This window comes from Rhodoferax sp. BLA1, assembly GCF_013416775.1.
GTDB lineage: Bacteria > Pseudomonadota > Gammaproteobacteria > Burkholderiales > Burkholderiaceae_C > Rhodoferax.
Genome location: NZ_SZVI01000004.1, coordinates 1 through 57,671, shown reverse-complemented (window position 1 = coordinate 57,671; position 57,671 = coordinate 1). Strand labels below are relative to the sequence as shown.

General features: G+C 60.0%; 49 protein-coding genes (1 of these 49 running past the window's edge). 12 read left to right on the top strand and 37 right to left on the bottom strand.

Annotation, left to right across the window (positions count from 1 at the left end):
* The 6 genes in view from pilQ to FDG13_RS21005 are tightly spaced (at most 11 nt apart) and all read right to left on the bottom strand, a layout consistent with a single transcriptional unit that may run on beyond the window.
* Positions 1-1,175: the 5' portion of a type IV pilus secretin PilQ gene (gene pilQ / locus FDG13_RS05205; protein WP_180125755.1), read on the bottom strand. Its footprint begins 880 nt before the window's first position; only the first 1,175 of its 2,055 coding nucleotides appear in the window; it begins with the start codon at positions 1,173-1,175; its stop codon lies beyond the left edge, outside the window.
* Positions 1,172-1,717: a pilus assembly protein PilP gene (locus FDG13_RS05200; RefSeq protein WP_180125754.1), complete on the bottom strand. Its 546-nt coding sequence runs from the start codon at positions 1,715-1,717 to the stop codon at positions 1,172-1,174. Before FDG13_RS05200 ends, pilQ begins: the two co-directional genes overlap by 4 nt.
* Complete coding sequence (locus FDG13_RS05195; RefSeq protein ID WP_180125753.1) at positions 1,714-2,382, bottom strand: type 4a pilus biogenesis protein PilO; 669 nt, start codon at positions 2,380-2,382, stop codon at positions 1,714-1,716. Before FDG13_RS05195 ends, FDG13_RS05200 begins: the two co-directional genes overlap by 4 nt.
* A gap of 11 nt (positions 2,383-2,393) precedes the next feature.
* The gene (locus FDG13_RS05190; protein WP_180125752.1) at positions 2,394-3,038 is read right to left on the bottom strand and encodes a PilN domain-containing protein; all 645 of its coding nucleotides are present in this window, start codon (positions 3,036-3,038) and stop codon (positions 2,394-2,396) included.
* Positions 3,035-4,114 carry a pilus assembly protein PilM gene (locus tag FDG13_RS05185; protein ID WP_180125751.1) on the bottom strand — a complete coding sequence of 360 codons (1,080 nt, stop codon included), beginning with the start codon at positions 4,112-4,114 and terminating at the stop codon, positions 3,035-3,037. Before FDG13_RS05185 ends, FDG13_RS05190 begins: the two co-directional genes overlap by 4 nt.
* 9 nt (positions 4,115-4,123) lie before the next feature.
* Positions 4,124-4,537 carry a hypothetical protein gene (locus FDG13_RS21005; protein ID WP_255435108.1) on the bottom strand — a complete coding sequence of 138 codons (414 nt, stop codon included), beginning with the start codon at positions 4,535-4,537 and terminating at the stop codon, positions 4,124-4,126.
* Here FDG13_RS21005 and FDG13_RS05175 point away from each other — a divergent pair.
* Positions 4,536-6,776, top strand: coding sequence for a penicillin-binding protein 1A (locus FDG13_RS05175; RefSeq protein ID WP_370528167.1), 2,241 nt, complete (start codon positions 4,536-4,538; stop codon positions 6,774-6,776). The genes FDG13_RS21005 and FDG13_RS05175 overlap by 2 nt on opposite strands.
* Positions 6,777-6,802: 26 nt before the next feature.
* Here FDG13_RS05175 and cyaY read toward each other — a convergent pair whose 3' ends face one another.
* A complete protein-coding gene (gene cyaY, locus FDG13_RS05170; RefSeq protein ID WP_180125748.1) occupies positions 6,803-7,135 on the bottom strand; it encodes an iron donor protein CyaY in 333 nt (110 codons plus the stop codon).
* 14 nt (positions 7,136-7,149) lie between these two features.
* Here cyaY and FDG13_RS05165 point away from each other — a divergent pair, with 14 nt between their 5' ends.
* Positions 7,150-7,386: a lipoprotein gene (locus tag FDG13_RS05165; RefSeq protein ID WP_218942630.1), complete on the top strand. Its 237-nt coding sequence runs from the start codon at positions 7,150-7,152 to the stop codon at positions 7,384-7,386.
* Between the two features lie 65 nt (positions 7,387-7,451).
* Here the strand turns inward: FDG13_RS05165 and FDG13_RS05160 are convergent, their stop codons facing one another.
* From FDG13_RS05160 to FDG13_RS05150, 3 genes are all read right to left on the bottom strand, one after another.
* Positions 7,452-8,111: a sulfite oxidase heme-binding subunit YedZ gene (locus FDG13_RS05160; RefSeq protein WP_180125747.1), complete on the bottom strand. Its 660-nt coding sequence runs from the start codon at positions 8,109-8,111 to the stop codon at positions 7,452-7,454.
* Entirely contained in the window at positions 8,111-9,109 is a 999-nt protein-coding gene (gene msrP, locus FDG13_RS05155; RefSeq protein WP_180125746.1) for a protein-methionine-sulfoxide reductase catalytic subunit MsrP, read from the bottom strand. The genes FDG13_RS05160 and msrP overlap by 1 nt, the downstream gene beginning before the upstream one ends.
* 211 nt (positions 9,110-9,320) lie before the next feature.
* Complete coding sequence (locus FDG13_RS05150; RefSeq protein WP_180125745.1) at positions 9,321-9,947, bottom strand: cytochrome c; 627 nt, start codon at positions 9,945-9,947, stop codon at positions 9,321-9,323.
* Between the two features lie 72 nt (positions 9,948-10,019).
* Here FDG13_RS05150 and yihA point away from each other — a divergent pair, with 72 nt between their 5' ends.
* Positions 10,020-10,754 carry a ribosome biogenesis GTP-binding protein YihA/YsxC gene (gene yihA / locus FDG13_RS05145; RefSeq protein WP_370528166.1) on the top strand — a complete coding sequence of 245 codons (735 nt, stop codon included), beginning with the start codon at positions 10,020-10,022 and terminating at the stop codon, positions 10,752-10,754.
* 50 nt (positions 10,755-10,804) lie between these two features.
* On the opposite strand, the gene FDG13_RS05140 is transcribed toward yihA, so the two are convergent.
* Both FDG13_RS05140 and FDG13_RS05135 read right to left on the bottom strand, forming a co-directional pair.
* A complete protein-coding gene (locus FDG13_RS05140; protein ID WP_180125744.1) occupies positions 10,805-11,674 on the bottom strand; it encodes a lipid A biosynthesis acyltransferase in 870 nt (289 codons plus the stop codon).
* 100 nt (positions 11,675-11,774) lie between these two features.
* Entirely contained in the window at positions 11,775-12,614 is an 840-nt protein-coding gene (locus FDG13_RS05135) for a lysophospholipid acyltransferase family protein (protein ID WP_180125743.1), read from the bottom strand.
* Between the two features lie 194 nt (positions 12,615-12,808).
* Here FDG13_RS05135 and metK point away from each other — a divergent pair, with 194 nt between their 5' ends.
* Both metK and FDG13_RS05125 read left to right on the top strand, forming a co-directional pair.
* Complete coding sequence (metK, locus tag FDG13_RS05130; protein WP_180125742.1) at positions 12,809-13,990, top strand: methionine adenosyltransferase; 1,182 nt, start codon at positions 12,809-12,811, stop codon at positions 13,988-13,990.
* A gap of 29 nt (positions 13,991-14,019) precedes the next feature.
* On the top strand, positions 14,020-14,610 hold the full coding sequence (locus FDG13_RS05125) for a lysophospholipid acyltransferase family protein (protein WP_180125741.1): 591 nt from the start codon (positions 14,020-14,022) through the stop codon (positions 14,608-14,610).
* On the opposite strand, the gene FDG13_RS05120 is transcribed toward FDG13_RS05125, so the two are convergent.
* The 7 genes from FDG13_RS05120 to FDG13_RS05090 all read right to left on the bottom strand — a co-directional run bounded on the left by FDG13_RS05120 (position 14,607) and on the right by FDG13_RS05090 (position 26,741).
* The gene (locus FDG13_RS05120) at positions 14,607-17,438 is read right to left on the bottom strand and encodes a bifunctional diguanylate cyclase/phosphodiesterase (RefSeq protein ID WP_180125740.1); all 2,832 of its coding nucleotides are present in this window, start codon (positions 17,436-17,438) and stop codon (positions 14,607-14,609) included. The two genes, FDG13_RS05125 and FDG13_RS05120, sit on opposite strands and share 4 nt — an antisense overlap.
* A 91-nt stretch (positions 17,439-17,529) precedes the next feature.
* Positions 17,530-20,739, bottom strand: coding sequence for an error-prone DNA polymerase (locus tag FDG13_RS05115; protein ID WP_180125739.1), 3,210 nt, complete (start codon positions 20,737-20,739; stop codon positions 17,530-17,532).
* Between the two features lie 50 nt (positions 20,740-20,789).
* Positions 20,790-21,938, bottom strand: coding sequence for a multiple monosaccharide ABC transporter permease (gene mmsB, locus FDG13_RS05110; RefSeq protein ID WP_218942629.1), 1,149 nt, complete (start codon positions 21,936-21,938; stop codon positions 20,790-20,792).
* Between the two features lie 55 nt (positions 21,939-21,993).
* Entirely contained in the window at positions 21,994-23,511 is a 1,518-nt protein-coding gene (locus FDG13_RS05105; protein WP_180125738.1) for a sugar ABC transporter ATP-binding protein, read from the bottom strand.
* A gap of 175 nt (positions 23,512-23,686) precedes the next feature.
* Positions 23,687-24,826, bottom strand: a complete 1,140-nt coding sequence (locus FDG13_RS05100) for a sugar-binding protein (protein WP_180125737.1) — start codon at positions 24,824-24,826, stop codon at positions 23,687-23,689.
* Positions 24,827-25,013: 187 nt separating this feature from the next.
* A complete protein-coding gene (gene xylA / locus FDG13_RS05095) occupies positions 25,014-26,327 on the bottom strand; it encodes a xylose isomerase (protein WP_255435106.1) in 1,314 nt (437 codons plus the stop codon).
* Between the two features lie 213 nt (positions 26,328-26,540).
* Positions 26,541-26,741: a hypothetical protein gene (locus FDG13_RS05090; RefSeq protein WP_180125735.1), complete on the bottom strand. Its 201-nt coding sequence runs from the start codon at positions 26,739-26,741 to the stop codon at positions 26,541-26,543.
* A 261-nt stretch (positions 26,742-27,002) separates the two neighbouring features.
* Here FDG13_RS05090 and FDG13_RS05085 point away from each other — a divergent pair, with 261 nt between their 5' ends.
* Together FDG13_RS05085 and xylB are read left to right on the top strand one after the other, a co-directional pair.
* Positions 27,003-28,154, top strand: coding sequence for an ROK family transcriptional regulator (locus FDG13_RS05085; protein ID WP_180125734.1), 1,152 nt, complete (start codon positions 27,003-27,005; stop codon positions 28,152-28,154).
* A gap of 25 nt (positions 28,155-28,179) precedes the next feature.
* Complete coding sequence (xylB, locus tag FDG13_RS05080; protein WP_180125733.1) at positions 28,180-29,625, top strand: xylulokinase; 1,446 nt, start codon at positions 28,180-28,182, stop codon at positions 29,623-29,625.
* 86 nt (positions 29,626-29,711) lie between these two features.
* Here xylB and FDG13_RS05075 read toward each other — a convergent pair whose 3' ends face one another.
* The 13 genes from FDG13_RS05075 to FDG13_RS05015 all read right to left on the bottom strand — a co-directional run bounded on the left by FDG13_RS05075 (position 29,712) and on the right by FDG13_RS05015 (position 45,579).
* Entirely contained in the window at positions 29,712-30,869 is a 1,158-nt protein-coding gene (locus FDG13_RS05075) for a Gfo/Idh/MocA family protein (protein WP_180125732.1), read from the bottom strand.
* Positions 30,866-31,873, bottom strand: a complete 1,008-nt coding sequence (locus FDG13_RS05070) for a sugar phosphate isomerase/epimerase (protein WP_180125731.1) — start codon at positions 31,871-31,873, stop codon at positions 30,866-30,868. Before FDG13_RS05070 ends, FDG13_RS05075 begins: the two co-directional genes overlap by 4 nt.
* Positions 31,874-31,953: 80 nt before the next feature.
* The gene (locus FDG13_RS05065; RefSeq protein ID WP_180125730.1) at positions 31,954-32,916 is read right to left on the bottom strand and encodes a substrate-binding domain-containing protein; all 963 of its coding nucleotides are present in this window, start codon (positions 32,914-32,916) and stop codon (positions 31,954-31,956) included.
* Positions 32,917-32,984: 68 nt separating this feature from the next.
* Positions 32,985-33,989, bottom strand: coding sequence for an ABC transporter permease (locus FDG13_RS05060; protein WP_180125729.1), 1,005 nt, complete (start codon positions 33,987-33,989; stop codon positions 32,985-32,987).
* On the bottom strand, positions 33,970-35,457 hold the full coding sequence (locus FDG13_RS05055) for a sugar ABC transporter ATP-binding protein (RefSeq protein ID WP_180125728.1): 1,488 nt from the start codon (positions 35,455-35,457) through the stop codon (positions 33,970-33,972). The genes FDG13_RS05060 and FDG13_RS05055 overlap by 20 nt, the downstream gene beginning before the upstream one ends.
* Positions 35,454-36,656, bottom strand: coding sequence for an ROK family protein (locus tag FDG13_RS05050; RefSeq protein ID WP_218942628.1), 1,203 nt, complete (start codon positions 36,654-36,656; stop codon positions 35,454-35,456). The genes FDG13_RS05055 and FDG13_RS05050 overlap by 4 nt, the downstream gene beginning before the upstream one ends.
* A gap of 155 nt (positions 36,657-36,811) precedes the next feature.
* Positions 36,812-38,326: a DNA polymerase Y family protein gene (locus tag FDG13_RS05045; protein ID WP_255435105.1), complete on the bottom strand. Its 1,515-nt coding sequence runs from the start codon at positions 38,324-38,326 to the stop codon at positions 36,812-36,814.
* A complete protein-coding gene (imuA, locus tag FDG13_RS05040; protein WP_180125727.1) occupies positions 38,295-39,119 on the bottom strand; it encodes a translesion DNA synthesis-associated protein ImuA in 825 nt (274 codons plus the stop codon). The genes FDG13_RS05045 and imuA overlap by 32 nt, the downstream gene beginning before the upstream one ends.
* 255 nt (positions 39,120-39,374) lie before the next feature.
* On the bottom strand, positions 39,375-41,234 hold the full coding sequence (locus tag FDG13_RS05035; RefSeq protein ID WP_180125726.1) for a hypothetical protein: 1,860 nt from the start codon (positions 41,232-41,234) through the stop codon (positions 39,375-39,377).
* A 69-nt stretch (positions 41,235-41,303) separates the two neighbouring features.
* Positions 41,304-41,672, bottom strand: a complete 369-nt coding sequence (locus FDG13_RS05030; RefSeq protein WP_180125725.1) for a hypothetical protein — start codon at positions 41,670-41,672, stop codon at positions 41,304-41,306.
* A gap of 31 nt (positions 41,673-41,703) precedes the next feature.
* The gene (locus FDG13_RS05025; RefSeq protein ID WP_180125724.1) at positions 41,704-42,921 is read right to left on the bottom strand and encodes a multidrug effflux MFS transporter; all 1,218 of its coding nucleotides are present in this window, start codon (positions 42,919-42,921) and stop codon (positions 41,704-41,706) included.
* 369 nt (positions 42,922-43,290) lie between these two features.
* On the bottom strand, positions 43,291-44,784 hold the full coding sequence (gene glpK, locus FDG13_RS05020; protein WP_180125723.1) for a glycerol kinase GlpK: 1,494 nt from the start codon (positions 44,782-44,784) through the stop codon (positions 43,291-43,293).
* A 24-nt stretch (positions 44,785-44,808) separates the two neighbouring features.
* Positions 44,809-45,579 carry a DeoR/GlpR family DNA-binding transcription regulator gene (locus FDG13_RS05015; protein ID WP_180125722.1) on the bottom strand — a complete coding sequence of 257 codons (771 nt, stop codon included), beginning with the start codon at positions 45,577-45,579 and terminating at the stop codon, positions 44,809-44,811.
* A gap of 133 nt (positions 45,580-45,712) precedes the next feature.
* Between FDG13_RS05015 and glpD the strand changes: the two genes are divergently transcribed.
* Genes glpD through FDG13_RS04990 form a run of 5 tightly spaced genes read left to right on the top strand, consistent with a single transcriptional unit; the run spans position 45,713 to position 52,585 of the window.
* A complete protein-coding gene (glpD, locus tag FDG13_RS05010; protein ID WP_180125721.1) occupies positions 45,713-47,263 on the top strand; it encodes a glycerol-3-phosphate dehydrogenase in 1,551 nt (516 codons plus the stop codon).
* A gap of 57 nt (positions 47,264-47,320) precedes the next feature.
* A complete protein-coding gene (locus FDG13_RS05005) occupies positions 47,321-48,292 on the top strand; it encodes a TRAP transporter substrate-binding protein (protein WP_180125720.1) in 972 nt (323 codons plus the stop codon).
* A gap of 18 nt (positions 48,293-48,310) precedes the next feature.
* Positions 48,311-48,841 (top strand): TRAP transporter small permease, encoded by a 531-nt coding sequence (locus FDG13_RS05000; protein WP_180125719.1) that lies wholly within the window; start codon positions 48,311-48,313, stop codon positions 48,839-48,841.
* Positions 48,838-50,142: a TRAP transporter large permease gene (locus FDG13_RS04995; protein WP_180125718.1), complete on the top strand. Its 1,305-nt coding sequence runs from the start codon at positions 48,838-48,840 to the stop codon at positions 50,140-50,142. Before FDG13_RS05000 ends, FDG13_RS04995 begins: the two co-directional genes overlap by 4 nt.
* Positions 50,143-50,155: 13 nt before the next feature.
* Positions 50,156-52,585, top strand: a complete 2,430-nt coding sequence (locus tag FDG13_RS04990) for a TIM-barrel domain-containing protein (RefSeq protein WP_180125717.1) — start codon at positions 50,156-50,158, stop codon at positions 52,583-52,585.
* A 124-nt stretch (positions 52,586-52,709) separates the two neighbouring features.
* On the opposite strand, the gene FDG13_RS04985 is transcribed toward FDG13_RS04990, so the two are convergent.
* The 5 genes from FDG13_RS04985 to uxuA form a co-directional block, all read right to left on the bottom strand.
* Positions 52,710-53,444 (bottom strand): TerC family protein, encoded by a 735-nt coding sequence (locus FDG13_RS04985; RefSeq protein WP_180125716.1) that lies wholly within the window; start codon positions 53,442-53,444, stop codon positions 52,710-52,712.
* Positions 53,445-53,802: 358 nt separating this feature from the next.
* Positions 53,803-55,086: a TRAP transporter large permease gene (locus FDG13_RS04980; RefSeq protein WP_180125715.1), complete on the bottom strand. Its 1,284-nt coding sequence runs from the start codon at positions 55,084-55,086 to the stop codon at positions 53,803-53,805.
* A complete protein-coding gene (locus FDG13_RS04975; RefSeq protein ID WP_180125714.1) occupies positions 55,086-55,610 on the bottom strand; it encodes a TRAP transporter small permease in 525 nt (174 codons plus the stop codon). Before FDG13_RS04975 ends, FDG13_RS04980 begins: the two co-directional genes overlap by 1 nt.
* A gap of 64 nt (positions 55,611-55,674) precedes the next feature.
* Positions 55,675-56,658 carry a TRAP transporter substrate-binding protein gene (locus tag FDG13_RS04970; RefSeq protein WP_180125713.1) on the bottom strand — a complete coding sequence of 328 codons (984 nt, stop codon included), beginning with the start codon at positions 56,656-56,658 and terminating at the stop codon, positions 55,675-55,677.
* A gap of 108 nt (positions 56,659-56,766) precedes the next feature.
* A partial coding sequence (gene uxuA / locus FDG13_RS04965) for a mannonate dehydratase (protein ID WP_180125712.1) occupies positions 56,767-57,671 on the bottom strand: 905 nt, incomplete at its 5' end.

Below are 57,671 nucleotides of genomic sequence, written 5' to 3'. Positions count from 1 at the left end.
GTGGCGGTTAACTGAGCCGCCACTTCTGCGGCCTTGGTGTAGTTCATCTGAAATGACTGGGTTCGCAAAGGCTCCAAGCTCTGCACAGCGGCCGCCGACTCCAGATCAAGCTTTTCCTTGGCATTGATTTCGTCCTTGGGCGCAATCCACAACACATTGCCTGTCTTGCGCATGCCCAGACCCTTGGCCTGCAGGATGATGTCGAGCGCCTGGTCCCAGGGCACATCCTGCAAACGCAGCGTCACCGCGCCATTCACAGAGTCAGAGGTGATCACGTTGAAATTCGTGAAGTCCGCAATCACCTGCAACAAAGAGCGAACTTCGATGTTCTGGAAATTGAGTGACAGTTTTTGCCCACTGTAGCCCGGGCCTTGGGTCAACTTGGAGGCATCCACCTTGACCGGTTTGACTTCAACCACAAACTCCGAATTACTCTGGTAGGCACTGTGCACCCAGTCACCTTGCGGCTCAATCACCATACGCACGCGGTCACCACTTTGGCTGGTGGTGATGGTTTTAACCGGTGTACCAAAATCAGTCACATCCAGACGCCGACGCAAACCCTCCGGCAAGGTGGTCTTCATGAACTCCACCACCAGCGTCTGGCCCTGCTGGCGGATGTCGACACCCACCTGGTCATTGGGCAAGGAAACAATGATCCGCCCAGATGCATCAGCACCACGCCGAAAATCCAGGTCACGCAGCGGCGAGGCATCACGAACCACAGCTTGTGCAAACAGCTTGGGCGCTTCGGCCGCGGCCACGTCTGCGACGGCGTCCAGTGACACATACAGGGACTTGCCCTGAATTTGGGTCTTGTACGCCGTGTATTGTTTGAGATTCAACACCACGCGGGTGCGATCACCCGCCTGTATCACACTGACCGACTTGAGATTGCCTTGGTTGATGTCGACGGTAGAGCGCCCCATGGCACTCACCACACCCGGAAAATCAAGCGCAATTCTGGCGGGTGACTGGATGGAAAACCCGGTTGGCACAGCAGGCAGGGCTTCACTCAAATCAATCTTGACAACTTCTGAGCCGCCTTGCAAAGAACCCGTCACAGCCTCAATGGCGATCTGGGCCTGCGCCGTCGCCGTGGCCAACAACAAGCTGGCGACAAGCCAAACCCGGCTGCCAAACCGGCCAAATAGATAATGGTGTTGGGTTTTCATTTTGACCTCTCTTGCAGCTGCAATGACGCAGTGCGTTCAATCCACTCACCAGCTGCGTCCTGAACAATTTCACGCAGGGTGACTTCTGTCTCAACGATTTTTGTTATACGGCCATAGTTCTGTCCCAAATGCTCCCCCAAACGGACCTGGTACAACAACTTGCCCACGGTCACCAACGCAACGGGTTTCCCGTCACGAACCATGCTGCCCACCAAGGCAATCGTATCCAGTGGGAACTCCTCCAGCGGCTCTTTGCGGCGCATCAACTCCGGCTCAAGCAAAGCGGCGTTGGACGAGGCTTGCGCTGAATCCTTCTTCAGCGCCAAGGTGAGTTTTTTGACGCTGAAGGGGTCAAACTCGGTCACCTCGGTGTAATTTTCTGGCTTGAACTGCTTGGGCTCGGACAAAGGTACCACTTTGGGAAAAGTCTGGCTTTTTTGCTGTGCCATCCACTCACGCAGTTCGTCCTCAGATGCGCCAGTACAGGCACACAACACTGTCAGAGGCAACAACAGCGGCAAAATCCAACGGCATTCGCTCATTTGTTGGCTCCGGCAGTGGCTTTGCGCTGAGCGCTGACCTCTTGCGCATCCAGGTAACGAAAAGTTTTGGCGACAGCTTCCATGGCCAATGCGTTGTCTTTGACAGGCACAATCGAAATATTGTTGAGCGTCACAATTCGCGACAGGTTGGAAATATCCGCAGCAAATGAACCCATATCATGGTAGCGCCCCGTCACTCTCACGGAAATGGGCAACTCTGCGTAGTACTCACGCACCAGCACCTGACCCGGTCTGAACAAGTCGAACTGCAAACTTCTGCCAATACCCGCCTGGTTGATGTCCGACAACAAGGCATCCATCTCAGCCTTGCTGGGCAGTTGTTTCTCCAACTGCGTCACATACTGCTGAACCTGTTCACGCTGCTTCTTGAGGGCCTCGAGGTTCACGGCTTTAGCCAGCTTGGCCTGGTATTCATCACGCAGCTTGACCTCCTGCTCCTGCGCTGCAGTCAGCTCGTCTTTTGAGTCGGTCAACCAAAAAAGCCATAAAAAAACAACCACCACCAGTGCAAGCACTGCAAACAGTGTTTGACGGGGCAGTTTGGGCCAACTGGATGGGTCTTTGCTGTCCAGGTTGCGAAACTGGGCAGAAGCAGCGTCCAGCCAAGGCTTGAAGTCGACAGAAAAGTTGAGAGACTTTGCCATAGTTCAAGCCATTACTTTGCCAAGGGAGAAGAAGCGGCAGCGAGCTTGCCAGCGGCACTCGCTGCGGCCACAGGCGACACGACACTGCCAGCTTCGCCAGCCCGCACCAGTTTTACATTGATTTTGAAATTGGCGACGCGACGCTGGTCGCGCGGTGTCAGGCTGACAGACCCGGCAACAATCTCAACCAGCTCCGGTCGGCTCAGCCAGGCAGACTTGGTGCTGAGGTTGCGCAACAACTCGGACACGCGCTCATTGGACTGCGAAACACCCTGCAAAGCCACACTTTGGCCTTCCTGCCGCATGCTGGTGATGTACACACCTTCAGGCAATTGCTCGACCAACTCAGTGAGCAAATGGACAGGCATGTTACGGTCAGCCTGCAAATCCTCCACCGCTTGCTGGCGCGCACGCAAAGCGGCAATCTCTGCCTCCAAACCCGCGATGTCTTTGATTTGGCGGTCAAACTGGGCAATTTCAGAACTCAGGATCTGGTTCTTGTCCTGTTGGTCAGATATCTGAGCATGAAACCACAGAAAGATACATCCGGCGATCAAGCCACCCGTCAGGGCAGAGAGCCCCAAGCCGACATTGAACATGTCCTTGCGGCGTTTGCGAGCGGCTTCCCGATGGGGAAGTAGATTGATCAGTATCACTGCAAAAATCTCCGCAAAGCCAGACCACAAGAGGTGAGGTAAGACGGCGCCTCGCGCTCCATTTTGTTGAGCCGAATCGAAGGCGACATTTCCATGCCCTCAAACGGATTCACAACACTGCAGGCAAACCCGGTTTGTTGGGTGACAGCCGCCGTCAGTCCAGGCAGAGACGCCGACCCGCCAGCGAGCATCACCCGGTCCACCTTGTTGTGCGGGCTGCTGGTGAAAAAGAACTGCAGCGCACGACCCACTTCTTGCACCAAGCTCTCGAGAAAAGGCTGCAAAACCAGCGCCCTGTAATCGTCGGGCAACTCACCGGTGCGCTTCTTGCTCTCGGCTTCTTCCAGTGAAAAACCGTACTGCCGAATGATCATCTGGGTGAGCTGGGCACCGCCAAAAGCCTGATCGCGGTCATACAGCACTTCATCGTTGCGAATGACCTGCATGCTGGTGGTCATGGCACCGACCTCAAACAAGGCCACGATGCTGCCAACACCTTGGTTGGGCATGTTGGCGATCAGCCGACTGGTGGCCAGCCTGGAAGCATAGGACTCCACATCCACAATCACGGGCTTCAAACCGGCGGCCTCAGCCAAGCCCTGAATATCTTGAACTTTTTCGCGCCGAGAAGCCGCAATCAGCACCTCGACATCTCCCGAAGAATTGGCGCTCGGACCCACAATACAAAAGTCCAGGCTCACCTCATCCAAGGGAAACGGAATGTACTGATTGGCCTCGGTCTCAACCTGCAACTCCAGCTCTTGGTCAGACAAACCACCCGGCAGCACGATTTTTTTGGTGATCACTGCGGACGGGGGCAGTGCCATGGCCACATTTCTGGTTTTGGTGCCACTCTTTTTGACCAAGCGACGCACCGCATCGGCCACTTCGTCGAACTTTTCGATGTTGCCATCCGTGATCCAGCCCCGCTCCAGCGGAATGATCGCGCAGTTCTCCAAAATCAACTTTCCCGCCCGATCCTGACCCAGCTCAACCAGCTTGACGCTTGACGAACTGACATCCAAACCCAGCATGGCTGCAGGTTGACGACTGAATAACGAGCCCAAAGAAAGCAATATGGTCCCCTATTTGGCGTGGCAAAAATCGAGCTTGTCTTGAGAAATCACTTCAATGCTATCAGTAAGATCATTGTCCAGCAAAGATATTTCGACTTTTTTCAGACGATGAACGTTGCCAAAATGCAGATCATAAGTCCGACCAGCACCCCAAAAGCATGCCAATGCTTCAGAACCTGGTCTCTCGCCACGGATCGGAATGCGATACTTCAAGCCCTGATGCATTCCCGCTTTGATACCGGGTTGACGCCGGTAAACACCTGTCATGCCTGAAACACCCCCACCCACTCCCCCCGTTTCCCCCCAGACGGCTCCTCCCAAAAAGCGCCGCCCGATGCACTGGGCTGTCAAGTTGCCTTTGCTGGTCGGCGGCGTGTTGTTGGCCGGTTTGGCTTCGCTGTTGATGATTGTGGCGATTGCCATGGCCATGGCCTACCCCAATCTGCCCGATGTCTCGGAGTTGTCTGACTACCGCCCGAAATTGCCGCTGCGCGTCTTTTCGGCCGAAGGCACCCTGATTGGGGAATTTGGTGAGGAACGGCGCCATCTGACGCCCATCAAAGACATCCCCAAGGTCATGAAAGATGCGGTGCTGGCCATCGAAGATGCCCGGTTCTATCAGCATGGCGGGGTGGATTACATTGGTGTGGCACGCGCCGCGCTGGCGAATCTGGGCCAGATCAAGAGCCAGGGCGCGTCGACCATCACCATGCAGGTGGCGCGCAATGTGTATCTGTCGTCTGAAAAAACCTACACGCGCAAGATTTACGAGATTTTGTTGACCTTCAAGATGGAGCACTTGCTGAGCAAGGACCAGATTCTTGAGATCTACATGAACCAGATTTTTCTCGGCAACCGCGCCTATGGTTTTGCTGCAGCCTCCGAAGCCTATTTTGGCAAGCAGCTGAAGGACATCAGCGTGGCAGAAGCGGCCATGCTGGCGGGCTTACCCAAAGCCCCCTCGGCCTACAACCCCATCAGCAACCCCAAACGCGCCAAAACACGCCAGCTCTACATCATCCAGCGCATGCTTGAAAACGGCTTCATCACCCCCGAGCAGGCCGAACTCGCCACGCAAGAGGTGGTGAAGATCAGGTCCTCGGCCGACAGCGCCCAAGTGCACGCCGAATACTTCACGGAAACCGTACGTCAGCTGATTTACGCCCAGTATGGTGACTCCACCTACACCCGTGGGCTGAACGTCTACACCACGCTGCGGGCGGCTGACCAGATCGCTGCCTACCAGGCCCTGCGCCGGGGCATCATGAATTACGAACGCCGACAGGTGTACCGGGGCCCGGAGAAGTTTGTCAGCATGCCCCAGGACGCCCAAGGCACCGAAGATGTGATTGACGAGGCCCTTCTGGAGCACCCTGACAACGGTGATGTGTTGTCCGCCGTGGTGCTGGACGCCAACCCCAAGATGATCAAGGCGATCCGCCAAAACGGTGACATCGTCGAGATCACCGGTGACGGCCTCAAACCAGCACAATCGGGTTTGTCCGACAAAGCCCCCTCCAACATCAAGATCCGCCGGGGCGCGGTGATCCGCATTGTCCAGACACCCAAGTCCACCTGGGAGATCACCCAATTGCCTGAGGTCGAAGGCGCCTTTGTGGCGATTGACCCGCGGACCGGCGCGATCCGGGCACTGGTCGGTGGTTTTGATTTCGAGAAAAACAAGTTCAACCACGTCACCCAGGCCTGGCGCCAGCCGGGCTCCAGCTTCAAACCCTTTATTTACTCAGCGGCCCTTGAGAACGGGGTGACCCCAGCCACCATCGTCAACGATGGTCCGCTTTTTTTCAGCGCAGGCGTCACCGGCGGGCAGGCTTGGGAGCCCAAGAATTACGACGGCAAGTTTGAAGGCCCAATGAGCCTGCGACGCGGTTTGGCGCTGTCCAAGAACATGGTCTCGATCAGGGTTTTGCAGGTTGTCGGGGCACAACACGCCCAGGACTGGGTCACCCGTTTTGGTTTTGATGCGGAGAAACACCCGGCCTACCTGACGATGGCACTGGGTGCGGGTTCGGTCACCCCAATGCAGATGGCCACTGCCTACTCGGTGTTTGCCAATGGTGGCTACCGCGTCAACCCCTGGATTGTGTCGAGCATCACGGACCAAAAAGGCAGGGTTCTGGCTCAAACCCCGGTGCCTGTGCTTGACGAGTCGGTGCGGGCCATTGATGCGCGCAATGCCTTTGTCATGGACAGTCTGCTGCAGGAGGTGGCTCGTTCTGGCACGGCAGCCTCGGCACAAGCCAAGCTGAAGCGGCCTGACCTGTACGGCAAAACGGGTACCACCAACGACTCCATGGACGCCTGGTTCGCGGGCTTTCAGCCCAGCCTGGCGGCGGTGACCTGGATTGGTTATGACACACCGCGCAAACTGGGTAGCCGGGAAACGGGTGGTGGCTTGAGCTTGCCTGTGTGGATTGAGTTCATGGTACAAGCCCTCAAGAATGTGCCAGTGGCCGAGCTGCCGGTACCAGAAGGTGTGGTCAACATCGACGGTGAATGGTTCTTCAATGAATACACCCGATCCACCGGCATTGCCACGCTGGGGCTGGATGGCAGCGGCCAGGCGGCCAACACCCAGCAGGTGATTCCGATGCCGGCGGCGGACGAGAAAAAGAAAATCCTCGACCTGTTCAAAAACTAGACGTCCACCCGGCAACGGCCTGAAATCTAGCTCGCAGCAAACACCAGCGGGCTGCCTGATTGTTCGCTGGCAAAATGTGACAGTGAGGCAAAAAACTCGCCCTGGCCCTTGGTATCCATCCACTGTTTGCCATCAAATTGGTAGTGGTAACCACCACTTTTGGCGGCCAGCCAGATCTCCTGCAAGGGCTTTTGCAGGTTGATGACGATCTGGCTGTGGTTGGCAAACACCAGCGTCACCATGCCGCCGGTGCGCTGGTTGTCAATGTCCGCGTTGGTCGCGTCGTTGATGTGATCACAGCTGGCCTCCACGGCTTTGAGCACACGTTCCGCCTGGTCCATAAATTCAGCATCGTTCATTACAATTCCACATCATGTTGTTCCAACAAATTCTAGTCCGGGCCCTGGCTCTGTCAGCAGCAGTGTTGACACTGTCTGCCTGTGGTCAAACCGGCGCCTTGTACCTGCCCACACCCCCGGCAGGAGCCCATCGGGCCACGCTGCCCGAGTCCCTGATCCCCCAGGTCTTCTCGCGGCCCGCCGCCACACCGGACGCGGATGTGGCAAGCACCCCAGCCAAGGCCAGCAGCCAGCCTGTCGCCGCGCCCTGACCGGTCAAGGCGACGTCGGAGCCGTCACCGCACACTCCTTCATTGATAGCAATCAACCCTTTTACCTAAAGGGTCAGAGACCTTTTTCTCATATATTTGGCGGCACGCACCAGACGCCAGCCCAGCAAATAACCAAGGATGGCGGTGTACACCCACACCTCGGCCACATCGTTTTTGCCAGCACGCATCCAAAAAAAATGCAACAGCGCCAAGCCAGCCACGGCGTACACCAGCTGGTGCAGGCGCCGCCAGTGTTTGCCGCCCATCATGCGTACCACCCGATGCGGGGAGGTGAGGGCCAGAGCACATAGCAGCACAAAAGCCGCAAAGCCCACCAGAATGAAGGGCCGCTTCGGGATGTCGCGTGCGATGTCGCCCAGCTCAAAACCCATATCCAGCCAGCTGTAACACAGCAGGTGCAGGCTGGCATAAAAAAACACAAACAGTCCCAGCATGCGCCGCCAGCGCGCCAAGGCTGGCAACTGCAAACCGACACGCAAGGGTGTCAACGCCAGCACCAGACACAAAGCTCGCAGCGTCCAGTCGCCGGTGCTGCGCACCAGGGCCTGGGCCGGGTTCGCCCCCAACTGGTCAAAGACTGCCGCGCCCACCAGCACACACAGCGGCAGCAACATCAGCGCAAACAGCAGCGGTTTGCTCCAGGGGTGTAGACACAGCGCATTGACAGCTGCGGCCCAGCGCTGGATGGGCACCACAATCGCCATCAGAAGAACTTCTTGAGGTCCATGCCCGCGTACAGCTGCCCGACCTGGGCCTCGTAGCCATTAAAAAGCAGGGTTTTGCGCTTTTTGGCAAACAGCCCGTCCTCGCCGATCCGACGTTCTGTGGCCTGGCTCCAGCGCGGGTGGTCCACCGCCGGATTCACATTCGAATAAAAGCCGTACTCGCTGGCGGCGGCCTTGTTCCAGGCGGTCTGCGGCTGGTTGTCGGTGAAGCGGATTTTGACAATGCTCTTGCCACTTTTGAAACCATATTTCCAGGGCACCACCAGGCGCAGGGGTGCACCACTTTGTTTGGGCAAGACCTCGCCATACATGCCAAATGCCAGCAGGGTCAGCGGGTGCATGGCCTCGTCCAGGCGCAACCCTTCCACATACGGCCAGTCCAGCACCCGCGAACGTACTCCCGGCATGGTTTTGGGGTCGGCCAGTGTCACAAACTCCACATATTTGGCGCTGCCCAGCGGCTCCACCTTGCGGATCAGCGCCGACAGCGAGTACCCCACCCACGGGATCACCATCGACCAGCCCTCGACACAGCGCAGGCGGTAGATGCGCTCCTCCTGCGCACTGAGCTTGAGCAAATCTTCCAGCGCATAACGGCCCGGCTTTTTCACCAGCCCCTCGATTTCCACCTGCCAAGGGCTGGTGGGCAAAGCCTGGGCGTACTGCGCTGGGTCCGCCTTGTCGGTCCCAAATTCGTAGAAGTTGTTGTAGCTGCTGGCATCTTTGTAGTCGGTGACTTTCTCCATGGTCAATGCACCCGGCGTGGCGCTCTTGATGGCCGCCAGCGCAGTGTGTTTGCCAGGTGGCGCCCAGGCCTGCGCCAGCGCCTCACGTCCGGCCCAGCTGGCCAGCGCAGCACCTGCCGCCCCACTGGCCATGAGGCGGATCATGTTGCGCCGCGATTGGTAGGCCGCCAGCGGGGTGATCTCACTGGGGATGGGGTGCACAAAACCTTGTGAATTGCTTTTGATCAACATGCCGATGGTCCTTGGGAAAAGCGAATGGGGTGTCTGTCAGAAAGATTTACGCACAAATAGTTTCACCCCTGTTGGTCAAGGGTTGGTAAAGACACTGTGTACGCAGAACCCAAGTCGCTCAATTGCGGACGAAAAAAAAGCAGCCCACCCGTTGGCGGCTGCTTTTTGGGAGGGGCCAGCGGGCTTGTTCAAGCCCTGGGCGCCCGCAGCCTTACTTGAGGCTGGCCACGTACTCGGCCACGGCCTTGATGTCGCGGTCGTTGAGCTTGGCCGCCACACCGGTCATTTGCAGATTGTTGTTGCGCTCACCACTGCGGAAGGTGTTGAGTTGTGTCACCACGTAATTGGCTTGTTGGCCTTTCAGACGCGGGTACTGGGCCGGGATACCAGCCGCAGCCGGGCCATGGCAGCCAGCACAGGCCGGGATGTTGCGGTCCAGCACACCACCGAGGTAAATGCGTTTGCCCTGCGCAATCAGGTCGGCATCGGCGGCGGTGCCAGGGGCGGCCTTGTTGGTGGTCACCCAGTAGGCGATGTTTTTCATGTCCTCGTCACTCAACATCGCGGAAAAACCGAGCATGATGGCGTTTTGACGTTTGCCGGTCTTGAATTCTTGCAACTGTTTGACCAGGTACTCGGGATGCTGTTGGGCCAGCTTGGGGTAATCGGGTACCAAGGAATTGCCATCCGGTCCATGGCAGGCGACACACACCGCGGTAAAGCTGGCTTGACCCTTGGCCAAATCCGGCTTGGCTGCCGCAGCAGCCTCTTGCGCAAAACCAGACACTGCCGACATAGTCAGCGATGCAGCGACCAACACAGAGGAGATGAGCTTCATAGAGATCCCGGACAAGTCGTGAGTACAAAAACCACTTGATTCTACAATGCTCGATTGCTTTAGATTGCCCCCATGACCATTCAAACCAGCCCCGCCGACCCCAAATTGCCGAGCGTCGCCGCGCCTGTCACCACAGGCATCACCGCTGCCGAGGCGCTGGGCTGGATGCACACGGCCAAATTCCTGACAACCGCCCCTCAGCTGCATTTTTTGCCGCCCCTCAGTGTGCCTGAGATCGCTTTTGTCGGCCGCTCCAATGCCGGCAAGTCGACCTGCATCAACACTCTGACACAGCAGAAGCAGCTGGCGTTTGCCTCCAAAAAACCAGGCCGCACACAACACATCAACCTGTTTTCTTTGGGCAAGCAAGGCGTGACCGACGCGGTGCTGGCCGATTTACCCGGCTACGGCTACGCCGCTGTGCCCAAGCAGGACAAGATCCGCTGGCAACAGGTGATGGCCAACTATTTGGTGACGCGTGAGAACCTGAAAGCCATTGTGCTGATGTGTGACCCGCGCCATGGCCTGACCGAACTTGACGAGATCCTGCTCGACGTGGTGCGCCCGCGGGTGGAAGAGGGCCTGAAGTTTCTGGTGGTGTTGACCAAGGCTGACAAACTGACCCGCTCGGAGCAGACCAAGGCCCTGTCGATCATGAAATTGCAGGCCGGTGGCGGCGAAGTGAGGCTGTTTTCAGCCACCAAACGCCAGGGCATTGAGGACGTTGCCACCTTGCTGTGGCAGTGGGCACACCCCGAGGCCACCAGCGCTGCGGCTGCCGCCGCATCGATCAGTCCATCCAACTGATATCAAATCAATAGCTGCTAGCCCTTTGATCATAAGGGCTAGAGGCCAATTTATTGATAAAAGTCAACCTCGCCCGGCGGTCGATCCTTGAAGCGTTTGTGCACCCAGTAGTACTGCTCGGGCATGGTGTTGATGTAGGTTTGCAGCTCTGCGTTCATACGTGCCGTGTCGGCGGTGGCGTCATCACTGGGGAAGTCTGACCAGGCCGGCAACACCTCCACGCTATAGCCCGTGCGGGTCAGCCGCGTGATCACCGGCACCACCTTGGCGCGCCCGAGTTTGGCAAAACGTGACAGGCTCGGCACCGTGGCCGCACTCACCCCGTAAAACGGGACAAACACCGACTCATTGAGGCCAAAGTTCATGTCGGGCAGCAGGTACAGCGGGTCACCCGCACGCAGCGCCGCCACAATGCTCTTGACACCATCGGCGCGCCCAAACAGGTGGCTGCGGCCAAACCGCTGGCGACCGGCCAGAATCCAGGCGTCCATCAGTTTGTTGGTCTGGTCGGTATAAATTGTGGTGAAGTGGCGCGGCAACTGCTGGGTCAGCGCACTCCAGCCCGCATCCAGCCCGACAAAATGCGGCGCAAAAATCACCACCGGCTCGTTGCCAGCCAAGGCTTGTACATCACCCGTGAGCTTCAAACGCTCACGCACCCGCTGCGGCGCACCATGCCAGAGCCAGCTGCGGTCCAGCCAAGCCTGCGCAAAATAGACAAACATCCGCCGTGTACGCTGGCGGCACTCTGCATCGCTCAGTTGGGGAAAACACAGGCGCAAATTGGTTCTGACGATCCGTCGGCGCGGTACCACAAACAGATACAACAAAACACCCAACACCACCCCGAGCGCGCGCACCCAGGCCAGCGGCAAAGGAGACAGGGCGCGCATCATGAGCAAACTCAGACGGCTCAGCATGGGGCCGACTCCCGCCAGGGGCGTCGTGTCAACACCTGAGCCAATCCAACACAGGAACGCGACGGGCCGCGACAACAGATCGACAACACACAGAATCTTTTCATGAGGTATGGGCCGTTTCACGCGGTTGTTTGTAGCGCGCGTAGCCCCACAGATATTGGGCAGGGCACTGCGCAATCAGCCCCTGCATAGCCTGATTCACAACGGTAGCGGCCTGTGTTAGGTCAGGCGGCAAAGGGGCGTCCAAGGGCTCAACATGCACCCGAAAGCCACGCCCCCATGGCAACCGCTCACCCCAGGCCAGCAACACCGTGGCGCCAGTCTGTTGCACCAGCCGCACCGACAAGGTCATGGTGTACGCGTCACGTCCAAAAAACGGTGCCATCACCCCCATGCCAAGTGGGGGCACCTGGTCGGGCAGCAGGCCGACCGCTTCACCTTTTTTCAGCGCCTTGATCAGTTGCTTGACACCCGACAGGGTGGTGGGTGCAGTCAGCAGCCCCGGGCGCTGACGCGAGGCCATCACCATCGCCCGCAGCCAGGCCTGACGCGGCGGGCGAAACAACACCGTCATCGGCTTGGCGATCTGTCCATACCGCTGCGCATAGGCTTGAGCGGTGATTTCGAAGCAGCCCAGATGCGGCGTCAAAAAAACCACGCCAGAGCCCCGGGCCAGCGCAGCCTCCACATGCTGTTCACCATCCCACAGCACCGGAACCGGGCGCCCCAGCCACAAACGCGGCAACTCGGCCACCAACTTGCCACTTTCACCCACCGCTGCCAACCAGTCCGACCTGGCCATGCCGGCCTGGTCTGCACTGGCCACAAAGCGGCGCCGATAGATCCCTGATGCAGCAAACACCAGCCAACCGAGCAACCAGCCCAGCGCATGCAGCCAGCTCAGAGGCAGTCTGGACAGCAATTTGAAAAAAATGGTCATGGTGTGAGCTAAACTTGACACTGTCGCTGAGTTACGGAACTACTTGCAGGGCGACACACACAAGCAGCCGCCCCACACGGGTCGCCATTGTGCCTTGTCAACTCGTTGACATATCTGCTAAAGCGTTCGCCGAAAGCTCCCCAAGCCAAAAGCAACGCAAAAAGGTTGTTAACTTTTACTTAGGAGCTTTTTTCATGGCAAACGACTTTCTCTTCACCTCCGAATCCGTCTCTGAAGGCCATCCCGACAAGGTGGCGGATCAGATTTCCGACGCGATCCTGGATGCCATCTTCACCCAAGACCCGCGCAGCCGCGTGGCAGCCGAAACCCTGACCAACACCGGTCTGGTGGTGCTGGCCGGTGAAATCACCACCAACGCCCATGTCGATTACATCCAGGTCGCGCGCGACACCATCAAACGCATTGGCTACGACAACACCGAGTACGGCATCGACTACAAGGGTTGCGCGGTGCTGGTGGCCTACGACAAACAAAGCAATGACATCGCCCAGGGGGTGGACCACGCCAGTGACGACCATCTGAACACCGGTGCGGGTGACCAGGGCCTGATGTTTGGTTACGCATGCAACGAAACGCCTGAGCTCATGCCCGCGCCCATCTATTACGCCCACCGCCTGGTGGAGCGCCAGGCGCAGTTGCGCAAAGACGGCCGCCTGCCCTTTTTGCGCCCGGACGCCAAGAGCCAGGTCACCATGCGTTATGTGGACGGCAAACCCCACAGCATCGACACCGTGGTGCTGTCCAGCCAACACGCCCCGGAGTACAGCCTGGGCCACAAGATGACCGATGCCTTCTATGAGGCGGTGCGTGAAGAGATCATCAAGCCAGTGTTACCCAAAGAATGGCTGACCGAAGACACAAAATACCTTATTAACCCGACCGGCCGTTTTGTTATCGGTGGCCCGCAAGGTGACTGTGGTCTGACCGGTCGCAAGATCATTGTGGACACTTACGGTGGCGCTTGCCCGCACGGTGGCGGCGCCTTCAGCGGCAAAGACCCGAGCAAGGTGGATCGCTCAGCCGCCTACGCTGCCCGTTACGTCGCCAAAAACGTGGTGGCAGCCGGTCTGGCCCGTCAGTGCCAGGTGCAGGTGGCCTACGCCATTGGCGTGGCAAAACCCATGAACGTGACCATCTACACCGAAGGCACCGGCGTGATCCCGGACGAACAGATTGCCGCACTGGTGGGTCTGCACTTTGACCTGCGCCCCAAGGGCATCATCCAGATGCTTGACCTGCTGCGTCCGATCTACGAAAAAACCGCTGCCTACGGCCACTTTGGCCGCGAGGAACCCGAGTTCACCTGGGAGCGTACCGACAAAGCCGCCGTGCTGCGCGACGCGGCCGGTCTGTAAAAACGGTCCCTGAGCCCAGACCAACCCGCATGCAGCGCACCATCTTCACCACACCGGTGGTTAATGCGCTGTGTCGCTGGTTGTCACTGGCTTACCTCAAGCTGGCAGGTTGGCGGGTGTTGGGCAACTTGCCAGCAGAGGCGCAGCGCAGTGTGTTCATTGCAGCGCCACACACCAGCAACTGGGACCTGCCCTACACCTTGATGGTGGCGTTTGTCCTGCGGCTCAATGTGCACTGGATGGGCAAGGCCAGCATCTTCCGTTTTCCTTTTGGGGGTGTGATGCGCTGGCTGGGCGGCATTTCGGTGGACCGCTCCAAAGCCAACAACCTCGTCGCAGCATCAGCCAACGCCATTTGCAAGGCAAGTGGTGCGCTACAGCTGATCGTGCCCCCAGAAGGCACACGCAGCAAAACGCGTTATTGGAAAACCGGCTTCTACCACATCGCCCAAAGCGCCCAGGTGCCGATCGTGATGGCCTACATGGATTACAGCCGCAAGGTCAGCGGCCTGGGCCCCCTGTTTTACCCAACGGGTGATCTGGAAGCCGACATGCGCAGCATCAAGGCGTTTTACGCGCCGTTCAAAGGCAAGAACGCCACCCAGTTCCAGGCCGATTAAGCTGGCCGCCAAGAGGCCAGCAAATCCACAAAGTCGGGCAAAGGCAGGGGGCGACTGAACAGGTAACCCTGCAATAAATCACAGCGGTGCACCGTGCTTAAAAAGTAACGCTGGGCCTCGTTTTCCACACCCTCGGCCACCACTTTGAGTTTGAGGCTGTGTGCCAGACCGATGGTGGCAGCGCAGATGGCCACGTTGTTGTTATCTGACTCGATGTTGGCGACAAAGGATCGGTCGATTTTTAACTGGTCCAGCGGCAAACGGCTCAGGTATGCCAAGGACGAATAACCGGTGCCAAAGTCATCCAGCGAAAAGCCGACACCCTGGCCCTTGAGCTTATTCATCATGCCCACAATCTCATCAATGTTGCCGGCAAAAATGCTCTCAGTCAGCTCCAGCTTGAGCAGCTTGGCTTGGGCACCGGTACGCGCCAGTGTGGCCAAAACCTGAGCCGCAAAGTCGGGCGCCTTGAACTGCTGGGCGCTGACATTCACCGCCAACACCAAGTCCTTCATCTCGGGCTGATGAGCCCAGGCCGCCAGCTGCACACAAGCCTGCTCCAGCACCCACTGACCCAGCGGCAGGATCAGGCCGGTGCGCTCAGCGTGGGGAACAAAGTCCCCAGGGGGCACCAAACCGCGCTCTGGATGGTGCCAGCGCAACAAAGCCTCTGCCCCCACAATGCGCCCACTGCTGCCCGACACCTGGGGCTGGTAATACAGTTCCAGTTGTCCAGCCTGGATCGCCTGGCGCAGATCAAGCTCCAGCCGGGCATGGGACAGCGCCACCGATTCCATGACCGGGTCAAAAAAGGCGAAGGTGTTGCCCCCGAGGCTTTTGGCCTGGTACATCGCCATGTCGGCTTGTTTGAGCACATCATCCACCGATGTCTCTTGCCCGCCCAAAAACGTGACGCCCATGCTGGCCGTGCTGTAGAAGTCGGTGTGGGCGAACACATAGGGCTGGGCCAGCGCCTGGAGCAACTTCTGGCACACCAGCTCCACATCAACAGCCGCCAGCTCCTGGTTGCGAGCCTCGAGCTGCGGCAACAACACCACAAACTCATCGCCCCCAATACGTGCCACGGTGTCACACTGGCGCAGGTTGTCCACCAACCGGGCCGCCACCCACTGCAACAACTGGTCGCCACTGGCGTGCCCTTGGGTGTCATTGAGGGTCTTGAAGTTGTCCAGATCCAGATACAGCACCGCGCAGCAGCTACCCGAGCGTGCGCTGGCAGCGGCAGTTTGCTGCAAACGGTCGCGCAACAAGGTGCGGTTGGGCAGGCCCGTTAGCGGGTCAAAAAACGCCAGTTTCCTGACCTCCTCCTCTGCATGCTTTTGCGCCGAAATGTCAATGTAATTGCCGATGTAGTGGGTCACCAGCCCCTGCGCATCTTTGACCGAAGAAATCGACAACCACTGCGGAAACACCTCACCGTTTTTGCGGGTGGTCCAGACTTCACCCTGCCACTTCCCTGTCTGCTCGACGCTGGCCCACTGGGCGGCGTAGAAATCGGCGCCCAATCGGTCTGAGCGCAAGATAGCTGCGGGCCGCCCCACGATCTCCTGCGCGCTGTAACCGGTGGACTCGGTCAGCGCCTGATTGACACGCTGGACAATCCCATGGACATCGGCCACCAAGGTACTTTGCTGTGACTCAAAGGCGGTGGCGGCGATGCGCAACTCGGTGTCGGCTTGTTTGCGTTGTGTGATGTCAGTGCCCACACCGAGGTAACCGATGAACATGCCCAAGGCGTCAAACACCGGGTCACCGCTGACACTGACATACAAGGGGCTTGTGTTCGCGCCCTGGTGTGCCACCTCGAGGTCACGAAATGGCAGATGGGCATCCAGCACCGCCCGATGGGCCTGCCAGTCGTTGGTGCTGGGCACGATGGTGGGTACATCCCAGATCAAACGACCCAGGAAAACGGTTTGACAAAACACCGGGTCGGCGGCTTCGCGCGCACTGAAGGTCCGCTGGGTGAAGCGGTGCTGGGCGTCGCTTTCCCAATAAAAGTCGGACGACATTTCGGTCAGGCTGCGAAACCGGGCTTCACTCTCACGCAGCTGCGCTTCACTGGCCGTGAGTGCCTGGGTGCGCTCGGCCACCCGCTGGTCAAGCACCCGGTTGGCCTCTTCCAGCAAGGTTTTCTGGATGTTCAGAGAGCGCTGACCTCGTTGCACCACCGCCACCAGCACCACATACAGCAACACAAACACAGCGGCAATCAAACCACCCACCCGCCACAGGGTGTGTTCGATGCGCTGAATCAGTCGGGTGACATCCTGGTACTGCTCAAAAACAGCAACCAGTTGCCCGTTGTGCTGAACCGGCACATAACTCGACATCAGATCCACATTGAGCAGCACCCCCTCGGGGCCCGCAAACTGGTCGCTGTGGACCAGATCGCTGGCCACCTGGCCAGCACGTGCCGAGAGGAATCGGGCATGGCGACTCTTGTCCTCACCAATCTGCGCCGCTTCGGTCGAAAAAAGTGTCAGCCCCTCCAGGCTGTAGATCTTGACCTTGACAATGTCGGAGCTACGCAGCCAAGCCCTGAGTTTGGTGTTTAACTCGGCCACCTCAGGCAACGCCTGCAGGGCCTGGGGTGTTTTGCCAGCCGATATCTGTGTCAAACCTTGAATGTCCTGCTGCAAAAAGTTTCCCAGCAGTTGGGTCATACTGATGTTGCGCTCAATCGCCGTGCGCTCCATCTGGGCCAGCTCCTGCTGCCGGACCAGGGTTCCCAGCAGGACACCTGCCAACAACAACAGCCCAAAAGACAACAGGGGAAAGTAGCGGGTCAGGGTGAAGGCGCGCATCTTGATGCTGGCGTGATCTTTTGGGGTGACAGGGTGCAGATTACCAGCAATATGTCGGGTAAGGCGCCCCATTCACCGAGTATGCCCGGCTTTAATGGAAATCCCGGCTGCTGGTGGGCAAGTCACCCAGCAGCGGGGTCAGGTCGCGCAAATGGCCCGCCACCACATGGCAGACTTGGCCGCCACTGTCCACGTCGCGTTGCCAGGTGCCGTGCACCACCAGCAAGCGGGCATGCAACAACTCACTGCGCTGACGCTCTTTTAAGGCCTTCCAGACAATCACGTTGACAGTGCCGGTTTCGTCCTCCAGTGTGACAAAGGTGACCCCGTGCGCCGTGCCGGGACTTTGCCGCATGGTGACCAGGCCGCAGGTCCGCACCAGGCGGCCATGCGGCAAGACACGCAATTGACTTGCCGTCAAAAGCCTCAAATTTGATAGCTGATGACGCAGAAGGGATAAGGGGTGAGAGCGTAAAGTGAGCCCAACTGCCGCATAGTCAAAGCGCACCTCCTCGCTTTCGGACGCGGCGGGCAGCAGCAGCGGACTTTCATGGACTGGGGCCACACGCAAGAGCTCTGGTGCACGGTGCAAAGCACTGCTCTCCCAGACCTGCTGGCGGCGGTGGCCTGACAGGCTGACCAAGGCATCGGCGCTGGCCAGGGCGCTGAGTTCGGTTGTATCGAGCCCGGCTCGCAGGGCCAGGTCTTCGGTGCTGGTGAAAGGCTGGGTGAACCGGGCTTGTGTGATGCGGGTGGCCGCCTGCTGACTCAGTCCGCTGACCAGACACAGCCCCAGACGCACCGCAGGCTGTTGGCGCGGACCGGGTACCGAGTCCGCGGCGCCAGAAGGCGCCAGCACACACGCCCAGTGGCTGTGCAACACATCCACCGGCAACACCGTCACCCCATGGCGCTGGGCGTCCTGCACCAGTTGGGACGGGCCATAAAACCCCATGGGTTGGCTGTTGAGCAAAGCCGCCAGAAAACAAGCTGGTTCATGTTGTTTGAGCCAGCAACTGGCCCACACCAACAGAGCAAAACTGGCGGCATGGCTCTCTGGAAAGCCGTATTCACCAAAACCTTCGATCTGTTTGAAGATGTTTTCCGCGAAGGTTTCGTCATACCCGTTGTGCACCATCTGCTTGACCAGCCGATCATGGAACTTGTGGACACCCCCCTTGCGTTTCCAGGCGGCCATGGAGCGACGCAGATCGTCAGCCTCACCCGGTGTGAAGTCGGCGGCAATCATGGCGATCTGCATCACCTGTTCCTGGAAAATCGGAACCCCATGGGTGCGCACCAGGGCCGCCTTGAGCGCCTCGCTCGGGTAGACCACCTGGTCCGGGTGAACGCGGGCCTTCAGGTACGGGTGCACCATGCCGCCCTGGATCGGCCCCGGACGCACGATAGCCACCTCCACCACCAAGTCATAAAAGCAGCGTGGTTTGAGTCGCGGCAGCATGCTCATCTGGGCGCGGCTCTCGATCTGGAACACGCCCACGGTATCGGCACGGCAAATCATGCCAAAGGTGGCGTCATCATGCGCCGGGATGTCCTGCATGGCAAACGATTGACCGCGCCGGGTGCTGACCAGTTCAAGGCAACGGCGGATGGCGCTGAGCATGCCCAGGGCCAGCACATCCACTTTCAGCAGCCCCATAGCGTCCAGGTCGTCCTTGTCCCACTGGACCACCGAGCGATCCGGCATGGCCGCGTTTTCTACCGGCACCAGCCGGGTCAGAGGCCCCTGGGTGAGCACAAAACCGCCCGGATGCTGGCTCAGGTGCCGCGGAAAACCCTGAATCTGCGCACTCAGGTCCAGCCACAGCGCCAGCAGCTGCTCTGGCGGTGTGACAAAGTCCGGGCCCAACCGGTCCAACGCCGCCTGCAGCCGCTCGGACAACACGGTGCGTGAGTACATGCCGGGGTGCTCCCGCGCCAGCGCGGTGATCAAGGCTTCGTCGATACCCAGTGCCCGCCCTACATCCCGCAAACCACTGCGCGGCCGGTAGCTGCTCACCACCGCTGTCAGCGCGGCACGCTCACGCCCGTACTTGGTGTAGATGTACTGGATCACCTCTTCGCGGCGCTGGTGTTCAAAGTCCACATCAATGTCGGGCGGCTCGTGCCGTTCCCGGCTGATAAAACGCTCAAACAAGAGGCTGCTGCGCGCCGGGTCCACCTCGGTCACACCCAGGCAATAACACACGGCCGAATTGGCCGCCGAGCCACGCCCTTGGCACAAAATGCCCTGAGACCGGGCAAACGCGACGATGTCGTGCACCGTCAAGAAATACATCTCGTAATGCAGCTCGCTGATCAGCGCCAGCTCGTGGTCCAGTTGCTGCTGCACATCGGGGGGCACACCGGCCGGGTAACGCCGGGCGGCACCTTCCCAAGTGAATTGGCGCAGGGTCTGCGCCGGGGTCAGGCCCGGCAACACCGCCTCTAGCGGGTAGTGGTAACGCAGCTCGTCCAGGCTGAACGTGCAGCGCGCGGCAAGGCTGAGGGTATTGGCCAGCAGTTCAGGCGGGTAAAGCTGCAGCAGCCGCTCACGGGCACGCAAATGGTTCTCCGCGTTGGGCAACAAGGCCAAACCACAGTCGGCCAGCGGCTGGCCCTGGCGCACGGCGGTGACCACGTCCTGCAACGGTTTGCGTGAACGCACATGCATCAGCACCTCACCCACCGCCACCAGGGGCACACGCGTGAGCCGAGAGAGCTGGCTGAGTTTGTGCAACAGCACCCGGTCCCGGGTCTGCAGGAGCTGCGTCACGCCGAGCCAGAGATGTGTGCCAAACAGGCCTCTAGCCCTTATACATAAAGCGCTGGATGCTTCTAATGACATAGCATCTGACAGACACAGAATCACTTCACAACCACGCAAGTTGGCCCACGCCGGATCTGGCCAGCACACGTGGTACTGGCCCTTGGGCGCGCTGCGCCGCGCGCTTGTGATGAATTCACACAGATCACCCCAGGCGCCCAGATCACGCGGCAAGGCGATGAGGGTGAAGGACAGACCAGGCGAGTAGTCACCCAAAGGCACGGTGAAACCGGCACCAGGCAGCAGTTTGAGTCCACACTTTTTGGCTTCAAGGTGGGCCCGCACCACACCGGCCACCGAACACTCGTCGGTGATCGCCAGCGCCGCATAACCCAGCGCATGGGCACGTTCAACCAGTTCTTCGGGGTGGGAGGCGCCGCGCTGGAAGCTGAAGTTGCTCAGGCAATACAGCTCGGCATAAGCAGCGCCTGAAGGCGGCAGTGCTGCAGCCTGCGCCGAGGCAGGAGAAGACATGAACACCTCACAATACTGTTTTTAAATACAGTATTGTGAGGCTGTTTGGTTCAGGCGGATTTTTTGTTGTTTTGCAGGTCGTACCAGACGGCCAACAGCAAGACCAAGGCCTTGACCACCAGCTGGTATTCCGCACCCATGTTCATGAGTGACATGCCGTTGTTGATCACCCCCATCACCAGGCCACCAATGACCGAGCCGATGATGGTGCCCACACCACCGGTGGCACTGGCGCCGCCAATGAACACCGAGGAAATCGCATCCAGCTCAAACATGTTGCCAGCCTGCGGCATGGCCTGGTTCATGTAGGCGGTGAAGATCAGGCCGGAGATGGCGGCCATGACCCCCATGATGACAAACACATAAAACTCGACACGCTCGGCGTTGATGCCCGACAGTTTGGCCGACTTGGCATTGCCACCAATCGCGTAGATGCTGCGGCCAAACACGGTGTTGTTCATCATGAAGGTGAACGCAATCACCAGCAAACCGATGATGACAATCACATTCGGAATACCCCGGTCCATCGAGAACTTGTAGAACAGCCAGAAGATGATGACACCGATGAACACGTTCTTGACGATGAACAGCGACATCGGCAACACATCAAAACCCAGCCTTGAGCGGGTTCTGCGATTCTGGATGTCCATCACCACCATGATGAGCAGGAACACCACACCCACCACCAGGGCCAGCACTTTGCCATCCATGAAACTCGGTTCGATGAACCCGCTGGCCACTTTCTTGAACTCGTCATCCATCAGGCCCACCGGCTTGATGCTCGTGAGCACATAGGTCAGACCACGAAAGCCCAGCATGCCCGCCAGCGTCACAATGAAGGCGGGCACCTTCAGATACGCCACCCAATACCCTTGAAAGGCGCCAATGGCCGCCCCCGCCAACATACATGCGGCAAGCGACAGCAACATGCTGCCGTTGGTGGCGTTGTAGACAATGGCCGCCATGGCGCCGGTGAAGGCAACCGTGGCCCCGACCGACAAATCGATCTTGCCGGTGATGATGACCAGCACCATGCCGATGGCCAGCACCAGAATGTAGCTGTTCTGGATCACCAGATTGGTGATGTTGCGCGGGGTGAAGTTGACAAAATCTGTCATGAACCCGAAGGCCGTGAAGATGAGCAGCAAAACCATGTACATCGAGAAATGTTTCTGGTTCTGTTTGATGATTTTGAACATGATGGGTTTCGCTTGAATGATTTTTATGGGGCGTCCGACGAGTCACCGATGGGGGTTACGCCACCGCCAATTTCATGATGGCTTCCTGGCTGGCTTCTGAGGTTTTGAGTTCACCCTTGATGCGGCCTTTGTCCATCACATAGACGCGGTCGGTCATGCCCAGCACTTCCGGCAACTCCGACGAAATCATGATGATGCTGTTGCCCTTGGCCACAAAGTCATTCATGATTTTGTAGATTTCGTTTTTGGCACCTACGTCAATACCGCGTGTGGGCTCGTCGATGATCAGCAGCTTGGGCTCGGCCATCAGGCACCTGGCCAACACCACTTTTTGCTGGTTGCCACCACTCAAATTGCCCACAATCTGGTCGATGTTGGGGGTTTTGATGCGTAAGGCAGCGCGGTATTTTTCGCTCTCTTCGATTTCTTTGTACTTGTCGATCAGGTTGAAGCGGGACAAGCGCGGCAGCGAGGAATAGGTGCTGTTGTTCTTGATGGTCTGAATCAGGACCAAGCCCAGTTCCTTGCGGTCTTCCGAGACATAAATCATCTGGTGGGCAATGGCTTCCTTGGCGCTTTTGAACGCCACCTTCTGGCCATCGAACCAGATGTCACCCTCGACATTCGGACTCAGGGAGCGTCCGAAGATGGTCAGCATCAACTCGGTGCGACCCGATCCCACCAGACCCGCTAGCCCGACGATCTCACCATGGCGCACCTCCATCGAGGCGTTGTTGATGATGACGCGGTCGCTGAAAATCGGGTGTTTGACGGTCAGGTTGGTCAGTTTGAGGATGGGTTCACCAATCTTCGGCACACGCGCCGGGTACATCGAGGTCAGCTCACGCCCGACCATACATTTGACGATGTAGTTGATATCGACCTTGTGGGTCAACAAGTCCACCCGCTCCACCGTCTGGCCGTCGCGGATGATGGTGATCTCATCGGCAATCGCCATCACTTCATTGAGCTTGTGTGAAATCATGATGATCGTCACACCCTGCTCTTTCAGGCTCAACAACAGCTTGAGCAAATTGCTGCTGTCGTCTTCGTTCAAGGAGGAGGTTGGCTCGTCCAATATGAGCAGCTTGGCGTTTTTGGACAGGGCTTTGCCAATTTCCAGCAACTGCTGCTTGGCCACCGAAAGTTTGTTGACGGGTGTTGCCAAGTCCTCGTGCACACCCACCTTTTCCATCACCGCCTTGGCGTCGATGTAGGTTTGCTCCCAGTCGATCAACAAGCCTTTTTTGCGCTCATTGCCGAGGAACAGATTCTCGTAAATGGACAGATACGGTGACAGTGCCAACTCCTGATGGATGATGACAATGCCTTCATTTTCACTTTCCTTGAGGCTCTTGAACTTGCATTCCTTGCCTTCGTAAAGTACCTGGCCCTCGTAGCTCCCATACGGGTAGACGCCGCTGAGGACCTTCATCATGGTCGATTTGCCAGCACCGTTTTCACCCACGATGAAGTGGATTTTGGCGCGTGTGACCTGCATGTCCACACAGTCCAGCGCAACCACCGGACCGAAGGTTTTTCGCATGCCCTTGATATCTAAGATCTTGTCCATGGTTGTCTTTTGGATGGTCAGACCGGTGGTCAGCAGAGACAGCGCATTTTGACCATGCGCAGTCCGTATCCAACGACCTCATGCGCACATGCAGCTTCTGTCCTCATCGGAGGACCGTCGACTGCGCCTTGTGGGTACAAGACGCAGTCGCGTCTAACCACCCTTCAGTGGGTGACTACTTGGTGCCTTTGGCCACAGCGTCAGCTGTGTAGAAACCGCTGTCAACCAACTCCTTGGTCAGGTTGTCTTTGGTCACCGCCACAGGCTCCAGCAGGAAGGACTTCACAACCTTCTTGCCGGTGTTGTAGGTGGTGGTGTCAACACGGGCTTTCACCGTCAGCGTGGGCTCAGCAGCACCCTTGATGATGCTGTCCACCGCTTCGGCCGTACCCTTGGCCAGCACACGGGTGTCCTTGAAGACGGTCATGGTCTGTTTGCCTTCCATGATCCACTTGGCGGACAACAACTCACCGTCTTGGCCGGTGATCACAGGCAAGGTCTTGTATTTGCCATCTTGCTCCAGCGCACCAATGATGGAGCGTGCCAGTGTGTCGTTGGGTGCCAGCACGGCATCCAGCTTGACGGACTTGCAAGCGCCGGACAGCAGGGTTTCCATACGTGCCTTGGCCTTGTCGGCAGCCCAGCCTTCGGTCGTGATCTTGGACCAGGTCGCGTCTGCAGAATTGGTGGGCGCTGGGCCACAAATCTTCAGGGCGCCACTGGTGACGTATGGCTTCAGGACATCCATGGCGCCGTCAAAGAAGAAGCGCGCATTGTTGTCGGTGGGAGAGCCGGCGAACAGCGTGATGTTTTTGCCCTTGGCGGTATCCAGCGCCAGACCGTCCTTGATGGCCTGACCTTGCAATTGGCCGACCTTGAAATTGTCGAAAGTCAGGTAGTAGTCATACGCATCGGTACCGGTGATCAGGCGGTCATACGAGATGACCTGGACACCGGCCTTTTTCGCAGATTCCACAGCCTGGGCGGCGGCTTCGGTCACCGAACCCACCACAATGGCTTTGGCACCCTTGGTGACCATGTCTTCGATCTGTTTGTTTTGTTTGGACTGGTCAGCGTCAGCAAAGGCCACATCCACCTTGTAGCCCATGGCTTCAAGGTCTTTTTTCATGTATTCGGCATCACCGACCCAACGCTCGACGTGTGTTTCAGGAATGGCCAAACCAACCAGGACAGCGGGCGCAGGGGCCGCTGCGGGAGCTGCCGGTGCGGGTGCAGGGGCCTCCTCTTTTTTGCCGCAAGCGGACAAACCCATAGCGGCAGCAATCAATGTCAAGGTGAAAACACTCTTTCTCATATCAATCTCCTGGTAAATATTTGCACATTCAAAAACACACTTCAAAATGACCGTCTGTTCCTGTCTCCCGTGAGCGCCTTGTCAGCTTCGGCAAAACACCGTCACTCAAAGAAAACACTCACAAGATGACCCATCACAGGGGCTGCTGATTAAACACCAATCTGTTCAAGCAGCGACCCCGCAAAGATCAAACAAACCGGTTCACCAGATTTTCCAGATACTCTTGCCGTGCCGACACGGGCAACACATCGCGGTTGTCCTGCAGCACCTTGTCAGCCAGTGCATCCAGGCTGGTTTTACCGGCCAACACATCCTGCGCCCAGGGCTGGCTCCAGCCCGCGTAGCGCTGCGCCACCACCTCTGCCAGACGCCCGTCCTGAATCATTTTTTCGGCAGCAAGCAGAGCCCGGGCGCAGACATCCATGCCACCAATGTGACCATGGAACAGGTCCGCCGCGTCCAGTGACTGGCGACGAACCTTGGCGTCAAAGTTGCAACCACCGGTCTTGAAACCACCGGCTTGCAAAATGTAGTAGAGGGTTTGCGTCAGCTCAGGCACGTTGTTGGGGAACTGGTCGGTATCCCAGCCCAGCTGCGGGTCACCGCGGTTCATGTCCAGGCTGCCGAAGATGCCCAGCGCCAAAGCGGTGGCCACTTCGTGTTCGAAGCTGTGGCCAGCCAAAGTGGCGTGGTTGGCTTCGATGTTGACCTGCACCTCTTTTTCCAGACCGGCGCGGGCCAGCAGGCCATAGACGGTGGCGGTGTCAAAGTCGTACTGGTGCTTGGACGGCTCTCTGGGTTTGGGCTCAATCAGGATCGCACCCTTGAAGCCAATCTTGTGTTTGTATTCCACCACCATGTTCAGGAAACGCGCCATCTGGTCAAACTCATGCGCCATGTTGGTGTTGAGCAGGGTCTCATACCCTTCACGCCCACCCCACAACACATAGTTTTCACCACCCAACCGCAGCGTGGCGTCCATCGCGTCGCGCACTTGCGCTGCCGACATGGCAAACACCTCTGGATTGGGGTTGGAAGCGGCACCGGCCATGAAACGGCGGTGGCTGAAAAGATTGGCCGTACCCCAGAGCAATTTCAGCCCGGTGCGTTCCTGGTGCTTCGCCAGAATGTCCACCATGTGCAAGAAGTTGCTGCGGCTCTCTTGGGGCGTAGCGCCCTCAGGTGCCACATCACGGTCATGGAAGCAGTAATAGGGCGCGCCCAACTTGCTGAAAAAGTCAAACGACTCTTCGGCTTTTTTCTCAGCCAGTTGCAATGCGGTGCCACCTTCAAACCAGGGCCGCTCGAAGGTGCTGCCGCCAAACGGGTCAGAACCGGTCGAACAGAAACTGTGCCAGTAACAGACTGCAAAACGCAGCTGCTCCTTCATGGACTTGCCAAGCACGATCTGCTCTGGGTTGTAGTGACGAAATGCCAGGGGGTTCGTGCTGTCCACACCTTCATAGCGGATCGGCGCGATGTCTTTGAAATAGCTTGCCAAGTCAGTTCTCCAGAAATTAAACAATGTGCCTGCCGTCTGATAGCTACCTCTGGCAGGCGCGGGTTGCAAAAGCGGGTTTGTCGCGCGATTGATCGCCTCGAAAAAATCCATCCACACTTGCCAAAAACCCAGACGTCATTCGCTTTTAGTTCGAACAACGAATTAATTCTATTTTTTTGATCACTGATAAATATAGGTGTAAACCCTAGTACGTCATTTTTGAGAGATCCAGAGCCTCAGACGCGCAAAACCTCTGCTTTTGGTCATTTTTTGAGGCTTTTGCCTCTGTTTTTGCCAAGCAACAACTTCCGACTCGCTCATCATGGCCGCATTCAAAGGGCAAGCGCAACAAACATCCATCTTCAGGGTAAACCCTGATGTCTTATGATGGCCAATCAAAAGAAAATAGTTCATCAATCAAACTAATACCAAGATACCGGCCACACATCGCTTCCGATGGTGGCTCACCTCTGCAGCTCCCGGTGAACTCTGTCATGTCAACTTTGCAAACACAGGTCGAATCGCCATCCCAACACAAATGGACCACCCAGCCAGCCAATGTGGCCCGGTGCTGCAGCTATTCTGGCGCGTTGGTATGACTGTCGTGTGGCATCACAGCGCAGCTTGCAGGCACCCATCTGAGCGGGCGAACCGCTCACACCAGGATGGTCGGCCATGAAAACCACCGGTGACCAGCAACTCGTTAAACGCATCAACCGCAGCGTTTTGCTCAGACTGCTGCGCATTCAACCTGGCTCATCGCGTGCGCAACTGGCCCAGGAAAGTGGACTCACCAAATCAACCGTCAGCTTGCTGGTGCGTGAATTGATTGATGAGGCCTGGATCACCGAGAGCGACACCGTGAACGCCAAAGGCGCGGGTCGCCCCTCCACCCCGCTGCAAATTGATGGTCGCACGCGGGCTCTGGTTGGTGTGGAAGTGGCGGTCGACGTGTTGCGGGTCGCTTGTGTCAGCCTGGCTGGAAAAATCCTGTGGTCCACCGAGGAACCCAGACAGGGCATGGAGCCGGTCGAGGTGTGCCAACAAATCGCTTGCCTGGTCGCCCGAGCCCATGAGCTGTTGCTGTCATGGGGTTTGCAATTGACGGGGCTCGGTGTCGGGCTGCCGGGTGCGTTTGACGAAACCACCGGCAAGGTGCACTTTGCGTCCAACCTGGGCTGGTGGAATGTAGACTTTTTACCCCTTTTCACCGCCGCGCTGGCACAGGTGAACCTGCCCCCGATGCCGGTGTACGTGCAAAACGAGGCCGACACGGCCGCGTTGAGTGAATACGAGTTTGTCGAAGGCCACGCCAGCGATTCGCTGATTTTTGTCACCTGCGACGTGGGGGTCGGCGCGGGCATTGTGCTCAATGACCGGCTGTTCACCGGCCAGTACGGTGGCGCCGGTGAAATCGGGCACGGCATCCTGCAAATCAACGGTCCCCTGTGCTCCTGCGGGCGCCGCGGTTGTGCGGAGACCTTCTTTGGCGCGCGCATCCTGGACAAGCTCACCGACCCCAGCAGTGGTGGCAACTATCTGGGGGTGGTTTTGGCCAACCTGTGGACCACGTTTGACCCCAGCGTGCTGATTGTGGGAGGCCCCTCGTGTGCCAAGTACCCGGGCTTGATCACCCGCGCCCAGGAAACCCTGAAAACCTATTCTGACGGTGCCCGCATGCCTGCCCCCCCGGTGCGCCCGGCGCGTTACGGGCTGCTGGCCTCGGCCGTGGGCGCGGCGGCGCTGGTGTTACACCGCCAGCTCAGGCCCATGCAAGCACCCACCGGTTATGCCACCAATGTGGCCTACGACGCCACCCACCCCTAAACCCAACCCCTCTGGAGCAATCTTCATGTTTCTCGGTATCGATATCGGCACCTCAGAAGTCAAGGCCGTCCTGCTTGACAGCTCACACCGCGTCATCGGCTCGGCAGGCTCGGTGCTCAGTGTGTCCCGCCCGCACCCGGGCCACAGTGAGCAAAACCCGCACGACTGGTGGAGCGCCACCCAGGCCGCGCTGGGCGAACTGCGGAAAACCCATCCCGCTGAATATGCCGCCGTGCGCGCCATCGGCCTGTCCGGGCAGATGCACGGTGCGGTGTTGCTGGACGCCCAAGACCGCGTTCTGCGCCCCGCCATTTTGTGGAACGACACCCGGTGCGCCCAAGAGTGTGTGGAAATGATGGCCGAGCTGCCGGAACTCGCCCAACTCGGTGGCAGCCTGGCCATGCCCGGCTTCACCGCCCCCAAATTGCGCTGGGTGGCGCGCCATGAACCCGAGGTGTTCAAACAAATCGCCAAAGTGCTGCTGCCCAAGGATTACGTGCGCCTGATGCTCACTGGTGACTACGTCACCGACATGTCCGACGCCAGCGGCACCCTGTGGCTGGACGTGCAACAACGCGCCTGGTCCGACAAACTGCTGGCCCTGACCGGCTTTACCCAAGCCCACATGCCGCGTCTGGTCGAAGGCAGCCAGGCCAGTGGCACGCTGACTGCTGAGGTCGCCCAGTTGCTGGGCCTGTCCAAGGACGTGCTGGTGGCCGGTGGCGCAGGCGACAACGCCGCCAGCGCGGTCGGCATGGGCGCGGTTCAGGCCGGGCAAGGTTTTCTGTCGCTAGGCACCAGTGGTGTGTTGTTTGTGGTGACCCCGTCTTACCAGCCCAATGCGGCCAGCGCCACCCATGCGTTCTGCCACGCGATGCCGGGGCAATGGCACCAGATGAGTGTGATGTTGTCTGCTGCCAGCGCGCTGCAATGGGTGACCCACTTGCTGGGCGTGGCCAACGAAGGCGCGCTGGCCAACCAGGCCGCCTCGCTGACGCTGGCCGAGCGCGCTGCGGCTCCGCTGTTCTTGCCCTACTTGGCAGGTGAGCGCACCCCCCACAACGACGCCAATGTGCGCGGCAGTTTCCATGGCCTGAACTTTGAGACCGACGCCACCCGCCTGGGTTATTCGGTGATCGAGGGTGTGAGCTTTGGCCTGAACGACGGCCTGGCCGCCCTCAAGGCCGCTGGCAGCACGGTGCAACGCCTGTCCCTGGTGGGCGGCGGCTCTCGCAGCGCCATGTGGGCCCAGCAACTGGCGTCCATCCTCAACATCGAGATCGTCACCCACGCCAGCTCCACCGTCGGTGGTGCGCTGGGTGCCGCACGCCTGGGCTGGCTGGCCACCGGTGCCGACCCACACGCGGTGTGTCTGACCCCTGCCGTCGAAGCCACCTACACCCCTGACGCCGCTGAGCAAGAGGTGTTGATGCCGCGTTATGCGCAGTTCAGGGCTTTGTACAAACGCTGATCGGCACATCGCCACAAAATTGGCACCAATCCCAGGTAAATTCTGGGCTTGGTGCTATTTTTTTGGAAGTTTCCATCAACCGCGGGTCAGTCACATGCCGTCCACTTTTGCTGCGAGCGTGATGATTCAAGCACCTTGTTGATGAAATACACGCCACGCGCGCCGTCTTCCACCCGTGGGTAATCCGCCGTGGTGGCCTGGTTGCCGTCCAGCCTGGCGCGGATATCCGCGGCCACACCCAGGTAGATGTTGGCAAAGGCCTCAATAAACCCCTCGGGGTGCCCGGTCGGCAGCCGGGTGGCCTGGGTGGCGGCGGCGCACAGCCCGACCGAGCCACGTGTCAGCAACCGGGCCGACTCACCCAGGGGCGAAAACCACAGCTGGTTGGGCTGTTCCTGGCGCCAATCCAGGGTGCCGGTGCTGCCAAACACCCGCAGGCGCAAGTCGTTTTCACAGCCCACACAGATTTGCGAAGCCACCAGCACAGCTCGCACCCCACCACGCAGGCGCAGCAAGAGGTTGACGTCATCGTCCAGCGTGCGCCCGGCGCCCAGGGTGCCGAGGTCGGCGCAAATGGCCTCGACCTCCAGCCCGGTCACGCTGGCCAGCAGGTTCTCAGCGTGTGAACCAATGTCGCCCAAGGCACCCGCCAGGCCACTTTGGGCCGGGTCGGTACGCCACTGCGCCTGTTTGTTGCCAGTCGCTTCCACAGCGGTGGCCAGCCAGCCCTGGTGGTACTCGACGATGACCTTGCGCACCGCCCCAATCACACCGCTGCGCACCATCTCACGCATCTGGCGCACCATCGGGTAACCGGTGTAGTTGTAGGTGACGCCAAACACGGTGTTCTGGCGCGCCACCGCATTCACCAAGGCCTGCGCTTGCTCCGGGGTGTGCACCAGCGGTTTGTCACACACCACATTGAACCCGGCGTCTACAAAAGCCTGGGCCACCGGGTAATGCAGGTGATTGGGTGTCACGATGGAGACAAAGTCGATGCGCTCCTCGGGTGGGCGTCTGAGTTCGTCAGCCAGCAGGTCTTGCCAGCTGCCGTGGTTGCGATCCTCGGCCAAAAACAGGTCGCGGCCCGAGGCGCGGGCCTTGTCCGGGTGACTCGACAAGGCAGCAGCGACCAGTTCAATCTGGCCGTCCAGCGCAGCGGCTTTGCGGTGCACCGCGCCGATAAAAGCATCGCGCCCGCCGCCCACCATGGCGTAGCGCAGTTTTCTTGAAGCTGCGCTCATGATCTGTCTTTGGCAAAAACCGCGTCAAACGCCCCGGCTGCGGGTTTGAAGTCCAGCCTTTTGCAGAACGCAGCACTCTCGGTAGCGCCGTGCACCCGGTCCATACGACTATCTTCCCACTCCACACTCAAGGGGCCGGTGTAGCCAATGTCGTTGAGCGCCACGATGATCGATTCAAAGTCCACCATCCCACGTCCGACACTGCGGAAATCCCAGTGGCGCCGGGCATCACCAAACGAGGTGTGCCCGCCAAAAACACCAACCGAGCCATCCCCCCTGCCCCACCAGACGTCTTTCATGTGCACGTTGTGGATGCGCTCCGGGAAGGTGCGCAGGAAACGGACATAGTCCACCCCCTGGTAGGCCAGATGGCTGGGGTCGAAGTTGAAGCCAAAGCGCCGGTGGCCTTGCACCGCCGCCAAGGTGCGCTGGCTGGTGGCGATGTCAAAGGCGATTTCGGTGGGGTGCACCTCCAGGGCGAAGTTCACACCTTCTTTGTCAAACACATCCAGGATCGGCCCAAAACGCTGGCCAAAGTCGGCAAAGCCTTTGTCCCAAAACGCCTGGGACGTGGGCGGAAAAGCGTACAGGCTGTGCCAGATGGACGAGCCGGTGAAGCCAGTGACGGTTTTGACACCAAAACGGGCCGCTGCGCGCGCTGTGTCCTGCAACTCGGCGGCAGCGCGCTGGCGCACGCCTTCTGGATCACCATCCCCCCAGACATGGGCTGGCAAGATCGACTGGTGGCGCTCGTCGATCAGGTCACACACCGCCTGCCCCACCAGATGGTTGCCGATGGCCAGACACTGCAGGCCGTGGCTGGCCAACAGGTCACGTTTGTCTTTCACGTAACCGGGCGACGCCAGCGCCTGCTGGACGTTGAAATGGTCGCCCCAGCAGGCCAGCTCCAGCCCGTCGTAACCCATGCTTTTGGCCAGCGGCGCCAGCTCCTGCAGGGGAACATCGGCCCACTGGCCAGTAAACAGTGTGACGGGGCGTGCCATGACCGAACCTCCTTATGCTATACAGGGTATAGCTGCTAGCCCTCTATTTATAAGGGCCAGAAGCCGTTTTTACCTAAAACTCAGAACGGCGAATCCGGGAAGTAGAACTGTGCCGCGTTGTCCTTGGTGATCAGCACCGAGGGGATGATGTAAGTGGCTGGCAGCTTCTCACCTTTGAGCCGGGCCTCGGCGGTGAGTTTGATCGCGTCGTAGATGAACTTGGGCGAATAGGACACATTGGCCTGGATGCGCGGGTCTTTGCCGTCCATCAGGGTTTTGATCATGCCCTTGGCACCGGCGCCACCAAACACGATCTTGATGTCGATGCGTTTGGCCTGGTCGATGGCTTTGAGCACACCCACGGCCATGTCGTCATCAGCGGCCCAAACTGCGTCGATCTGTTTGAAGCGGGTCAGGTAGTCCTGCATCACCTTGAACGCGTCGTCGCGGTTCCAGTTGGCGTATTTGGCGTCCAGCAGTTTCATGTCGGGGTGGGCTTTGAGCACGCTGTTGAAGGCGTCCATGCGTTCGTTGTCCAGTGTGGTGGCAATCCCGCGCATTGCCACCAGGTTGCCCTTGCCACCCATGGTTTTGGCCAGGTATTCGGCCGGAATCTTGCCAAACGCGGTGTTGTCACCCGAGATGTAGGCGTCTTGTGCGCTGGTGTCGGTCAGGCCTCGGTCGACCACGGTGACATACACACCTTTGCCCTTGACCTGGGCCACTGGCTTGGTCAGCGAGGCCGATTCAAATGGGAAGATCACCAGCGCATTGATCTTGTTGACGGTCTGCAGGTCTTGCAGTTGGTTGGCCTGCTCGGGTGCACCGGAGGCGGTCTTGACGATGACCTGCAGGTCGGGGTGGGCTTTTTCCAAGTCCTTCTTGGCCTGGTTGGCCCAGAACACGATGCCGCCGGTGAAGCCGTGGGTGGCAGCCGGAATGGCCACACCCAACACCACTTTCTCTGCCGCAAAACTCGGCGCACTGGCCAGGGCCGCCAGGGCCACTGCGGTCAAGGCTAATCTACGGGTGATGGTTTTCATGTTGACGATCTCCTGAGGTTGGAAAAAAGTAGCGTCCTGCTACCGGGGTTGGAAAAATGGCAAACGGGTCAGCGCCGGCCTCGCTGCGTGAAAGCCACGCCGACGATCACAAAGCCCTGCACCGCCGCGTTGAGGTAAACGCTGATGATGCTGGTCAGATTCAGGATGTTGCTGATCACCGAGAGCAGCACCGCACCCACCACCGTGCCGGTGATGCTGCCCGCGCCGCCCTTGAACGAGGTGCCGCCAACGATGACCGCCGCGATGGCTTCGAGCTCCCACAACAAGCCGGTGGTGGGGGTGGCCGAGCCCAGGCGCGGCACATACAGCAGGGTGGCAATGCCAACACACACGCCCAGCAACACATAGGTCAGGATCTTCACCCGGTCCACATCCACAGCGGCATAACGCGCCACCTGCTCGTTGGAGCCAATCGCTTGCACATACCGGCCAAAAGCGGTGCGATTCAGGATGAGCCCCCCCAGCAGCGCCACCACCAGAAACACCAGCACCGGGATCGGGATGCCTGCCACGCTGGCGTAATAGACCGGGCTGTAAACGTCGCTCAGGTCGTTGTCCAGGGTGATGGCGCCGCCGTTGGAAAAATAGGTCAGGTAGGCGCGGTAAATGCCCAGGGTGCCCAGCGTCACGATGAAGGGTTCGATGTGTCCCTTGGTGATCAGCAGCCCATGCGCCAGGCCAAAGGCCGCACCCAACAGAATCGCCAGAGCCATGCCAATCACCACCACCATCACCGGCGACAAGCCCATGGGTGCCAGCGCGTTCATCGTCAGGATGATGCTGCCCGCAATCAACGCCGCCATCGAGCCGACCGACAGGTCGATACCACCCGAAACGATGACAAAACACATGCCCACCGCAATGATGCCGATGAAGGCGGTGCGGGTCAGCACATTCATGGCGTTGTCCAGGGTGGCGAAATTGCTGTTGAGCCAGGTGCCGGCGATACACAGCAGCACCAGGCCAATCACCGGGCCCAGGCCCTGTAAACGCCCCAGCCAGGGGGTGGCGGCCGGCACTGTGGGCGCGGCTTTAGTGGGTTCCTGTGGCATGAGTGATCAACTCCTGTTCGGTTAACTGGTTTTCTTCAAGCACGGCCTGCAGACGGCCATTGCGCATCACGACCACGCGGTGGCACAGGCCGATCAGCTCCAGCAGCTCACTGGAAATGACAATGACGGCCAGCCCCTCGCGGGCCAGGCGCTGGATCAGCGTGTAGATGTCGCTTTTGGCGCCCACGTCCACACCCCGGGTCGGTTCGTCCAGCACCACCACCTTCGGGTTTGGGTGCAGCACCTTGGCCAGCGCCAGCTTCTGCTGGTTGCCGCCTGAGAGCGACGAGGCGATGGCGTTCAGGCTGCCGGTGCGGATGCCGTAGTCGTCCACAGCGGTTTGGAGCGCGGCTTTTTCAGCCGTGATGTCCAGCAGCGGGTGGGCGTAGCGCTGCAAGGCCATCAGCGTCAGGTTCTCGCGCAGCCCCAGGTTGACATGCAGGCCTTTGCCCTTGCGGTCTTCACTGAGGTAAGTCAGACCCTGCTGTGCGGCAGCGCGTGGGCTGCGTAAATCGACCACCCTGCCTTGCAATTCAATCTGTCCGGCGCTGCGTGGGCGCAGGCCCAGTAGACCCTCAAACAGCTCGGTGCGCCCGGCGCCCACCAGTCCGGCAAAACCCAGGATTTCACCCGGATGCACCTCAAAACTCACGTCTTCGGCCCAGCCCGGCACCGTCAGGCCGGTGACTTTGAGCACTGGCTTGGCAGCGGACAAATGTGGCGCCTTGGGCGGGTACAGGTTGGCCAGTTCGCGCCCGACCATCAGGCTGGCCATCTGCTGGCGCGTCAGATTGGCCGTGTCTTCGCGGGCCACAAACTGGCCGTCGCGCATCACCACCACCTCGTCGGTCACCTGCTGCACTTCGTCAAGCTTGTGCGAGATGTAGACCAGGGTGACGCCATCGGCCTTGAGCTGCGCCATCAGCGCAAACAGGCGTTTGGTCTCGCCCGGGGTCAGGGTGGCGGTGGGTTCGTCCATGATCAGCAGGCGGGCCCGGCGCAACAGGGCGCGGGCAATCTCCACCAACTGCTTTTCCGCCACGATCAGGTTGCGCACGCGGGTGGTCACGTCGGCTTGTAAACCAACCTGGGCGATGGCCTGGGCGGCTTCGGCCTGCATGCTGGCGTCGTCGAGCAGCCAGCCGCGTTTTTTCTCGTGGCCCAGAAACATGTTCTGAGCAATCGTCAGGTCGTCGGCCAGGCTGAACTCCTGGTGGATCAGCACAATGCCCTGTTCCTCGGCCTGGCGCGAGCTGGCAAACACCATCGGCTGGCCGTTGATGCGCATGCTGCCGCTGCTGATCGACTCAAAGCCAGACAGGATTTTCATCAGCGTCGACTTGCCAGCGCCGTTCTCACCAATCAGGCCCACGGTGCGCCCGGCCTGCAGCTTGAAACTCACTCCGTGCAGCACCTGCACCGGGCCAAATTGCTTGACCACCTGGTCAAACTCGACATCCACACTCATGCGGTTTTCCCCTTGCGTTTGAGCGTCTCTTGCATGGCCAGCACCCCGGCGCCCACCAGACCTGCCTGCTCCGCCAGCGGGGTGTACTGGATCTCCAGGTGCCGGGTCGACAGGGCCAACGAGCGCTGGTAGACACTTTGCCGCACCGATGCCAACAGCAGCGGGCCCATCCGGGTGATGCCACCACCAATAAACACGTGTGAGGGGTTGAAGAAGTTGACCACCGAGGCCAGCATTTGACCAATCAGGTTGCCGGTGTGCTGGATGATGTGGTTGGCCGCCGCGTCGCCGTTGCGGCTGGCCTGGCCAACGTCTTCGGGGGTGATTTGCCCTTTTTCCGCCAGGCAAGCCGCCAAAAGATCACTTTGGCCCGACTGCGCTGCCTCGGTCGCCAGGCGGGAGATGGCCGGGCCAGCGGCCATGGTTTCCACACAGCCCAGGTTGCCACAGTGGCAGCGCGGCCCGGCGGTATCCACACAAATGTGGCCCACGTCACCGGCCGAGCCGTTGGCGCCCCGGTACACCTCGCCATGGCAAACGATGCCGCAGCCAATGCCGGTGCCCACTTTGATGACCAGAAAGTTTTGCAGGCTGTGCTGCAGGCGCCATAACTCACCCAGCGCCATCAGGTTGACGTCGTTGTCCACAAACACCGGGGCGCTGTAGTCCTCACGCAGGTAGTCGCGGATCGAAAAGCCGTCCCAGTTGGGCATCAGCGGCGGATTGACCAGCTGGCCACTCTCAAAATCGATTGGCCCCGGCACCCCCACACCAATGCCGATGACCTGTTTGGCGGTGGCACCACACTGCGCCAGCATTTGCCGCATCAGCACCCGCACCCGCGACATGACATCACCCGGGCCGCGTCGCACATCCAGGGGCTCGGCAATCTGGGCCAGCACAGTTAAATCGGGTTTCATCACCGCCAGATCCAGACTGGTGGCACCCAGGTCCACACACAACAACACACCCAGCCCGCCGCTGAGTTGAAGCGTCTCGGCGCGGCGTCCACCGTTGGAGTTGAGCAGCCCAACCTCATCCAGCAACCCCTGATCGAGCAGGGAGGCCACCAGGCTGTTGGTCTTGCTTTTTGAATAGGCCAGCCGATGCGACAGTTCATAACGAGACACACCCGCCGACCAGAAAATGGTTTGCAGGATGCTGATCTCGTCAACAGACAGTGTGTCCCAGTGCGCCAAAGTTTGTCTCCTATCGGCTCTGGCCCCATTCTTGTGAGGCTCCGATAGATCATAGGATCACCACTTAGGCTAAACAAGGCCTAAGTTAGACCTAAATTTGGCCAAAGATCAAAAACACCCGAACCCGTACCTGGGGCGAAAGCCTCCCGGCCAAGTCAGCCAAACACCCCATGCAAAAACCAGGCGGGCGCAGCACTGCTCAGCCGCTCGCGATAGATCCACAACAGCGGTGAGCTGGGGCTGCGCGCCACAAAGTAGTCGCGCAAAACAACGGGGCCAGAGGGCGGGGGTGCCTCGCCAGCAATCTGGGGTTGTGGTCCGGGGTCAGGGCGCTCAGCAGACGGCCCGGTTGGCCGCAGCACCGCCCACCAGGCGGCCTCCAGCCGCTGCGGCCCCGCCAGCAGGGTCAGCGGCCCCTGGTAATGCGGCTGCTGCTGGACCACCCGCAGCGGCAAAGGCTCGGCCAGCAGCCAGGTGGGGAACAGGGCCGTGGCCCACCCCGTTGGCACAGGGGCTCTCTTATCGGCCATGTTTGAGCCATTTTGGCCTCCAGCCCTGGTATCACAAGGGCTAATCGCTATATTTTCCGAAGTCTTCTTGTGTGCCCGATGCTGGCCCATGATGGCCACCGATGCACCACCAGCCGCTGGGCGCCAGCTCTGCATCTGTTCGGGCCGGTGGTCGGCTTGTGGCAACAGGGACAACACGTTGTGGACACCGAGTCGCGCACTCAGACGCTCGAGCAGCTGCGCCAGACTGTCGCCCTGGACTTGGTCTTCAAGCAACAGGCTGGCGCTTTGCCCCTGCAACGCCTGGATTTCCAGCGAACGCAGGCGCAGCGACAACACCGGCGCGGGCAGCGTGAGCTGACCCAGGCGCTCGGCCAGCAGGCGCAGCAGGTGGCTGGTGTCGGCACTGGCCTCGGCGCTGCGCAGCACCAATGCCCCCTGTGTCGCCGTGTTGCGGCGCACATCCATCAACCAACCCAGTTCCACCGCCAACACACCGCGCTGGCGCAGTTGCAACCAGAGCTGCAGTTGCGCCAACAGGCGGCGCGCACCAAACAACAAGGCCAGCGCACTGTCGACCGGCTGGGGCAATTCCAGCGCCGCCTCAAACACCTCGGGCAGGCTCAGCCAGGGGTAAACATCCGGGCGCAAGCCATAGGCCTGGTCGAGCGCGTCGACCAGCGCCGCACCAAAACGCCGCGCCACACCGGCACGTGGTAAGGCCCGCAACTGGCCCCAGCGGCGGCAACCCAGGCGCGCCAGCGTGGCCAGATGCGGCTGGGCCGCCGCCAGGCTGGTCAGCGGCAGTTGGTCGGGCATCAGCGGCGGCTGTGGTGGTTGCTGCGCCCGCGCAAGCGCTACCAAAGATGTATCACCCTGCCCATAGTACACAAGGGCTACCGGCTTGTTTGACTCACCAATATGACGCAACAGCGCGGCCTGGCCACCCCATAGCCGGGTGCTGCTCGACACCTCCAGCAGCACCGCGCCGCCGGACAGCACCACCTTGGGGGTGAACTGCAGCGCCCACCAGCCCAGGGCGGTGAGCGGGTCGGCCAAGTCAGCCCCCTCAGCCACGGGTGCTCCCTGCACGTCTGCAGGCACGGCCGCCACAGGCCGGGCTGCGGACTCAGGCGGCAGCCACAAGGCGATCCAGTGCATAGGCAGGCTCCGGCCAGGGTGTGGGGGTGTCCCCGGTGAGGGGCTCCGGTACAGACACAGCAGACCGGGTTGGCCCAACCCAACCCGCTGCAGACGCCAGCGGCACAGCGTTGAACGCCAACACCGCACTCAGCGCCACAGGCCGGGCTGGCAGCTGCAACACCTCGGACAGCGGCGGGCCACGCCGCTTGAGGATCTGCACTGCCAAGTCATCCTCCGGGCTTGACGCGGTTGGCGGCCCAGCTGCCACACCCAGCAGCAACCTCAACACCGCAGGGGAAGACTCGCCCTGCGCGCTGGCCGGGCGAAACACACACAACAAACAGCGGTGGGCCTGCGCCGCCAGATGCAAGCGCCGCAGATGCTCGGAGCGCACCTGCGACAGCCAGACCAGCAAGGCCGCCACCTCGCTGCAACGCAGCGCCTGCTCGGCCGCCCACAGACGCTGCGCCACGGTGCTCGCCTGCACTTGGATCAGGCGGCGCAGATCCAGCCCCTGCGCCGCCAGCGCCGGGCCAAACGGCAAATGTGGCGCCCCCACCAGCACCACGCTGCGGTTCAGCGTGGACAAGGCTGGCAGCAGCAGACGCCACTCGGCGGCATCCCCGGGCACCTGCAACACCTCACTCAGCGCCCCCAGCGGCCAGCCACCACCAGGCAGCTGGACGTCCAGCAGCGCATGGCCACTGGGCAACACACCGCCGTCGGCACTGGCAGCCTCGGCCAGGGCGTCAGCACGCCACACGGCGTCGCCAAAGCGCTCAAGCAGGGTGGAAACAGAAGACAGGGCCATAGGGTATTAGACACCAAATACTGTATGCATGAACAGTATTTTAAGATGCTTCAACCCTGCCCTCAACCCAGCCACAAGCGCCTGGGTTGCAGGCCACGCAGCTCAGCCAGCGGCAAAACGGTCACACAACAACTACAAAAAAAAGAGCTGCAACCCCTTTTCCAACAAGGGCTAGCAGCTCTTTTTTCATAAAAACCGGGTCCAGGGCGCCACCCTGGCCGTCACCCCATCCCGCAGGTGGAAGCAAGCGCCGGTTTAGCCCAACCAGCCCAGAAACCACATCACACCAACGGCCACCACCAGCATCAGCAGCAGATAGGGCCAGCTCGACGGTTTGTCGGCGTAGGGGTCGCTCAGGCTGCGTTGGGCGTTGGCAGGCAGCTGCGCAATCTGCGTGAGCGAGGTGCCAAACGGGATGTTGATGCGCGCCCGTGCATTGATGGCCCAGCCATTGGCGTCCAGGATCGGGCCCAGGTTGCGGGCACGCAACTTGAACCAGGCCAGCAACACCGCCGGGCCCGAGATCAGCAACATCACCCCCAGCAGCACCAGCGGCCACTGCCACCAGGCCAGCGAAAACAGCCCGCTGACCACCGACACCGCCATGGTGCCGACCGCGCCCAGCGCCAGCCCGATGGCGGCAAAAATACCGGCAAATTTGCCCACATCAAACGGCGGCGGCGGTGGCGGCTTGGTGGCCTCTGCGGCGGCGGTTTTGGCGCTGGCGTTCAAGGCCGCCCCCACCAGTTTGTCGTCCGCCGCTTTGGCTTTGCTGGCAGCGAGTTTTTGCATCTGGTTGCCCACGGCGCGCGCCACCTGTTTGTAAGGCGACCAGAAGGCCTGGCGCAGACTGATCGGGTGGTCAATGATCTTGGTAATGGTGGCGTCCCAGTCACGGCCCTGGCGGTCGTAAAAGACACCATTGCGCCCGACCATGAGTTGGTCCGAATCCCCCGCAGTGAAGGCAGCGGCGATGCTGAGTTTGTCGGCACCACGTACACAGTCGCAATACACCAGGCACAGCCGGGACAGGCCCGCCAGCGCGGCATGTTTGGCCGCGTCGTTGACCGCCACACACAACTCACACGAACGCCCGTCGAGGTACAGCGTGCCGATCTGGAAGGTGGCTTTGCCCTGGCGGGTGTAGAAGTCGCGAAACGCGACAAAGTTGTTGGCCAGCGGCTGCAGATCGCGCACATAACGGGCCAGTTGTTCCAGGTCACGCACACCGTCGCCCTCGGCCGTGGGGTCGGGTTTGGCCGCCAGCCAGGTGGTGTAACTGGCCAATTTGCTCTGGATGCTTTGCCAGTCAGCGGGGCTGAGCTGGTCTTGCGCACCGAGCAGCGGCGTCACCACGCTGTCGCGCAGGGTGCTGATGCGGGTCGCCCAAGCTGGGTTGAGGCCATCGGTCAAGGGCAACACAGCGTCTGAGGTGACATGGGCCAAAGGCAGGTCGCTGATGCCTGGGCTGCTGGTCTGCAGGCTGGCGGGGGCCAGGGCCTTGAGGGCGTCTTCGGACGCATTGAGCACCCCACCGGCGCGTTCATCAAAGGCGGAGAGCTGGCAGCGCGTGAAAAAGTCCTGCACCTTGCCGTCGAGTTCGGTCACCAGCGCATGGGCGGCGGCGGTGGCGTCGCCCAGCGGCAGCGCGTCATGGCCGGCGGCTTCCCATGCGGCCAGCGCACGTGCGGCGTGGCTGACCTGGGCGGCACTGGCCTCGGCCACGGTCAGCACATCGGCCTCACTCTTGCCGAGTTCGCGCGCCAGCACCAGCGCGGCGGCCTTGATCGACTTGCCGGATTCGTCATCATCACGGATCTGGGCGATCGGCACACCATCGCACTTTTGCACCAACAACTCGGGGTTGAGCAGGCGGCCATGGGCCCAGCGGATGGCGGCCAGCAGCTCGGGCGCACGCACATGGCCGTCGTTGTCGCTGTCGATGAACTGCAGGCTGCGGGCATCAAACTCGATACCCTTGACCGGGCACGACAAGGCGACCCAGAGTTTCTGGTCCAGATCACCTAGCGCCAGCAGGTCGGCCGCTGTGTCGAGTTGCACCTGGTCAAAACCACCTGCCCGGAAAAAACGCCATGGATGAGAGTCAGTGGCCACAGTGGCTCCTTGTGTGATGGAATGCCCTAGATATTAGTGCGTGTCTCGCACCCAGTAAGCCTGCATGCGCTACAAAACAAAAGCCCAGGCCAAAAACAGCACAAACCCGGCGGACCCCAGCAAAGCGTGGATGGCCAGCACCCAGGCACTCCCCTGGCGCGACCAGCGTCGGGCCAGTACCGAGGTGGCAAATCCCGTGATGACCGCCGTGGCCAACACCAGTGCGGTCGATTTGCCCAGCGCACCAGTGGCGGCAACACTGCCGTCAGGCGCACCGCGCAACAACATCACCACCATCTCCAGCCCCAACACCCCCAGTATCAGGTGAAAACCGATGTGGATCGGGTTGCTGCCCAGGCGGTGCAGAAACTGCCAGCCCATCCACAAGCCCAGGCCCATCGAGGCACTCAGCAGCAACAGCACGGGGAGCATTTGCATCACGCCACAGCCCCTGCTTCAAGACTCTGCGTCAGGCACCGATGCTCGCCCAGCGCCGACGCAGCAGCACCCAGGCCACCAGGCCAATCGACAACAGCGCCAGCGAGGTGGCCGCCAGCCCCAAAGTGGAATGCATCACCAGCGGCGCAATCACCCCGGCCACCAGACCGTTGGCGCTGGAGCCGACAAAGGCCTGCAGGCTCGAGGCCATGCCCCGCCGATCCGGGTGCAAGTCCAGCACCAGCAGGGTCACCACCGGCACCATGACCGCCCAGCCAAAGGAAAAAATCGCAATCGGGAACATCGCCCAGGCGGCATGGGCTGTGAAAAGCGCATTGGCCAGCAGATTCAGCACCGCCATGCTGAGCATGATCAAAAACCCGTAGCGAATCTGCCGTTTGGGGGCAATCCGGCCAGCCATGCGACCACTGACCCAGGCGCCGCTCATGATGCCGCTGATGGTGAGCACAAAAAACCAGAAAAACTGCGTGGGCGGCAGCGCCAGATGCTCACCCAGAAACACCGGTGCCGACAACACATACAAAAACATGCCGTTGAACGGGATGCCGCTGGCCAGCGACAGCAAGAAAAAACGCGGGTCACGCCCGAGCTGCCAGTAACCCTGCATCAGGTTGCTGATCTTGAGCGGCTGGCGGTGGCTCAGGTGCAGCGTCTCGGGCAGCAGCCGGTAGTTGGCCAGCCACAACACCACACCCACACCGGTCAGAAACCAGAACACGCTGTGCCAGCCCAGGTGGGCAAACAACACCCCACCAATCATCGGCGCCACCGCCGGTGCCACACCAAAATAGATGGTGATCTGGCTCATCACCTTTTGCGCCTGCGCGGGCGGGAACATGTCGCGCACCACCGCGCGTGACACCACAATACCCGCGCCAGTGGTCAGCCCCTGCACCGCGCGGAAAAACACCAGCTGACCAATGCTTTGAGACAGCGCACAGCCCATTGAGGCCACGGTGAAGGCGGCCAGCCCCCACAACACCACCGGCCGGCGCCCGACGCTGTCAGACAGCGCGCCATGGAACAGACTCATGAAAGCAAAACCAAACAGATACGCCGACAGCGTCTGCTGCATCTGCACCGGTGTGGCGTTGAGGGACGCGGCAATGCCCGAAAACGCGGGGATGTAGGTGTCAATCGAGAACGGCCCGAGCATGCCCAGCATGGCCAGCAGCACCGCCAGCGCCCAACGTGGCGCCTGCCAGATGTGGTGTGCGTCAGGATTCATCAGAGGCCACTTCCGGCAAAACAGCACATAAACAGAGAGAACAAAACATCAGAAAAACAAAAAGTTAGGGACCAGCGGCGGGGTCGGAGCTTGGGTGATAGATCGGGAAGGGGCGCGCCCTGAGCTCGGTAGAACAAGCAGCTTGCGCGGTTGGAGGCCCCCTCGTTGCAAGCCGCCCGGCCTGCGCCATGGGTATCCTGGGCGCCCGTGCTGCCGTCAAGCCACGGGGAGCTCGGACTTTAGCACTACCACCAGCAACACCGCTGCACCCGCAGAAATAGCACTCAAAATGGCCCGTAGCCCTTATACATAAAGGGCTTGAAGCTATTGATTTTGAATTGACGCATGGACTGCGCCACCTGAGTCAACTCAAGCCAGGGTGGCTTGGCGCACCGCGTGTTCCCACTGCGCCATCAACTCAGCAGCGCGCTGGGGTGACATGGTGGGCAAAAAGGTACGTTCGGCCTGCCACAACGATTCCAGCTCTTCCAGCGTCTGGTACACGCCAGTGCCCAGGCCCGCCAGATAGGCCGCGCCCAGCGCGGTGGTCTCAACCACCTTGGGCCGGACCACCGGCACACCGAGCAGGTCCGCCTGGAACTGCATCAGCAGGTCGTTGACGCTGGCGCCACCGTCCACCCGCAATTCGGTGATCGGGGCACTTTGGCCGGCGGCAGCATCCCTGCCCATGGCGCCCAGCAGCGCGGCGCTTTGAAAGGCGATGCTCTCGAGCGCGGCGCGGGCAATATGCCCCAGGCCGGTGCCACGTGTCAGGCCCACAATGGCACCCCGCGCCTCGGGCTCCCAATACGGCGCACCCAGGCCGGTGAAGGCCGGCACAAACACCACACCACCCGAGTCCGGCACACTTTGCGCCAACGCTTGCACTGCGGTGCTGGAGTCAATCGCACGCAGGCCGTCACGCAGCCACTGCACCACCGCCCCACCGATAAAAACACTGCCCTCCAGCGCGTATTGCGGGCCAGCGCCCACCTGCGCGGCACGGGTGGTGAGCAGCCCGTTGCCCGAGGTTTGCAACTGCGACTCGGTGTGCATCAGCAAAAAACAACCCGTGCCATAGGTGTTCTTGGCCAGGCCTTTTCGAAAACAGGCCTGCCCAAACAGCGCACTTTGTTGGTCACCGGCGATACCGGCAATCGGGACCGACTGCCCAAACAGGCTGGCATCGGTTTCACCAAACACGTGGGACGACGGGAACACCTGTGGGAGCAACTGAGGTGGCACCTGCAGCAGGTTCAGCAGCTCCGGGTCCCACTGGCCGGTGCGGATGTTGAACAGCATGGTGCGTGAGGCATTGCTGACATCGGTGGCGTGCACCCGCCCGCCGGTCAATTGCCAGAGCAACCAGCTGTCGATGGTGCCAAAAGCCAGTTCACCACACTCGGCAGCGGCGCGTGCACCAGGCACATGGTCCAGGATCCAGCCCACCTTGGTGCCGGAAAAATAGGCGTCCAGCACCAGCCCGGTACGTTCCTGGATGTTGGCCGCCTGACCCTGGTCACGCAAGCGCTGGCAATCGGGCTCGGTGCGGCGGTCCTGCCAGACGATGGCCTGGTGTAACGGCACACCGGTGCGCCGGTTCCAGACCACGGTGGTTTCGCGCTGGTTGGTGATGCCGATGGCCTTGACCTGGGCCGCGCTGATGCCCGCGCGCAACAAAGCGTCTTTGGCGGTGGCCAGCTGGTTGGCCCAGATCTCCATCGGGTCATGCTCCACCCAGCCAGGCTGGGGGTAAATCTGGCGCAACTCGCGCTGGGCCGAGGCCACCACGCGACCGGCGCGGTCAAAAACGATGCTGCGAGAGCTGGAGGTGCCCTGGTCCAGGGCCAAAAGGTAGGTCATGGTGACGTGAAAAGAAAAAGTAGATCAGGGAGTGATGACACAACGCACACCGGCTTCGTCAAGCAGTGTGTCAAAAGGTGATGGCGGAGCCAGGTCGGTAAACAGCACATCCACCTGGTCGATGCGCGCCACCTCCGCCATGGCGGGGCGGTTGAATTTGCTGTGGTCGGCGGCCAGCCAGACCTCACGTGCGCGCTCGACGATGGCCCGCGCCACCGACACCTCCCGGTAGTCGAAATCACGCAAGGTGCCGTCGGCCTCGATACCCGAGATGCCGATCAGGCCGATGTCGACCTTGAACTGGCGGATGAAGTCCACCGTGGCTTCACCCACGATGCCGTTGTCACGCGAACGCACCACGCCCCCCGCCACAATCACTTCGAAATCCGGGTTGGCCGCCAGGATGGTGGCCACATTGAGGTTGTTGGTGATCACCCGCAGGTCCTTGCGGCGCAGCAGTTCACGCGCCACCGCTTCGGTGGTGGTGCCGATGTTGATGATCAGCGAACAGCCGTCCGGCACCGCGTCGGCCACGGCGCAGGCGATGCGGTGTTTGGCCACATCGTTGAGCAATTTGCGCTGACGGTAGGCGATGTTCTCGGTGGTGGAACTGGGCAGACGGGCACCGCCATGAAACCGTGACAACAAGCCCGCGTCCGACAGCAACTTGACGTCACGGCGCACGGTCTGCAGGGTGACCCCAAACTGCTCGGCCAGCGCCTCGACACTGACCGAACCAAGCTCCTGCACCTTGCTGAGCATGGCGAACTGACGAGGATTCGGGTTGAAGTTCATAAACAATCCAAAGCGGAGACCATGACCCACACTATCGTTGAATTGATTCGTTTTAGGCTCTAGGGTTTTCCCTATTGTTCGTTTTTTACAAATCCACTCCAATAAAGAACATAAACGAAATTCAACCGAACCCATGAACGATCAATCAAGGGAATCTTCCACCGCCAGCTACGACGTCCTGGTGGTTGGGGGTGGCATCAACGGCGTGGGCATCGCACGTGACCTGGCCGGTCGTGGTCTGTCGGTGCTGTTGGCCGAAAAAGATGATCTGGCCGCACACACCTCGTCAGCCTCCACCAAACTGATCCATGGTGGTTTGCGTTACCTTGAATACTATGAGTTCGGGCTGGTGCGCAAGGCCCTGGCCGAGCGTGAGGTGTTGCTGCGCAGTGCCCCCCACATCATGTGGCCGCTGCGTTTTGTCATGCCGCATGACCCCGCCATGCGCCCCGCCTGGATGATCCGCATCGGCCTGTTCCTGTATGACCACCTGGCTCGGCGCGAGCTGCTGCCCGGCTCGCGCGGCTTGAATTTGCAAAAACACCCGGCTGGTGCGCCACTACAGCCCCGTTTCAAACAAGGCTTTGAGTACTCCGATGGCTGGGTCGACGACGCCCGGCTGGTGGTGCTGCTGGCCATGGATGCGGCAGAGCGCGGCGCTCGCATTAACACCCGCTGTGAGGTGACTCAGGTGCAGCGCAGCGGCGACAGCGGATGGCAGGTGAGCCTGCGCCATCAAGACGGGCACATTGAGCCGGTTCAGGCCCGCGCGGTGGTGAACGCCACCGGCCCCTGGGCCAGCCAGTTTCTGCGTGACAGCGCACAACACAAAGCGGTGCGCGCACTGCGGCATGTCAAGGGCAGCCACATTGTGGTGCCCAAAATGTTTGACCACCCCTACGCCTACATTTTCCAGAACGCCGACCGGCGCATCATCTTCGCGATTCCCTATGAGCGCGACTTCACCCTGATTGGCACCACCGACATCGAGTACCACGGTGGCCTGGATGCGGTGCGTATCGACCCGGACGAAATCAGCTACCTGTGTGAGCAGGCCAGCCGCTACTTTCAGAAACCCGTTCGCGAACAGGATGTGGTCTGGAGTTACTCCGGCGTCAGGCCCCTACTCGATGCGGCAGAAGGCACCGACGCCTCGGCCGTCACACGGGACTACGAACTCGAACTCGACACCCAGGCCGCACCCTTGATGTCGGTGTGGGGCGGCAAGATCACCACCTTCCGCAAACTCGCCGAAGAAGCCTCTGACCGCCTGTGTGCCGCACTGGGCGCGGGCCGCGCCGCCTGGACCGCACACGCCAGTTTGCCGGGCGCCGACCTGGACCAGGGCCTTGACCTGCCCACAGGCTCACCCGAGGCCATGCCACAGGCGCTGGAGAGATTGGTGCGCGCGCACCCGGAATTGCCCCCTGCGCTGTTGCAGCGCTGGCTGCGCGCTTATGGTTCACGGCTGCAGACCTTTCTGCAAGCCGGTGATTTGGGCCAGCAAGTCGCGCCAGGCTTGTTCGAGGCCGAACTGCACTATTTGCACCAACACGAGTGGGCGCGTTGTGCTGAGGATGTGCTGTGGCGGCGCAGCAAACTGGGCCTGCATCTGGATGCAACAGCACGCCAACAGGTGGCCACCTGGTGCCAGGAACACTGGCCTGCATCCCACCCCGATTGACCCCCGACATTTTCCCAAACCACGCCCACGGGCGCATACACACTAGGAGAACTTGCGATGAAATTGACAACACTTGCGGCAACACTGTTGCTGGCTGGCATGGGCGCCACCAGCGCCTGGGCACAAACACAGACGCTGCGCCTGGCGCACGGTCTCAATGACAAACACCCGGTGCATCTGGCCATGGTGCGTTTTGCCGAGTTGGCCAAACAAAAATCCAACGGCGAACTCGAGGTCAAGGTTTTCCCCAACGGCACCCTGGGCCAGGAGCGTGAAACGCTGGAGCAAGTGCAAAACGGCATTCTGGAGATGACCAAGGCCAGCGCCTCGCCGCTGGAAACCTTTGCCCCGGAATACAAGGTATTCAACCTGCCCTTTGTGTTCCGCAACAAAGACCATTTTTTCAAAGTGCTCGACGGCAAGGTGGGCGAGACCATCCTGAACGCCTCCAAAAGCCGGGGCTTCATCGGCCTGACCTTTTATGACTCGGGTGCCCGCAGCTTCTACGCCAAAAAAGTCATCAACACACCTGATGACCTCAAAGGCATGAAGATCCGCGTGCAGCAAAGCCCGACCACCATCAAGATGATCCAGGCGCTGGGCGCCTCCCCCACCCCCATGGCCTGGGGTGAGGTGTATTCCGCCTTGCAAGCCGGTGTGGTGGATGGTGCAGAGAACAATGTCACCGCTTTGACCACCGGTCGCCACGGCGAAGTCAGCAAATTCTTCTCGCAAACCGAACACCAGATGGTGCCCGACGTGCTGGTGATTTCCACCGCCAAGTGGGACAGCTTGAAGAAACCTTTGCAAGATGCGCTGAGCTCAGCCGCCCACGAGTCCTTTGTTTACCAACGTGGTCTGTGGGCTGAGGCCGAAAAAACCGAGGCGGTTGCCGCAGAAAAAATGGGTGTGAAGTTCAGCACCCCCGCCAAACAACCGTTTGTGGACAAGGTCAAATCCATGATCGAGGAAGAGCGCAAAAACGCACGTGTGGCAGGTTTGCTCGACCAGATTGCCGCCACTCGCTAAACCGTCCAGGAAAACATCATGCTGAGATTGCTGCGAACCGGGATCGACCGCCTGTTACAGGCCGGGTTGATTCTTTCTTTCACCGTGCTGGCGCTGTGTGTGATCTGGCAGGTGGTTAGCCGCTATGCGCTGGGCAACCCGTCCATCTTCACGGAGGAAGTGTCCCGGTTTGCAGTGATCTGGCTCAGCCTGCTCGGAACGGCCTACGCCTGCGGGCGACTGGAGCACATGGCCTACGACATGTTGGCCGAAAAACTGCAAGGCCAGGCCTTGCTGACGCATATGCGCGCGGTGGCGGCCCTGGTGCTGGTCTTTTCAGCTTCGGTGTTTTTATATGGCGGCCTCAAGCTAGTACTGCGTGCTTTTGAGGTGGAGCAGTTCTCGGCCACGCTGGAGGTGCCGATGGGCTACGTCTACAGCTGCATTCCGATCGCGGGTGCCTGCATCGTGTTCTACCAGATCGGCATTTTGTTGAACCCGGCCAGTTTCAAACGGGTCAATGAAGTGGACGATGCGATTGAGCACGTGAACAAGGAGCTGGCCGCATGAACGCACTGATGATTCTGGGCGTGGTGTTCACGCTGCTCTTGTTGTTTGGGGTGCCGGTGAGTTTTTGTATTGGCATCGCCACGGTGCTGGCGCTGTTCACCGTGACACCGTCGATTGATACCGCCTTGATCGTGTCGGCCCAACGCGTGGCGTCCAGTCTGGACAACTTCACGCTGGTGGCGATTCCGCTGTTCATTCTGGCCGGCGGCCTCATGAACACCGGCGGTATCGCGCTGCGGTTGATTGATCTGGCCAAGGTATTGGTGGGCTGGTTGCCGGGCTCGTTGGCGCAAATTTCGGTGGTGGCCAATGCGCTGTTTGGCGCCATCTCTGGCTCAGCCGTGGCCAGTGCGGCCAGTGTGGGCTCGACCATGTCGCCCTTACAACGCAAGGCCGGTTACAACATGCCGATCTGCGCCGCCGCCAATGTGGCCGCATCGCCTTGCGGCTTGCTGATCCCGCCCTCGGGGGCACTGATCATTTATTCGCTGATCTCGGGCGGCACACCGGTGGATGTGTTGTTTGTGGCGGGTTACATCCCGGGCATCCTGATGGCCTTGTCGATCATGGTCTGGATACACATTCTGGCCAAGCGCGGCGACCTGCCCAACGATGTGCACCACTACACCCGCCAAGAAGCCCTGCTGGCACTCTGGCGCGCCCTGCCCGCCTTGGCCATGGTGCTGATCATCATGGGTGGCATCGTGGGTGGTGTCTTCACCGCCACCGAGGCCGCCGGTACCGCCGCGCTCTACACCCTGGTGCTCAGCCTGCTGTATCGCAGCCTGACCTGGCGCAAATTGTTCGATGCCATGCTCAATGCCGCCGTTGGCACCGCCGTGGTGATGCTGATGGTGGGTGTGTCCATGACGATGTCGTGGTTGCTGGCCAGCACCGGCTCGATCACCGTGCTGAGTGAAGCCATCACCAGTTTCTCAGACAACCCGATTGTGTTGCTGGCGCTCTTCAACGTGTTGTTGCTGCTGTTGGGCACATTCCTGGACATCACCCCTGGCTTGCTGATCTTTACCCCGATCTTTTTGCCGGTGGCGATGCAGCTCGGCATCTCGCCGGTGCATTTCGGCATCATCATCACCTTCAACCTGTGTATTGGCATTGCCACCCCACCGGTGGGTAGCACCTTGTTTGTCGCGGCACGTATGGCCAATGTCACGCTGTCACAGCTGACCCGCCCCCTCTTGCCCATGTTCGCCTTCCTGATCGCAGCCTTGCTGCTGGTCACCTACATTCCGGCGCTGTCCTTGTGGCTGCCCCAAATGGTGCTCGGCAAAGTTGGCTAACTGAAAAAAACCTATGAGACTCGACCAAGCCCCCCTCTTCTCACTTGACCCCGCCTGCAGTGGCAACCATCTGGTGCTGCGCAGCGCCCAGGGCGCCCTGGCCCATGTGTTTGTGCTCGAACACGACATCGTCCGTCTGATGGTGTTGCCCGATGCCAAACTGCACTTTCCCCGCACCTGGGCCATTGCGCCCGGTCTGGACGACATCGCAGCCGAAGGCCGTGACCGTTTTGACCTCTCGGGTTTTGCACTGCCAGACTTTGAACTGACCCAGGATACCGACACCCTCACCGTCACCACCCGCGACCTGCGCCTGAACATCCAGCTCAAAGGCCTGTTCTGCCGCTGGGAGGTCAAACGCGGTGGTGTCTGGCAAGCTGCGGCCAATGACCGCCCTACCCAGGCCTACAACTTTGGCTGGTGGGACCAGCGTGTTTACCACTACCTGCAACGCGAACGCGGTGAGATGTACTTCGGCCTGGGTGAGCGCACCGGCCTGGCCAACCGCGCCGGTCAGCGTTACCAGATGTGCAACCTGGACCCGATGGGTTACGACGCCCGCAGCACCGACCCGCTGTACAAACACATCCCGTTTTACCTGACGCACAAGCCAAGCAGCGGTGTGTGTTTTGGCCTGTTCTACGACACCTTGTCCGAGTGTGTGTTCGACATGGGCAAGGAAATGGACAACTACCATGGCCACTACCGCTACTTTGTGGCCGAACATGGTGACCTGGACCTCTACTTCATCGCGGGCGACGGCCCGGCCGCCATCACCCAGCGCTACACCTGGCTGACCGGCCGACCGGTGTTTGCACCGAAATATTCGCTGGGCTACTCGGGCTCGACCATGAGTTACACCGATGCACCCAATGCGCAGGAGCGCATGGGCGAGTTTCTGGCGCGCTGCCAGGAACACAACATCGCCTGTGAGTCCTTCCATCTGTCCTCGGGTTACACCTCGATTGGTGGCAAACGTTACGTCTTCCACTGGAACCGCGACAAGTTCCCCGACCCGGCCGATTTTGCCGCCAGTTACCTGGCGAAAGGTGTTCGCCTGTGTGCCAACATCAAACCCGCGCTCTTGCACGACCACCCGCGTTTTGCCGAGGCGGCCGCAGCGGGCCTGCTGATCCAGGACCCGGATGGCCAACCCACTGCCGTGCAGTTCTGGGACGACACCGGCGCTTACCTCGACTTCACCAACCCGGCCACCATCACCTGGTGGAAAGAGCTCGTGACCGAGAGCCTGTTGGAGACCGGCATTGCCGCCACCTGGAACGACAACAACGAGTACGAAATCTGGAGCACCCAGGCCCGCATGTTTGGCTTTGGTGAAGCACGTCCGGCGGTCGAGGCCAGGTCCTTGCAAACACTGCTGATGATGCAAGCCTCCCACCAGGCGCAGCGGGCTTTTGCCCCAGATGAGCGGCCCTGGCTGATCTCGCGCTCGGGCGCACCGGGCATGCAGCGCCATGTGCAAACCTGGTCGGGAGACAACTACACCAGCTGGGACACGCTGCGTTTCAACATCCGCATGGGCTTGGGCTTGGCGCTCTCAGGCGTGTCCAACACTGGGCATGACATTGGTGGTTTTTCCGGGCCGGCACCCGGACCCGAACTCTTGCTGCGCTGGGTGCAGAACGGCATTTTCCTGCCCCGCTTTTCCATCCACTCCTGGAACGATGACGGCACGGTGAACGAGCCCTGGATGTACCCCGAGATCACAGCCCGCATCCGTGAGCTGATCGCCTTGCGGGTGCGCCTGACGCCTTACCTGTACCACCTGCTGTGGCGCTCCCACTCGGCCTACGAGCCGATGATCCGCCCGACCTTCCACGACTTTCCGGCGGACGCGCAGACCTGGGCCGAAAACGACGACATGTTGCTCGGACCCAATCTGCTGGTGGCATCGGTGGTGGAGCCCGGCGCCACACAACGACGTGTCTGGCTGCCCGCTGGCAGCGACTGGTGTGACTTCTGGAGCGGCCAGCGGCACCACGGTGGCCAATGGCTGACCCTGGACGCACCGCTGGACAGCAGCACACCGCCTCTGCTGGCGCGTGCAGGCTGCGCCATCCCGCTGAACCTGGCACCGGTGCATTTTGGGCAAACGGATGATGTGCGCGGTTTTCAGCTGTTCCCGCTGGAAAACGGGTCGTTCGAGGCCACATGTTTTGAGGACGACGGCCACAGCCAGCGTTACCAGCAGGGCCAGCACGGCCTGTGGTCACTCTTGGTGAATGGCAATAGCGAGGCACTGCGTGTGCAGATCAGCTGGCAAGGCGCCACCGCACCGGCCAGCCCAGAACTACAGCTGTTGGTGCCCCGCCTGGACCCGCGCCCAGTGGGTGTGACAGGCGCCCGCGTCTTGTCCGAGACCCTGGTGGGCGACTGGCGCCACCTGACACTGCGGCTGCCCACAGCGGGGCAATCCGCCTGACACAGTTATAGGTAAAAATGGCCATCAGCCCTTATCCATCAAGGGCAGACAGCTATCAGTTTTAAGAAAGCCGCCCCACCGAAACACATCGGTGGGGCGGCTTTTTCTTTGAGTGACCTTGTCCCTATTTGTCTGAGCGCTGCTGCTCCAACGCCGACACACTGAGGTCGATGGCCGGACCTGGCACGCGGCGGCGCCCCAGCCACTTGCCAACCACCACCACCAGTGCCGCACCCGCAGCGCCGAACAGGTGGTGTGCGTAAGGCAGGCCTTTGGCGATTGCTTCAGGCGTGGCCTGGTCGCTCAGCAACATGCCCCCGGCAATCCAGCCCAGCAACGCCGCACCCAGCGTGATCACCACCGGGAAGCGGTCCATCAAGCTCAGCACCAGTTTGCTGCCCCACACCACAATCGGGATCGACACCAGGATGCCAAAGGTGACCAGCACCATCGAGCCGTGCGAGGCACCGGCCACCGCAATCACGTTGTCCAGGCTCATCACCGCGTCGGCCACCACAATGGTTTTGATGGCCGCCATCAGCGTGGTGCCGCCATCAATGCTGTCGTGACCCTCATCGTGTTCAGGCAACATCAGCTTGATGCCAATCCACAGCAACAGCAGACCACCCACGATCTTCAGATACGGCACGGCCAGCAGCTTCAGGGCAAAAAAGATCATCACCACACGCAGGCCAATGGCACCCACCACGCCCCAGAAAATACCTTTGTTGCGTTGTTCAGGGGGCAATTTGCGGCAGGCCAGGGCGATCACCACCGCGTTGTCGCCGCCCAGCATGATGTCGATGATGATGATCTGGAGGACGGCGATCCAGAACAGGGAAGAAGTGAAGTCAGGCATGGTCGAAGACTAGGGTCAGAAAAGGCTGCAGTGCGCGCATGGCAGGCGCAGGCAAGGTGAATGGAGGCTTGGCGTTGGGAACAGCTTGGGGTGGTGCGCGGTGTTTTGTAAGACACCGGATGAATGCACCAAGGTTTACCTATCAAAATGGCTTCGAGCCCTTATTCAACAAGGGCGTTCAGCTATCAATTTTCATGATTCTAACAGGCGCAGATCACCCAACACGCAACAACTGTTTGAGGCCCCAAAACGGCACAGGCCCAGTCCAAAAAATCGGACTGGGCCTGTGCTTGCGGCTTGGGTTGTGGGCGGCGTCTGAGCTATCAGACCCCGCCCGGCAAACCTGTTGTCAACGGGTTTAATTCAACAACAGGCCTGGCAACCACAAAGAGATCGCGGGGATATAGGTCACGGCCATCAACACCGCAAACAGCGCGAAGAAAAACGGAATCAAGGCTTTCACCACCGTCTCAATCGGCAGCTTGGCCACCGCAGCCCCCACAAACAACACCCCACCCACGGGCGGTGTGATCAGGCCCATGGCCAGGTTCAACATCATGATCATGCCAAAGTGCACCGGGTCCACACCCAGGGTGGTCACGATTGGCAACAGGATCGGGGTCATGATCAGAATCAGCGGGGCCATGTCCATCAAGGTGCCCAGCAACAACAGCAAGATGTTGATCATCATCAGCACCACATACTTGTCGTTGGAGACGCTGGTGAACATGTCGGTGATCTGCTGCGGGATCTGCATCAAGGTCATGACGTAACCAAAGGCGGCGGCAAAACCGATCAGGATCATCACAATCGCCAAGGTTTTGACGGTGCGGTGCACCAGCTTGGGCAACTCGCTCCACTTGTAGTCACGGTAGACAAACATGGTGATCGAAAACGCCCACAACACGGCCACAGCGGCCGACTCGGTCGCAGTAAACACGCCGGACAAAATGCCCCCCAGGATGATGAAAATGGTCATCAGGCCCCAGAGCGCATCCACCACAATCTTCAGCGCTTCTTTCATCGGGATCACACGGCCCTTGGGAAAGTCCTTTTTCTTGGCGATGAACAGGCACATGATGGCCAAGGTCAAGCCCAGGATCAAACCGGGCAACACACCGGCCAGGAACAGCGCCGCAATCGACACCGAACCACCGGCCGCCAGCGAATAAATCACCGCGTTGTGGCTGGGCGGGATCAGAATCGCCTGTACCGAGCCGCTGATGGTGACCGCCGTGGCAAATTCACGTGGGTAACCTTTCTTTTCCATCTCAGGAATCAACACCGAGCCGATCGAGGCCGTGTCAGCCATCGACGAGCCGGAAATCGCACCAAAGAAGGTCGAGGCCAGGATGTTCACAATCGACAGACCGCCGCGCACAAAGCCTACCAGCACACCGGCAAACGCCACCAGCCGGTTGGCCATGCCTCCTTCGGCCATGATGGCCCCGGCCAGCACAAAGAACGGAATCGCCAGCAACGAGAACTTGTTCACGCCGCCCGCAATACCAATCATGATGGCATCCGGCGGGATATCGATGTACCAGCCGCCAATCAGTGCCGACAGGCCCATGGCATACGCCACCGGCATCCCCAGCAGGATCAGCACCATGAATGAACCGAGCAATACGAGTGCGTCCATCAGACCACCTCTTCTTTCTTCTCATGGTCAAACGTCACCACAGCGCGGTTGCCCTGCGGACCAAAAACCATATGTTCCAACACAAAAATCAGGGTGGTCAAACCGCCCAACGGCACTGGCAAATAGGTCACACCGACCGGCATCCAAGGCAGTTGCCCGATGACCTGGCCCATGGTTTCCACACACAGCTTGGTGCCATACACCAGGGTAAACAGGGCCACGATCAGCATCAAGAGTTCGATCAAAATGGCCAGCGGACGCTGAACGCTCTTAGGCAAACGTTCGGTCACCATGGCGACCGCAATGTGGCCACGGGCGCGATACGCAGCCGATGCGCCAAAAAATGTAAACACGACCATCAGCATCACTGCCACAGGTTCGGGCCAGGGTGAGCCAGTGCCCAGGACGTAACGGGCAAAAATGCCCCAGGGGACGATCAACGTCATGATCAAGACCGAGATACCTGAAGCCCAGATACAGGTCAGATAGAGGATGTCGTTAAAGTGCAGTATTTTGTTTTTCATGGCAATGCCTGACAGTATTCACGAGGCCCGATGCAGCTGCACCGGGCCTGTATCAACCAGAGAGTTACTTGGTGTCGCTGATGCGTTTCATCAGGTCAGTGAACTTGGCACCGTATTTGGCGCGCACCGGAGCGGTGGCTTCATAAAACAGTTTTTGGTCCACTGGAACGAACTCAATGCCGGCGGCTTTGAGCTTGGCGGAGTAGTCAGCCACGCTCTTGTCCCACAACACACGTTGTTCGAGTTGCGCTTCGTGCGACACTTTTTTCACCAGAGCCTTGTCAGCGTCTGACAGTTTGTCCCAAGTCACCTTGGACATCACCAAAATTTCAGGGATGATCAAGTGGTTGGTCTGAGCGTAGTACTTGGTACCAGCGGTGTAATGGTTGGAGGTGAACAGGCTAGGCGCATTGTTTTCAGCGCCGTCGATCACACCGGTTTGCAAGGCACTGAACACCTCGCCATAACCCATGGAGATGCCATTGCCGCCCATGGCGTTCATGGTGTCCACAAACAGCGGGTTACCCATCATGCGAACCTTCATGCCTTTGAGATCGGCCGGGGTTTGCACTTTTTTCTTGGTGTACAGGCTGCGGGCGCCGCCGTCCATCCAGGCCAGACCAATCATGCGGCCAGAGCTGTTGCTCACCTTTTCCAACAATTCAGCACCAATGGGGCCATCAATCACGGCACGCATGTGGGCGATGTCACGGAACACGAAGGGCATGTTGAACACGTCAACTTCGGGCACGATCGGGCCAATCACACCGAGCGAAATGCGGGCGATCTGGACAGCGCCAATCTGCACTTGCTCAACCACGGCTTTTTCTTCACCCAACACGGCGCCAGGGAACATTTTCAGCGTGATGCGGCCTTTGGTGGCGGCATCAAGCTTTTTGCCCATGCTCTCAACGGCCACCACATTGGGATAACCCGCCGGGTGTGTATCAGAGGCTTTGAACACTACGTTTTGCGCACTGGCGGTAAAACCAGCTGACAGTGCAACAACAGCTACAGCGGCTGCGAGAAGGCTTCTGCGAAAGGTCATGAGGATCTCCTTGATTGACCAGGTTGAAAAAACTAACAGGTACAGAGAAAAACACCGGCTCCTAAAAGCCGATAGAGGGGGAACTCGTTCAAAAAACTCACAAGACGATCAGCTGGGCTGCTTGGTCGAGGACGGGGTGGCTTCGGGCGCGTATTTACTCACCGCTTCCCACAAGCCGTTCAGGTACACCGCACCGAGTGCGCGGTCATACAAGCCATAACCGGGCTTGCCGGTCTCACCCCAGATCATGCGCCCATGGTCAGGACGCCAGTAACCCTCAAAGCCCACATCGTGGTAGGCCTTGACAATGGCCGCCATGTCCAGCGAGCCATCACAGGAGTTGTGGGTGGACTCGTAGAAGGTGCCATCGGGCTCGACCTTGACGTTGCGCAGGTGACCAAAGTGGATACGGCCCTGGCCACCAAACTCTTTGACCAAGGACGGGATGTTGTTGCACAGATCCGCACCCAGGGAGCCTGAGCACAGGGTCAGGCCGTTGGAGGAGGAATCCACAATCTTGACCAAGCGCGCCAAGTCATCACGGTTCTTGACAATGCGTGGCAGGCCAAAGATCGGGCGCGGTGGGTCGTCCGGGTGCATGGCCATCTTGATGCCCACTTCTTCGGCCACCGGGATGATGGCTTTGAGGAAGTATTCCAGGTTGGCCCACAAGGCTTCTTCGTCGACGGCCTTGTAGTCGGCCAGCAGGGCCTTGAGTTGTTCAGGTTTGTAGCTGGCATCCCAGCCCGGCAGGGAGATGCCCTTCTCCGGGTCAATCTTGGCCACCGCGTCTGCATCAAAGGCCAGGGTGAAGGAGCCGTCCGGCAGCTGTTTGGCCATCTCGGTGCGGGTCCAGTCAAACACCGGCATGAAGTTGTAACAAATGACCTTCACACCCACCGCTGCGCAGTTGCGGATGTTTTGCTGGAAGTTGGCAATCAGGCGGTCACGGCTGGGTTTGCCCAGTTTGATGTCTTCGTGGGTGGGCACACTCTCAACCACTTCAAACTTGA

Excerpts from the sequence above, each read along its gene's own strand:
- metK (WP_180125742.1), top strand. The coding sequence starts at position 12,809 with ATGGCAAACGACTTTCTCTTCACCTCCGAATCCGTCTCTGAAGGCCAT.
- FDG13_RS05165 (WP_218942630.1), top strand. The coding sequence starts at position 7,150 with ATGTTGTTCCAACAAATTCTAGTCCGGGCCCTGGCTCTGTCAGCAGCA.
- glpK (WP_180125723.1), bottom strand. The coding sequence starts at position 44,784 with ATGACCTACCTTTTGGCCCTGGACCAGGGCACCTCCAGCTCTCGCAGC.
- FDG13_RS21005 (WP_255435108.1), bottom strand. The coding sequence starts at position 4,537 with ATGGCAATCGCCACAATCATCAACAGCGAAGCCAAACCGGCCAACAAC.
- FDG13_RS05025 (WP_180125724.1), bottom strand. The coding sequence starts at position 42,921 with ATGAATCCTGACGCACACCACATCTGGCAGGCGCCACGTTGGGCGCTG.
- msrP (WP_180125746.1), bottom strand. The coding sequence starts at position 9,109 with ATGTTGATCAAAAGCAATTCACAAGGTTTTGTGCACCCCATCCCCAGT.
- mmsB (WP_218942629.1), bottom strand. The coding sequence starts at position 21,938 with ATGTTCAAAATCATCAAACAGAACCAGAAACATTTCTCGATGTACATG.
- FDG13_RS05125 (WP_180125741.1), top strand. The coding sequence starts at position 14,020 with ATGCAGCGCACCATCTTCACCACACCGGTGGTTAATGCGCTGTGTCGC.
- FDG13_RS05090 (WP_180125735.1), bottom strand. The coding sequence starts at position 26,741 with ATGAACTATTTTCTTTTGATTGGCCATCATAAGACATCAGGGTTTACC.
- FDG13_RS05065 (WP_180125730.1), bottom strand. The coding sequence starts at position 32,916 with ATGAAAACCATCACCCGTAGATTAGCCTTGACCGCAGTGGCCCTGGCG.
- FDG13_RS05030 (WP_180125725.1), bottom strand. The coding sequence starts at position 41,672 with ATGCAAATGCTCCCCGTGCTGTTGCTGCTGAGTGCCTCGATGGGCCTG.
- yihA (WP_370528166.1), top strand. The coding sequence starts at position 10,020 with ATGACCATTCAAACCAGCCCCGCCGACCCCAAATTGCCGAGCGTCGCC.
- FDG13_RS05150 (WP_180125745.1), bottom strand. The coding sequence starts at position 9,947 with ATGAAGCTCATCTCCTCTGTGTTGGTCGCTGCATCGCTGACTATGTCG.
- FDG13_RS04975 (WP_180125714.1), bottom strand. The coding sequence starts at position 55,610 with ATGAAAAACAAAATACTGCACTTTAACGACATCCTCTATCTGACCTGT.
- FDG13_RS05055 (WP_180125728.1), bottom strand. The coding sequence starts at position 35,457 with ATGAGTGTGGATGTCGAGTTTGACCAGGTGGTCAAGCAATTTGGCCCG.
- FDG13_RS04985 (WP_180125716.1), bottom strand. The coding sequence starts at position 53,444 with ATGCCTGACTTCACTTCTTCCCTGTTCTGGATCGCCGTCCTCCAGATC.
- FDG13_RS05005 (WP_180125720.1), top strand. The coding sequence starts at position 47,321 with ATGAAATTGACAACACTTGCGGCAACACTGTTGCTGGCTGGCATGGGC.
- FDG13_RS05060 (WP_180125729.1), bottom strand. The coding sequence starts at position 33,989 with ATGCCACAGGAACCCACTAAAGCCGCGCCCACAGTGCCGGCCGCCACC.
- FDG13_RS05045 (WP_255435105.1), bottom strand. The coding sequence starts at position 38,326 with ATGCACTGGATCGCCTTGTGGCTGCCGCCTGAGTCCGCAGCCCGGCCT.
- FDG13_RS05140 (WP_180125744.1), bottom strand. The coding sequence starts at position 11,674 with ATGCTGAGCCGTCTGAGTTTGCTCATGATGCGCGCCCTGTCTCCTTTG.
- FDG13_RS05100 (WP_180125737.1), bottom strand. The coding sequence starts at position 24,826 with ATGAGAAAGAGTGTTTTCACCTTGACATTGATTGCTGCCGCTATGGGT.
- FDG13_RS05075 (WP_180125732.1), bottom strand. The coding sequence starts at position 30,869 with ATGAGCGCAGCTTCAAGAAAACTGCGCTACGCCATGGTGGGCGGCGGG.
- FDG13_RS04990 (WP_180125717.1), top strand. The coding sequence starts at position 50,156 with ATGAGACTCGACCAAGCCCCCCTCTTCTCACTTGACCCCGCCTGCAGT.
- FDG13_RS05195 (WP_180125753.1), bottom strand. The coding sequence starts at position 2,382 with ATGGCAAAGTCTCTCAACTTTTCTGTCGACTTCAAGCCTTGGCTGGAC.
- glpD (WP_180125721.1), top strand. The coding sequence starts at position 45,713 with ATGAACGATCAATCAAGGGAATCTTCCACCGCCAGCTACGACGTCCTG.
- FDG13_RS05085 (WP_180125734.1), top strand. The coding sequence starts at position 27,003 with ATGAAAACCACCGGTGACCAGCAACTCGTTAAACGCATCAACCGCAGC.
- FDG13_RS04980 (WP_180125715.1), bottom strand. The coding sequence starts at position 55,086 with ATGGACGCACTCGTATTGCTCGGTTCATTCATGGTGCTGATCCTGCTG.
- FDG13_RS05200 (WP_180125754.1), bottom strand. The coding sequence starts at position 1,717 with ATGAGCGAATGCCGTTGGATTTTGCCGCTGTTGTTGCCTCTGACAGTG.
- xylB (WP_180125733.1), top strand. The coding sequence starts at position 28,180 with ATGTTTCTCGGTATCGATATCGGCACCTCAGAAGTCAAGGCCGTCCTG.
- FDG13_RS05160 (WP_180125747.1), bottom strand. The coding sequence starts at position 8,111 with ATGGCGATTGTGGTGCCCATCCAGCGCTGGGCCGCAGCTGTCAATGCG.
- FDG13_RS05135 (WP_180125743.1), bottom strand. The coding sequence starts at position 12,614 with ATGACCATTTTTTTCAAATTGCTGTCCAGACTGCCTCTGAGCTGGCTG.
- FDG13_RS05120 (WP_180125740.1), bottom strand. The coding sequence starts at position 17,438 with ATGCGCGCCTTCACCCTGACCCGCTACTTTCCCCTGTTGTCTTTTGGG.
- FDG13_RS05070 (WP_180125731.1), bottom strand. The coding sequence starts at position 31,873 with ATGGCACGCCCCGTCACACTGTTTACTGGCCAGTGGGCCGATGTTCCC.
- FDG13_RS05105 (WP_180125738.1), bottom strand. The coding sequence starts at position 23,511 with ATGGACAAGATCTTAGATATCAAGGGCATGCGAAAAACCTTCGGTCCG.
- FDG13_RS05175 (WP_370528167.1), top strand. The coding sequence starts at position 4,536 with ATGGCCATGGCCTACCCCAATCTGCCCGATGTCTCGGAGTTGTCTGAC.
- FDG13_RS05115 (WP_180125739.1), bottom strand. The coding sequence starts at position 20,739 with ATGTCTTCTCCTGCCTCGGCGCAGGCTGCAGCACTGCCGCCTTCAGGC.
- FDG13_RS04995 (WP_180125718.1), top strand. The coding sequence starts at position 48,838 with ATGAACGCACTGATGATTCTGGGCGTGGTGTTCACGCTGCTCTTGTTG.
- FDG13_RS05000 (WP_180125719.1), top strand. The coding sequence starts at position 48,311 with ATGCTGAGATTGCTGCGAACCGGGATCGACCGCCTGTTACAGGCCGGG.
- imuA (WP_180125727.1), bottom strand. The coding sequence starts at position 39,119 with ATGGCCCTGTCTTCTGTTTCCACCCTGCTTGAGCGCTTTGGCGACGCC.
- cyaY (WP_180125748.1), bottom strand. The coding sequence starts at position 7,135 with ATGAACGATGCTGAATTTATGGACCAGGCGGAACGTGTGCTCAAAGCC.
- FDG13_RS04970 (WP_180125713.1), bottom strand. The coding sequence starts at position 56,658 with ATGACCTTTCGCAGAAGCCTTCTCGCAGCCGCTGTAGCTGTTGTTGCA.
- FDG13_RS05015 (WP_180125722.1), bottom strand. The coding sequence starts at position 45,579 with ATGAACTTCAACCCGAATCCTCGTCAGTTCGCCATGCTCAGCAAGGTG.